Origin of the sequence: Hoylesella timonensis 4401737 = DSM 22865 = JCM 15640 (assembly GCF_000455445.1) — a bacterium.
Lineage (GTDB): Bacteria > Bacteroidota > Bacteroidia > Bacteroidales > Bacteroidaceae > Prevotella > Prevotella timonensis.
The window spans coordinates 164,529-222,199 of sequence record NZ_HG417092.1 but is presented as its reverse complement, the minus strand read 5'-3'; the positions used below and the strand labels follow the sequence as shown (position 1 = coordinate 222,199).

Here is a 57,671-nt window from a genome sequence, read left to right as displayed (position 1 = left end):
GCACCGCAACTTACCCCTGCGGTCGTCCACAGGCGTTTTTGTTTGCCTTGTAGTCTCGATGGCGGAGAAAATCCTGAACCTTATCAAAAATTCCTGTTGAGTATGCATATTCCATCCGTGTCCGTCAGATGATTGACAAAAGCAGTCTCACTCCTTCTTCATAGGAAGCGTTGGGTAACGTTAAATACTTGGTTGGTTGGTCGATTTAAACTGATTGGTTTTCGTTTTCCACCATTTTTGCTTATATTTTTGTAGCAAAAATTTAATTTCTATTTCCTGTCAAACCATTTTGACCCAAGAAAGGAAACCAGAAATTCTACATTCGATGAAACGGAAGCCATGGAAGGATTTTTTGCATTTTTGATATTCCCTCAGCAAGATAGATGCTCATTCTCTTTTGGATCTCAGTGCAATATTGCCCTCATTTAAAATCAGAAGATTATGCCAAAAGTAGAAAGAGTTATCCATCCAACGACATGGATTAGGGAAATTCATGTGGGCCAGTTGAAGATCACCAATGTATCACTGGACAAGCGTCACAGCTTTGTGAACATGATCAGCGACTACAACCGCTCTTGGGGAGCCATCGCTGGTAAGTTCATCCATTACAGCTACAACAGCTATGGCTGCCGGCTGGCCATCTATGCAGTATCATCAGAAGAACGTAAACAGGAATTAAACAAGGAAACAGATGAAGGAAAATGGAAAGAAAAACTCCCCATTGATTTCTACGGAAAGAAAGAATGGGAAACGGAAAGCGAGCATGACTGATTTCATGGCTGCCAGTCATGGAGTACTTAACACCTCGGACACGGTCTATACCGTGCCCGACATCGCCCTTATGCTCGGACGCAAGGAGTGTACCATCAGGAAGCGCATCGAAAAAGGCCTTATCCCAGCTCATAAGATGGGTCGTTGTTGGTATGTTCTGAAATCGGAGTTCATTGCAGAATTAAGAGATACTTAGCAAATCCTCTAAATAACAAGTGACTAAGTAGAAGCCCTTGGCCGACCCGCTGAGAAGCCAGTCGGCTGAGGCATTTTTTTGTAACCCCAAACATGATTAGAGGATGAAATGATACCCAAGGCCATTATAGAAAAGGTACTTGATGCGGCGCATATAGAAGAGGTGGTGGGCGAATTCTTGTCACTCCAGAAGCGAGGCATCATCTATCGTGCGCTGTGTCCTTTCCATCAGGAGAAGACACCGTCGTTTACAGTTACGCCCAACCGCAGCATGTTCTACTGTTTCGGGTGCCATAAAGGAGGTAATGCGATTACCTTCCTGATGGAGCATGAGAACATGACCTACCCAGAGGCCGTGAAGTGGCTGGGCAGGAAGTACGGCATAGAGGTGGAGGAACGTGAGGAAACCATCGATGAGAAGCAGCAGCGCCTGAAACGTGAGTCGCTACTGATTGTCAATGCCACCGTACATAAACATTACCGTGAGGTGTTTCTGCGCTACAAGCCTGCCCAGGACTATGCCTATCACCGCTGGGGGCAGAAGTATTGCGATGAGATAGAGATCGGTTTTGCGTCCATCGACGGCAAAGCCCTCGCTCATCTGCCCTTGCAAAAGGAATTTCTCCAGGAGTTGGGACTCATTAACAAGCAGGGCTACGACTTCTTCCAGGACCGTATCGTCATCCCCATCAAAGATCGCTACCAGCACATCATCGGCTTCACGGCCAGGGTGATGGACGACAGTCAGCCCAAGTATCTCAATAGCAAGGAGTCGTTTCTTTACAATAAGCGTAACACTGTCTTTGGTTTGGACGTGGCATGGCGGGCGGCAGGAAAGACCGAGCAGATGTACCTTGTGGAGGGAGCCCCCGACTGTATGCGTCTGCATGCCATTGGTGTGCAGAACGCCGTGGCCGACCTTGGTTCGGCATGGACAGCGGAGCAGTTTCAACTCATCAAGAGGGCAGCCAGTAAGGTGTGCTTCATTCCCGACAACGACCCACCCAAGGGCGGCGCCGATTATGGTACGGGTATCGAAGCCGTAATGAAGGCAGGGAAGCTCGCCACTGAACAGCACCTTATCGTATCGGTCAAGGAAATCCCCACCTCCAAGGAAGGTAAGAAGGAAGATCCCGATACCTATTTCAAGAATCAAGCGCTCTTCAAGGCTGTAGAGGAAGAGGACTTTATCCTGTGGCTGGCCGCCAAACTATTTGAGACGAGCGGCAACACTGAGCAAAAGAGTGATGCCGTGAAGCAGATAGCCCACCTCTTGTCCTTTATCGATGACGACACCAAGCTCACCATGTTCATTGATGCCCTCACCAAATATCACCGAGGAAAACTCTTCTGGCAGAAAGCCGTTGAGAACGAGAGGACGAGGCGCGACAGCCCAAAGGAGGACGAAATCGACCTAAACCGTCAGTACGGTTTTTGGATAGACCACGGCAAATACTTCTCCACCACCGAGAAGGGAGGAGTGATTGAATGGAGCAATTTTACGCTGACACCACTCTTCCACATCAAGGACCCGCTCATGGCCAAACGACTCTTCTTGCTCACCAACGAGTTAGGTATCAAGGAAATTATAGAGATGGAGCAGGAAGACCTTATCTCGTTACAAAAGTTCCGCCAAAAACTTGAATCTCTCGGCAACTTCATCTGGAAGGCTGGCGAGAAGGAACTCATTAAGCTGAAGTGCTTCCTTTACGAAAAGACCGAGACAGCAGCCCAAATCAAGCAACTCGGCTGGAACAAGAAAGGCTTCTATGCCTTTGGCAACGGCATCTATTATGGAGGGAAGTTCAGTGAAGTCAACGAATACGGTATCGTGCACCTGGACGAGAAGGGCAACTACTACCTGCCAGCCTTCTCTCAGATTTATAAGGAAAACACCGACTATTTCCGTTTCGAGCGTCAGTTTGTGCATTTCAATTTCTCAATGATTTTGCTCCGTGACTTCACCCGTCAGCTCTTCCTCGTCTTTGGCGACAATGGCAAGATAGGCTTCTGCTTTTATCTTGCCACCCTTTTCCGTGACATCATCACCCTCACCACACGCTCATTCCCCATCCTCGATCTCTTCGGTCCGAAGGGTTCTGGCAAGAGTGAGTTAGGACACACCTTGATGTCGTTCTTCGTGATTGACAACATACCGCCTAACATACAGAACTCCACCATTCCCGCCCTCAACGACACGGTAGCTGCCGCTGCCAATGCTCTGGTGCACATCGACGAATACAAGAACGGCATCGACACTGCCAAGATAGAGTTTATCAAAGGCCTTTGGGACGGTACTGGTCGCACCCGCATGAACATGACCACCGACAAGAAGAAGGAGACCACCGCCGTAGATGCAGGCGTGATTATCTCCGGACAAGAGATGCCTACGACCGACATCGCACTCTTCAGCCGGCTTATCTTCCTCTCGTTTCCCAAGTCAGACTTTACAGATGATGAAAAGAAGAACTACCAAAGATTGCTCATGATGCGTTCCAAAGGAATGACGCACTTAACCCTACAGCTTTTGACTCATAGGGAACTGTTTGTCAAAGCCTTTTATGATCAGTATCATTTGATATTGGATGATGTAAACAAACGGTTAGGCAGTAGGAATGTCATCGACCGCATTGTGCAAAACTGGGTGGTCCCACTTACAGCCTTCCGATGTTTGGAAGGCAAATTGGATCTGCCTCTCTCGTATTCAGAAGTATTGAATATCACGGTTGAAGGCATTATACACCAAAACATGGAATGTAAGACAAATGACGAGTTGGGTAGCTTCTGGCGCATGGTGCAGTTTCTCAATAGTGAGGGTGAAATTTACGAAGATGCCGACTTTAGAATTAGATCTGTCAGCCGGTTCCATTCCAGTATCATCAATGAAACGGAATGGGCAGAGCCGCACAAGATACTCTATCTTCAGAAGACCCGCATCTTCATGCTCTATAAGCTCAATGCCCACCGCAACGGAGAGACCTCACTGCCCGAAGAGTCGCTCCGTTACTATTTAGAAAACAGCAAAGAGTATCTGGGCGAGCAGCGCATGACGTATCATGTTGTCAAAAAGGGTAACCAGGTCCTTGACTTCGATCACCGTGATGCCAAGGGGCAGCCCACCAAAATGTCCGTCCAACAACGTTCCTATTGCTTTGATTATGAGAAGCTCGTCGAGGCGTTTGACATCAATCTGGAGATGACAAGGGAAGAAAATAATAGTTAAATACAACCTATGAGTTGTAGGACTCATCTCTATAACTTATCTTTGCAATATAAAAAAGAAAGAATGGAAGAACGAAGCCATACAACGGCGAAGCTGGTGAAACTGGAAAACGTCCGCCGTTTTCTCCTGAATGAGGATATTATCGACGACGATTCTTTCATAGATTATGTTACCACAATATAAAAAGGAGATAAGTATGAACCGAATTATAAGCAAACTGGAGGCGCACGAGAGCAAGACACCCTCTCGCTGGCGTGAGGCTGCCGAATACCGACAGGCCAACAAGTCGTGGCTTCGCCACTCGCAGCGTATTGCGATGCTTATGCTCGACAAGATGGACGAACTCCATCTCACCCAGACAGAACTTGCCCAGCGTATGGGCTGTTCGCAGCAGTATGTGTCAAAGATACTCCGAGGGAAAGAGAATCTCTCCATCGAGACGCTTTGCAAGATAGAAGATGCCCTCTCACTCCACTTACTCCCCAGCGAGGTAGAAACGGTATGATGAAGTTATACTCACATGACGAGATGCTCAACCGAGTGTTGGGCAGCAAAAACACGCCTGCCCGTAATGCTTACGAGCAGAAAACGAATCGCTTCTTGAAAAAGATAAAAGACGCTCATTGAGCAAAAAAGAGAAGTAACAAGACTCACTCTGTATACCTTAAGAACTGCTTGTGAGTCATGATAGGCTACCCGCCATTCTCAGGTAATTTGTCCTGGTAATGGCGACTTCATTTTTACCCTAAAAAAATCTCAGTAAACCCCGAAAATGCTTGTCTTGCTTGTCTTATATGTCTTGTCGTTGAGTATCAATAAATTATATGACTCTGATGTTGTCTTGACTTGTCATCGCTTGTCTTAGAAAATGGTCGAAGTGGAGAATCTTTCTATTTTAGTCAAATAATATAAGTCTTGTCTAATAACAAAGAATATTATATTATTGTATATCAATACTTTATGTGTTTATGACAAATAAGACAGAAAAGACAGCCAAAATATATGTGTCCTACAAAAAATACAAAGGCGGAAGCTTCGCCTATTCTATAACGCTTAGCTGCACTCGGCCATTTGAAAGCGAGCTTTCATGGCTCTCGCTTGAAAAGTCTTTCGTTACTGCTCATCATATAGCCTTGACAGGAAGTCCGTAGTCGTTTGTCCTGTATCTCGGCAATTGGACAGGGCTTAAAGTCTAATATCTGCCTAATGCTCAATATGTCCAGTCCATACCGAGATCCAGCCACTTTGATGCCTTCCATCTCCTTTACAGAGGCGTAGCCATACTCCGTTTCAGCTATCCCCACTACGATACAGAACAAAGTAAAGTCGTTGCCTTTTGGTTGCCCCTCCAGTACATACCAGCGGATGAGTCCAAATTCAAACAAAACAGACGCAAGTGGCGTTCTTCTGCTTCCCATCCTGAAAATAAAGAGGAAAGTCTTTCTGCTGTTCGGCGGGTTTTGCCGTCATCAAACGATTTGCCATATAAAATGCTATAGTGGAGCAGTGGTGAGCCACCCCATTACCTAACTTTGTTTAGTTTCCCTCTTGTGAAATCTAATGACTTCTTCGGGGGAACGAACCTGAGTTCGGGATAAGAGAAATCAAGGAATCTAAGCGGCTTTATCTGCCTATTGGCGCAAAATGTACTTGGAACAATTGACTGGAGATGTATAAGCAAGGCCAAAGGATAAGAATGGTGACGAGCTTTTTATTCCAAAGGACAAACGTGCATTGTCTCGTAATCTTGGGCTTTTCTTTTTATGAATCCCAGCGATAGGCAGACAATGCCTACCTGCTCAAAGAGCCGAAACAAGAAGACAGAAAGACTGACTTGTTAAAAAGAATGCGTCCAGCAGAGCGTGCCGCCTTAATGGAAGAGGGTTGAGGAACTTTTCTTTTCCCGTTGACTTGATTTCCAGCATATTGCTTGCAGATTTCAAGTATTTTTTTGAACTTTGCCATGAGGTTGTGCATCACAAAGATTTTATGACCTAATTGGGTTTGTACCACTAAGTTACTAAAAAGTTAACGACGTGTACAACTTTTTACTCATGTTTATCAACTTAAATTAATTCCGCCAACGAGTTAAAGAATAAAAGGTTTACTCCCAATCAACCCAAAATATCACACATTTTTAATAACTATTTTGAAATAAAAGTCATCACAAATGAATAAGAATACTTTTTTTGTTATAAAATAGCTATTTTTTTGTTTGCAGGTTGTAGTTATGTAAATAATAGAAAGATGGCCGTCCTATCTCTTCAAGAATTACCTATTTTTGTACAAGACACATTGAGGAAACTACCGATAGATAAATATGGATGTTACCCTGATTTAATAGATTTCACAAATAAATTTCATTATAGAAGTACGACAATTGGGCCTTGGCAACATTTGCAGATTCTAACGGATTCCATAAATCCAGAGGTCGTGGGTTCGGGTCCCACCAAAGATACACTGATTATCAATGAGTTACGGAAATTTCCGCAACTCCTTTTTCTTGTACGCTCGGCATGAGCATTTTCTAACGGGTGGAAGTCCCGAGTAAACCCTAATAGCGGGAATTACATAGCCAAAGGCAAGGGTGTTCATCGTGAGGTGAAATCTGAAGGAAGCCGGCGGCAAACATCTGGCCTAACGAACAGAAACTTCATATAAGGCATATGACCATGGATAAGATTGCCAGACAAATCAAAGTCCCATAGCTATTCGGAATGGTCGGTGGAGTTTCCTTGAGCTTAGCGAAAAAATGAAGTAGGTATAAGATGGAAAGATAATGTTCTTATCCGAGGAGGTCTCACGGACGTTTCAAATAGTTGTTTTTACGAAAGAAGCGGAGTAAAGCTTGCCGTGAGAAGTCAGCAGAGGTCATAGTACCCAAGGTACGTGTGCCTACAGGGAAGGACCGAATCGTGCAGTGCAATAGTAAATGAATGCTACCCTGCGAAATTCTTCGTCAGATGTCCGAAAGGAGCTCTCTATCCAAGACGATAGGACGGAATCCGACAATAGGGTAGAAGTGACGTTACTCAAAGGGATAGCTGAAAACAACTTGCCACACACCGTGAGGTGTAAAAGTACGAAACCGCCGTATGCCGAACGGCACGTACGGTGGTGTGGGAGGTCGGTAAATGTGAAAGTAGGAGGTAAATGCCTTTTATGAATAACATTTACCTCCTACCCGATTGATTGCGAACACCATGCGAACACGTTGAGGTTCTGTTAAGTGTATGATACGTTATTTTCTATCTGCTCAAATCAGTATAATAAATTACCATAATAGAGTATCATAACAAGTAATTTAGTGGGGCGAATACAAAAAGAAACGCTAGAAGTGTGCTTGTTAAGTGGTACTAGCGAGGAATATATATGGTATTATCCCAGTTCTTCCTTATTGTTTTCATGATTATATTTCGATAATTCTTAAGCAAAGAGGACTAATAATAAATTGGCATAGGAGATTATTCCTTATACGTAGTTTGAAGGGAAGGAGATCTTTAAAGCTATTTTTTTTGAAGGGTATCTAAGAATTCTAAAAAAGGGACAAAGCCACACCCTCTCTTTGGATTTGTTTTTTTGTATAATGAATACTTGATTTGACTACTCTTTATTGCGCTTTTTCTGATTTCTTGAAAGTGCTGTTCTTATAGCACCCTCACTTACGCCTAATCTTTCTGCAATTTTAGTTTGCGATAATCCTAAATGCAGGAGAATATAAATGAGCTTATTCCTGTCTGTAAGGTGTTGAAATTCTTTATCGAGTTCATAGAGATACTCAGCATCAACAAGTTTATAATATTCAATGAAAGCATGAAAATGATATTTTTCCCAAGTAATAATTGTTTTTTCTTTTAAGATATTTTCATAACATTGACGGCCATCAGCAAGAAAGCCATTATGGTGTTCTTCCACTTTGGCTATTTCTTGTTTCAGTTTGTTTATTTCGTTTTTCTGCTTGAGACGTAACGTGTCAGTATCGGCCAAGTTTTTTTCTACCTCACCAATCTGCTTGTTTAAAATGGAAATTTCTAATTGATCATCAGATAGCATAGACTTCATCTTATGGACTCTCAATCTAAGATATATAATAAGTAAACCAATACTTAGTATAAGAGCTAAGACTGCCGTTAAGATATAAGCGTAAATTCGTTGTTGCTTTTGTTCTCTCAATTGCTGCTCAAAGTTATTCTGCACAGCTTCCACGTCTTTCCGATTATCTGCTTTTAAAATACTATCTTCGAGCTGTACTAGCTGCATGGATAGTAGATTTGCCGATTTATAATCTTTATCATGCAATTTCATATCTCGCCTAAGTTCAATGAGAGCATAACAGTGTTTCCCGTTACATTGTTTGTCGGCTATGTTAAGAAATTGATAGGCTTCTTCTTTTCTTCCTTGATTATATCTGCGGGCTGCCATATATAGATATGGGGTAATATTACTCTTAACGCTCAAAGCCTTATGCATAAATTGTTCCATCAGTTTTGGGTCTTGTAATTGATAATGTTGCCCAAGAACCTCTAAGACATCCATCTGCCCTTTCTCGCTCATGCGAGGCAAGAGTTGTAAAAGTCGTTGCATATATAACTGAGCTTCCTTTGTTTTTCCTAAGCTATTATAGCTTAAAGTAAGCAAGTAATACTCGTATCCCTCCCAGTCTGGCTTATGCAACTGCTGAGCTAAAGGCAATGCTTTTAGCGCATATACTATGGCAATTCCCATTGCCTCATTCCGCATATTGTTCAGTGAAAGACTCTCATAGATATGGTGTTGTGTCATAAGATCTGATTTTGCAACACGTTGCTCTGCCTTTTTGTAAAATAGTATTGCCTCTTTTATTTTTCCTTTGTCAGCCAAGAGCTCCCCTTTCAGAAAGAAGCAGCGTGCCAAGAGACCATCTTTATCCTGATGTTCGTAGTAAGAAATACTTTTATCTAAATCAATCTCTTTTTTAATAGGTTGAAATAGCCTCCATGCGGTCAAGATAGAAAGAAAATTATATTTAGCACGCTCACTTTCATTCATGCTAATTCCTCTCAACTGGTACAATTCTTTTTCGGCATCATTTAGCTTGTCTACAGCCAAGAGCGAATCAACATTTGCTAATTGCTTTTCTGTAGAAGAATTTGTACATCCTAAAAGTGTAATTGCACAACATATTATTATGACAAGAAATTGGATTTTAGTTTTCTTCCTCATAGTTGCAAAAATACAAATATTTTCTAATACATTGCTGAAAACCATGAATATCCTTGTTACATTTTATGAGATTTTTTGATGGTAAATTTTTATAAATCGTTAATAGTAAGATAGTTTCTTGTTTTCATAATGTAACAATGTTAAAAAAATAAATCCAAAATAATTTTGAATCCACTGTTCAATCTTCTAATTTTGAAACAAACCAAAACTTAAATTATCATGGTAAGATTATTAAATCCTGAAAAATTAAAGTTCAAACTCGTATTGGTATGCTTGATGTTAAGTGGATGTTTACTTAACTTATCCGCTGCGCCTTTGAACTCAGAGGGAGAAGTCGTAGTTGTACACACAGATACTCCAAAATCATCAACAACAACTTCAGGACCGAGACATGCTCCAAAGGATAGAAATACTAAAACAGTCTATTTAGAATTCTTACAAGATGTTGATGATGTAACTATCGTAATAAACGTATCAGGCCAGAATACAAAAACAATTACAGGTGGAGATATTTTATCCGGCAACGAAATTCCTGTTATTCTGTCGTATAATTCGGGTGAAGTTAGTATAGAGGTCTATTCAATTGGTGTGTTAATAGAGGTAATAGCGCTTTAGTATAACCCCCCAATTAATATTTTACTTTCTGTATGGTATAAAACACAGTTTTTGACAAGCAGTAATGACTTCATCTATGGATGCATTCAATGAATTACGCAGAATATTGCACGACGCCTCCCACAGTAGATTGATTACTCTACTGTGTCTTGCATTTCATGTTCTGGTTGTGCAGGCCACGATAGGGCCAGATACGGTTATTTCGGGTAAGGTTGTCAATGCGTCCAATTCCTCACCCATCTCTGATGCCAATGTATATGCCACGGACCCGAACGATATAACTCAAATCGTCAGCTATACGATGACAGACGACAAAGGATTGTTTAAACTTCAGGTCAACAGCGACAAAGACAGCCTGATGCTCATCGTATCGGGCATGTCGATCGCCACGAACAAGCAGAAAGTCGCGGTTCGGTCGGCCAACTATACCATTCGCGTGAAAGAGGAAGCGAAGGTGCTGAAAGAGGTCATTGTAAAGGCCGACAGGATTTTCGCCAACAAAGATACCGTGAACTATAATGTGGCCTCCTTTGTCAATCCCAACGACAAATCGCTGGCGGATGTACTCAAGAAGATGCCGGGCATTCAGGTGGAGAAGAGCGGGGCCATCTCCTACAACGGCAAGGCTGTCAGCAAGATGAAGATCGAGGGCATGGACATGATGAAAGGCCACTATGGCGTCGCCACCAACAATCTGGATCCCAACAACATCGCCACGGTGCAGGTGATGGACAACGACCAGGACATCAAGGCACACAGGGGCTTCAGGAAACCGACAAGGTGAATATCAACCTCAAATTGAAGGCGAGCGCCAAGGGTGTGTTCAACCTCATCGCTGACTTAGGCGCGGGAGTTGAAAGCAAAACCGATGACCAGAAGACCAAAGCCGTTTGGGACAACTCGCTGATTGCGACCTACTTTAAACGCAAGGCGCAGTGGTTTGCCACCTATTCCACGAATGACGTGGGAATAGATCTGTCGAGCGAATTGCATACCGGCGACAACGGCGCCCCTTCTTACACGCCCGTGCTCACGGGTATAGCATCCACTACGGCCGTGGGGCTCGATCGCAGCAAGTATGATTTCAACCGCTCACACTCTGTTACCTACAACAATGTGTATCGTGTGGGCAAGGAGGGCGAACTGGGTATCAATGCCGCTTACTACACCGACCGGAGTTTGCTCCGCAGCAGCCAGACCATGAGCCATCTGCTGCCCGACAACACTTACAATGTGGTGTCTGAGGACAATCACCATGTGCAACATACGGACGCAGCCTATGGCGACATCTCCTACATCGGCAATCAGGACAAGAACTATCTCAAGAATCAGATCCTGTTCAACTACACCAGACAGAAGACCGATGGATCGGTGACTTCCTCACAGCCCATAGCAGAAAATGCCTTCATGGAGAACTACCGGCTCACCGATATTTTCTCTTTGATCGGGCGTTCGTCCGAAATGAGAGGTTATAACATCAGCTCCAAAATCAATCTTGAGAAATCGCCACAGCATCTCAGCGTACTGCCCAACCTATTCGAAAAATACATCGACGGCACATCGCTTTCTCAGCAGGTACACCGCACCAGCGTTCTGTTTGACAACAGCATAGAATGGTTGTCTGCCTTCGTGATAGGAGGTCTGAGCTTTCATCCCTATGTCACGTTGACCTACAGGCGTGACGGGCTGACGAGTGCCTTGGGAAGACTGGAGAACGACTTGTCGTACAGCACCCTCGACACCAAGCTGGCACTCTACATCAACAAGCTGACACCTTACTGGAATTTCTATTTCACGCTGCCACTGAACAATCACTACACCCAGTTGAACAACCGAATGGACGCCATCAAGCAGCACCGCAATTGGTTGCTGTTCACTCCCAATGCCTCGGTGAAGTTCACGCCCACGTCCGCTCACGACATCACGCTTAAGGCAGGCATCAAGACGACCGAACCCAACATCGAACAATTGTACACCCATCCGCTCCTGGCCACTTATCGCATCCTCTCGGCCTATCAGACGCCAACCTTGTATGAGGCGTATTCGGAGTATGGCGGACTGGAATGGAAATGGAAGAATGTTTTCGCCATGCGCTTCCTGAGCATCACGCTGAACTATACCCACGATTCGCCCAAGGTGCTGTATGGAAGCAGTTACGACGGCACGGTGGAGAGATATATCAGTAAGGAGGTGAACGAGCATGCCGACAATGCTTCTGCAGGATTTACCCTCAGCCAGGGATTTACCTGGTGGAAGTCCAAGTTCACCCTGTCTGGCAATTACTTCTGCAACGAGTCGCCATTGCTGATACAGGACGCCGTGGAAAGATACAGTTCACAGGCAATGAACTGGGGCGCAACGGTCTACATGGAACCATGCCCGGCGTTCAACATATTGTACGAAGGCAACTACGGTCAGACGTGGTCAAGGCTGAAGGGTGGGGAGCCCGTGCCCACCATGCGGCAAATGACGAATACCATGAAGTTGAATGTCAGCTTGAATAAGAACATTTCCCTTGAAGGTGACGTTTACCAGTATTACAACAATCGCAATGCCGACCATCAGTCGTTTGTGGTGTCTTCGGCAAGTGCGAAGATCATCATCAAGCGAATACAGCTTACCTTGTCTTGTGATAACATCTTCAACCGCCAAGAGTATGTTTTCACCACCCGCTCAGCCCTCAACACGTCCACGGCATCATTCCCGATACATGGGCGCACCATCATGCTGAAGATAAGGTTCAGAATAATTTGAATAAAGTTCCGGAACATAATAATAACAAAAAACAATTTCTATGAAATTAAAAATTAATTCTTTATCACGTGAGGTTCTTACCGATCGTGAACAGAACAGAATCACAGGTGGTTCCGTTTCTGCAAGTAGCAGTAGTGCTTCTGCTATTGGTGATCTTTGTTTATGTGGATGTATTGGTGCTTCATCGAACCATGATAATGGGTGCGCCAATAAAAAGGGAGGTCTACAATCACCGGGTGGAGGAACAGCATACCCATAAACAAGTTTGTTTGTAACTATGATTGTTACTCTATTCTGTTAAACTAAAAATGCATGGGTAGGAAGAAAATGGTTATTTTCTATTCTTCCCATGCAATTAATTAACTATTTTTATATGAAAAAAGAATCTTTGATATTTTTTTGTTGTTTGATTGCCCTATATGCTAACGCTCAAATTAATACGTTGACCCAAATTTTTTCTAAGCAGATTGTACTGGATACGGCAAAGTATAAAATAACATATCAAATGAAGTTTCCTATAGTAAAGGGAGACTCTTTGAACGATGATATCCGAGTAATTTTAATAGGTGGGCATCTCGTAAAAGATTATAGTTATAAGATGTTTATTAGTGATTCACTAGCTACCCAAAAAGTTAGGCGTGGTGCAGATTCTTATAAAGGGTTAAAGGGACAGATCTTTCCATACGAGATTTATAACAACTACTCTGCAGGGCATAATTTAATAGTGTATCGTGCCATTCTCAATATGGGTAATTATCAATATGAAGAGCCAACGCCAAGTATAAATTGGAAGCTAAGTCCCGATGAGCATAAAGCCATACTTGGATACATTTGTAATAAAGCAACTACAACATATGCTGGAAGGAACTATACTGCATGGTATGCATTAGAGCTCCCCTTAAATGCAGGCCCTTTTAAATTTTCAGGTTTGCCAGGACTTATCATGCAGGTAGAAGAAAGTGAGCATAAATACTATTGGGAAATAAAAGGACTTGAAATTGTCAATTATCCGATTTACTATTACACATATACTTATCCAAAGTTGACGAAAACAACGAGAGAAAAGACACGGGCGCTGATGGATAAAATATTTGCTTCTCCTATTGTGATGTATAAACTTTTAACAGGCTACGATACAATGTATCAGAATAAGGATGGATCGTATCGAGTGGCGGGTAAAGCCGATGATTATCCCATTGATTATGAACGAATAGAAAGGGAGTAAAGATATGAACTTTATTAATGCAGAAATAGTAAAACATTGTTTGGCTAATACTCCTCAAATTACATTTGAGATTACGGAGAAATGTAACCTTTCGTGTAGTTATTGTGGCTATGGAAAGATATACAATAACAAAGATCCCAGGAGTAATAGAAGTTTGAGGCCTAAAGATGCCTACGCTTTTCTTATGTATATTAAGGGCTTGTGGGAAACTGGTTATAGTACAACAGGAGATGATATAATATACATTAGTTTTTATGGTGGAGAACCCCTATTAAACATGGATTTTATTCAGTCATGTGTTTCATATATTGAAGAACACCTATGTGGTTTTAATAAAACCTTCGTTTTTTCACTTACAACAAATGCTCTACTTTTACCAAAATATATGGATTACTTTGCAGAGAAGAATTTTAGATTGCTAATCAGTTTGGATGGCGACGAACAAGGTTCTTCTTATAGGCAATATCATACTGAGAAACCAGCTTTCAAAGATATTGTTGCAGCGGTAAATAAATTGAGAGAGAAATATCCTATCTATTACAAAGATTGTGTTAACTTCAACTCAGTCCTTAGCAATAGAAGTACAGTAGAATCTATCAATAGGTTTATTTTGTTGGAGTTTGGTAAGGTTCCAAGTATTAGCGAAATTAACGATACGGGTATCAACCCTGATTATAAAGATGAGTTTATGGCGATGTACCGAAATAAGGAAGACTCAATGGTGCGTGTTAATAAAATGGATAATTTCTTGAATGATCCTCGTTTTGACGGCATTGCTCGTTATATGCAAATGCATTCACCTTTCTTTTATTTGGGGTATGAAGAGCTGTTTTTTGGGAAGAAGCAGAGAAAATTCATTCCGACGGGTACATGTTTGCCATTTGGAAAAAAAGTCTTTATAACTGTTGGTGGAAAAATAATGCCTTGTGAAAGAATAGGCTATCAGTACTACTTAGGGATGGTCAAAGATGGAGAAATTAATATTGACTTTGAAGCTATTGCCCAAAAGTATAATGAGTACTATACAAGAGCAGAAAAGAACTGCCAATGCTGCGCTGATAGAAGAACATGTTTGTGCTGCATGTTTAATAATGGTATTGTAGATAATAGAAAGGATAAATGCAGCTATTTCGTTACCCAAACAGAAGCGGATGTAAGAAGTAGGGACGTAGAAGACTTTTTTATGATTTACCCTGAAGCATATAGTTATATTCAGAAATATTACGAAACAATATAAATTATTTACTATGGTGCAAATAATGAAATGGGTAGTTGTCCAGCCTCAGGTCTTTGTAGACTTTACTAATAATGAGATCCTCTTATACGACACAGAAAAATCGACTTATTTTATATCAGGAGATGATGACCTAATTTCTCTAATTCATCAATTATATGAACCTATGAATATGGGAGTATTAAGAAAAGAACAAATTCATAATTGTGAATCAGAAGATATAAGGAAAGCGTTTAATGAAGGTTTTCTTGTGGAAAAAAGCCTACCTATAGGGAAGCGACCTGTTAATTTTTTGCCTATTCCTAATATTCAATATGACTTGGAAAAAGAGAATACTACGGGTATAGAGCAGTTAAAGAAATTTAGAAATACACTTAATCTAGTAACAGCTTTATATTTTCAACTCACGGATGGCTATGCTTATGGAGATGTTGCTGCTAGTAGAAATAGGGTAGCTAAGCAATACAGTACTCCATCATACCACAATACGCAAAATGTACTTTCTCCTACTTTATTGAATAGCATTCTTTCCGAGGCTCGTTTTACGCAATTAACAAATATTGACATTTTGATTGCTTCTGAAGGTCTTTCAAAAGAATATCTAAATGTGTTGGAACAACATCGTTTTAACTATCATTTTCATGTTTATAATCAAGATTTTGAGACTCTGATTAGAAGTTTAAATTCTCAAAAGAAGATATTAATTTCTTGTTACTGTGAGGATATTACAACAATTCGTCATTTTAATTCACAAGAGATAGCTAATATTAGTGTAGAATATATTGGACTTGTGGAAAAAGAAATAGAGAATTCCGAAACTTATGATAGACTTCTCCCAGTATGGAATGATACAAATCAAGTTTTCTTCCGGGAGAATGTATTTTTAGAAAGTAATGAAATTCTCTCATCAAAGTATACTTTTGATGATATATTTCGGCATAAAAAAATAAATGCTAACTTTTTTGGTGCATTGATGATTCATCCCTCTGGGGACATAACTCCTTACCTTTCTGATGCAATAGTTGGCCAATGTAGCTACGAACAAAATAATTTGCAGAAAGCAGTGAAGAAAGAACTTATAGAAAATCACAGATGGAGATTAACACGTGATAAGGGAACATGTAAAAATTGCATTAAAAGATTTTTATGTCCTTCAATTACATCCTTTGAATGCAATTTTAGGGTACCTAAAATCTGTTTTAAATAGGAATCTTTGAATGTAGATGGAGTAATTTTTATAAGACAGGACGATAGCATGCTTTGTGGCATGATTTGCCTGCAGATAATTTGTAAAAAAATGAAATAATCTAAAGCAATTAACTTGTGAAACAAGTACATCCGATAATCTGCCTTCTTTTCATGCCACTATGGGTCACAGAGAATTTGCTAACATTCCTCTCCATCTTAATAGCTTCTATTGGAATGTGTCAGCACAAATGTCGTACAGAGACTTTGCGTTGGCTATGTTCTACAAAAAAACAGGAAAGTCTCTTTAGAATGAAACTGTCATTGCACGGGTATCAATACAGGCGTTACTCTAATGTGGAATAAGGCTAGTTGCACGCTCTATGCTCAGATGATGTATGTTGGGCTTGGGGATGGAGATACTTAATTTACTACAAATTACTCTAAGGTTAATCCTTATAAATCTGTTGTAAAAATACCTGAGAATGGGAATATGCTGACTTTGGGATTTGTTTGGAATCTCGACTTTGGCAAGCGGAATAACAAGATAAATAGGAGACTCAATAACTATGATAATAATGAAAGTATAGTAAAAGTGCAAGAGTAGTAGAATAATCTATGTATTTCTTCAATACCAACCAAATAGAATGAAGTTTTATAAACAAAAAGATGCAATGGACTGCGGTCCGTCTTGTTTGGCGATGATTGCCCAATACAATAAGTTACAACCTGATATTGAGGCGATACGACGAACTTGCGCGTTAAGTAGGGATGGCGTTTCATTGTGGGGTATTAGTAAGGCTGCAGAAAGTATTGGATTCAAGACGATTGGGGGATACTTCTCCTTAGAAACACTTACTTCCGAAGTTCCCCTTCCTTGTATTGCGCACTGGGACCAAAATCATTTTACCGTTGTTTATAAGATAAAGAAGCACAAAAAAGGGGAAATTACTATCTATGTGGCAGATCCAGCAAGAGGCTTAGTGACATACAACAAGCGAGAATTTTGCGAGCATTGGGTGAGCACCAAGTCCAACGGCGAAGAGAAGGGAGTTGCTCTGCTCCTCGAGCCGATGGGACGATTCTGTTCTCAAAAAAAAACAGAAACAGCGCCAATTCAAAATCGAATGAAATTCCTTTGGAATTACCTCAAGAAATACAAGCGATTCTTCACGCAACTGGTACTTGGCCTGTTGCTCAGTTCACTGCTACAACTCGTTTTCCCGTTCCTCACTCAAGCCATCGTTGATACGGGTATCGGAGGAAAGAACATCGGCTTTGTATGGTTAGTACTTTTAGCTGAAATGATGCTCCTATTCAGCCGTACTGCCATCGACTTTATCCGTTCAAAGATTCTTCTGCACATCTCCACACGCATCAATATCTCGCTCATCTCGGACTTTTTCATCAAACTGATGAAACTTCCGATGAAATTCTTCGACACCAAACTGATGGGTGACCTTCTGCAACGCATTGAAGATCACCGACGTGTGGAGCAGTTCCTTACATCAAGCAGTCTAAGTCTGCTGTTCTCGTTTATAACATTTCTTGTGTTCGGCATCGTCCTTGCAGTCTACAATCTCGGTATCTTCCTCGTGTTCCTATTGGGCACATCGCTTTATGCAGGCTGGATAATCCTCTTTCTAAAAAAGCGTAGACAGCTAGACTACAAGTATTTCGAGCAAGCCGGGCGCAACCGCAACGTTACCTACCAACTCATAGGCGGTATGCAGGAAATCAAGTTGCAGGGATGCGAGCAGCGTAAACGGTGGGAATGGGAAGACGTGCAAGCTGACCTTTTCAAGGTCAATCTGCAATCTCTGAACCTCCAACAAGTACAACAGGCCGGGAGTATTACCATCAATGAAGTAAAGAATATTCTGATTACCGTTCTTGCTGCCACTGCCGTGATACATGGCAATATGACCCTCGGTATGATGCTGGCGGTGCAATATATCATCGGACAGCTTAACAGCCCCGTGGAGCAACTCATACAATTCATTTACTCGTGGCAAGACGTAAGCATCAGTCTTGATCGCATGAACGAAATCCATACCGAAACCAATGAGGAGAATGTCGAACGGACACAAAACACATATTCGGAAGAAACAACCGAAGGACATTCTCTCACGATAAAAAACATCACTTTCAAATACGATATATATAGTTCGAAAGATATTCTCTCGGACATCAATCTCTCCATCCCCAACGGCAAGGTTACGGCAATTGTCGGAGCGAGCGGAAGCGGGAAAACCACGCTTGTAAAGCTCCTGTTAGGCTTTTATGAGCCATTGAATGGTAGTATCCGGATAGGCAATGCCAATCTGAATGAATATAATCTCGGTTGGTGGCGAAGCCAATGCGGAGCTGTGATGCAAGAGGGCTATCTCTTCTCCGATACCATTGCGAGAAACATTGCCATATCTGGTGATGAACCCGATTTAGAGCGTATCCGCCACGTAGCCCGAGTGGCAAACATTGCCGATTACATCGAAGACTTGCCTTTGGCTTACAATACGATGATAGGACAGGATGGGCAGGGCATCAGTCAGGGACAACGGCAACGAATTCTTATTGCAAGGGTCGTTTACAAGAATCCGATGTTTGTTTTCTTGGATGAAGCCACCAATGCCCTCGATGCCACCAATGAACGTGCCATTACAGAAAACCTCTCAGAGTTCTACAAGGAAAAAACCGTGGTAATAGTGGCGCACCGTCTTTCCACTGTTCGCAGTGCCGACCAGATAGTAGTCTTGGATGAGGGTAAAATTGCAGAAGTGGGTACACACGAGGAACTGACTGCCAAACGTGGCAAATACTTTGCCTTGGTGAAGAATCAATTAGAATTGGGAAACTGAAATGGAAGAACAGGAAAAGAAACAGGAACAATTTTTTGACCTTCGTAGCGAGAAAGTCCGTAGTATCGTAGGGCAGATACCCTCTTCACTTGTCCGCTATGGGATTACAGCTATTGGATTGGTCTTGCTTTGCCTTTTGGCAGTAGCCTATTTCCTACCTTATAAACAGGTTTATTCGGGAACAGCTACTATACACAAAACGATAATCACGCCAAACGATAGCACCGTTTTAACTATTTTTCTCAAGTTTGATAACAGTCGTCCTAATAATGTAAACGGACAAATGCTCTATCTGCAATCGCTTGACGGAACATTTGCAGGGCAGATACGAAGCCTTTCCTCAGTCCGTGACACATTGGAGCGCCAGGAAGCCAAATGCCGTTTTAAGTCAACAGACATAAAACCCATAGAAAACCAAACGGTAGATTTTCAGATAGTGTGTTCATCGGGAAATATGCTGCAAAAAATGCTTGGGGGTATATAATCCCATAGCACATTTTTTATCTCTCTCTCTTGATAATCAATGGTGAAACTCACCGCTTTCACTTGCAAAGCGATGAGTTCATTTTGCTGTAGGTTAAACTTTTGTAACAATGACTTTTTAAATTTTTTAGCAATACAGAAGTGCTTTTGAGTTCTACTTGATATTAGTTCGTGCTAATGAGATCGGACAGTTCATTCTGTGAGTTTAAGGTTATAGATCTATCCACCGGTATGATCTTGAAACTTTAGTGATAACGTGAGCATATACGAGATCTGATTTTGCTTATATATCCGACTTAAATATAACTAGATGCAAGGCTTTGTCCTTGTACATTTGAAATTTGGAGTATGTGTCCCATCTTATCCAGTTTGTACCTTCTTTCTCTTGGTATTCAAAACGGCTATTTTTGAGCATTTCTAATTTATGTATCATATTACTCATTTCGTTTCTAATTTAGGGTCTGCTAACCAATAGTAACCATGCAAGCTCGTGGTATGGCAAAAACTCCTGCAAGTCCATCGAATTTGACGATAATACTCTTTTTGAAGTCTCTCGACCCTGTTTTTTCAAAAAAGAAACAAAGAAGTCCCCTTAGGAACTTCATTATGTTTTTAGCGAAGAAGCAAGCTCCTATCCATGTGTCAGCCGTATCGTTTAGTTTCGCCCGGATGTCGTTTGCCCGGTAAACTCTCTTGGAGGTTCCAAACGTGGCTTCAATCCAGTTCCTCTCACCGACAGCCCTTCTCTTGTCCTCCGCATGCTCATCGTTTTCTTCTTTCGGTGGCCGGCCAAGCGGATGGTTGTAACAGTCGACGTGGCATGCCTTGATATACTTTCTGTTCTCCTTTCCAAGGTAGAGCTTGTCGGCCTGAACTTCCCGCGGGAGCATGCCGAAACGCTTTTTGTAGAGTTCCATCTGGGTAACGAGGTCGGACGACTCGTTGTATGCGTCCCAGCTGAGATGATCCACATAAGTGTAGCCGTTGACGATGATGGCACCAACCTTTGCCCCAAACTCGATCTTGGCCTTTGCCTTGCCCCTGACGATGGGACAGAGATGAGGTTGGTAGATACTGATGATGCGGTCGGCACATTTGCGGACATTCTGCTCGAACATCATTTTCTGCTGTTCGTACATCTTGAATGCTGCATTGAGGCATTTGAAGTCATGCCGACTGAAACATGAGAGAAGGTCACTTGTATGTCTGCCGAGAAAATCAAGAAACGTCTGGAAATCAGCCTTCAAGCAACGTATCTGGATCAGCCTGGTCTTGTCTATGAGCTTCTTCCCCTTGCGCTTTTTCTTAATCAAGCAGATGAAAGCCTGGCGGGCTTCCGCACGGTGGATCTGCGGCTTCTTTATATTGTGGCGGGTACAGAATTTGTCAAGAAGGCGGTCTATCAGTCTGCTGCCGTCCTCCAAAAGGTTTGAGTCGGTCGGATAGCGAACCTCGGCATCGCAGCAGGTGGCGTCAACTCTCATCGTACCGCCATGGTCGTTGCCGTCCTCGTCCGTGCGCTCCCTCTTCGGCTTGCTTCCATCCACCTCCGCCAGCATCAAGGTAAGCATGTTGAAGAAATCATGGTCAAGACGCTTGCGGACAAGGACGAACAACTCGGGAACGAAAACCGGCTTTTCCATGAACTTGTCAAGACCGAGCAGATATTGCATGTAAGGGTTCTCCTGAATGGCCTAAATGGTCTTCTCGTCACTCAAATTCTCCACATGCTTCACTATCAAGGCACCTACCACCATGCGGGCGGGCTTGTTGCTTGCGCCGCAATGACTGTTCTTCAGGTGCTTGTTATATTCCTTCTCAATCCTGTCCCATGGAAGGTTGTCTGCAAGTTTGACCCAGCGGTTCAACTTGCTCAATCCTGAGAGGGACTCTTGGAGTTCAAACAAGTCGTGACTACGATATTGAGAGTAGTATTTCATTTTACGTCGTTAATGTTTTAACAACCAAAGGTAGTCATTTTTGGTGAATTACACAAATAATATAAGGTATATATTATTGAATATCAGTGGATTATATTTATTTAGTAGACCCTAATTATATTTGCCGAAAAGACGGTACGACCCCATTGATATTAGCTTCTGGCTATTTAGACAAAAATTATAATATTGATAAGCGCTATTTAATAGATCTTTTAGACGCAGGTGCAGACCCTACAATAAAAGCTATCGACCCAGCTACAGGGCTAGAGAGGAGTGCTCCTTATAAGGCTGCGGGAAGCTCCTTGCTATACATTAAAGAGCTTATAGAGAAAGGGAAAGTACCACCTCAATTTACAACAAATGAGATCAGTATGTTGGAAGCTGCTGCTATTCAGGATAAGGTAGATATTGTATATTATCTATGTGTGTCTAAGAGACAATCACTAATGGCACCATTAAAAACATATGGGAAAGATTCAAGAAAACTTATTGATATTGTAAGAGAATGGAATTTTAAACCTAATAGTAAATATTATATTTTACAAAAAGAGATTTTAGAAATATACAAATAGTATTGTAGAGGATAGGTAATACTCCAAATTTGGAATTATCAAAATAATCGTCTGGCTATCAATGGATTTCTAAAGATTAGGTGTAGAGGCAGGGATAAATTCTCTGCCTTTTGCTAGTACGCTCGGCATGAGCATTATCTAACGGGTGGAAGTCCCGAGTAAGCCCTAATAGCGGGAATTACATAGCCAAAGGCAAGGGTGTTCATCGTGAGGTGAAATCTGAAGGAAGCCGGCGGCAAACATCTGGCCTAACGAACAGAAACTTCATATAAGGCATATGACCATGGATAAGATTGCCAGACAAATCAAAGTCCCATAGCTATTCGGAATGGTCGGTGTAAATGAAGTAGGTATAAGATGGAAAGATAATGTTCTTATCCGAGGAGGTCTTACGGACGTTTCAAATAGTTGTTTTTACGAAAGAAGCGGAGTAAAGCTTGCCGTGAGAAGTCAGCAGAGGTCATAGTACCCAAGGTACGTGTGCCTACAGGGAAGGACCGAATCGTGCAGTGCAATAGTAAATGAATGCTACCCTGCGAATTTCTTCGTCAGATGTCCGAAAGGAGCTCTCTATCCAAGACGATAGGACGGAATCCGACAATAGGATAGAAGTGACGTTACTCAAAGGGATAGCTGAAAACAACTTGCCACACACCGTGAGGTGTAAAAGTACGAAACCGCCGTATGCCGAACGGCACGTACGGTGGTGTGGGAGGTCGGTAAATGTGAAAGTAGGAGGTAAATGCCTTTTATGAATAACATTTACCTCCTACCCGATTATTTGTAACCCCAAACAAAGAAAAATGAATATACGAGAACGCTTCGGCACTTTACGCTCCAGATTGGAAGTGAAAAACTCAAGTTTTCAACACTAAACAAGAGTTTTATAAAAGGATTGACTAATTTTGCACTTGCTGGTTGACTCTACGGTTGAATTTGGCATCATCAAAATCTACCAAAATCATCAAGCCTTTTCTCTTTCCTTCATAGCCAGCGTGCTTTTCGCCCAAGGAAGCCCGTGTCTTTGTGTATCTACGAGCAGCGGCTCTGCGTCTTTTTGCAACGGCTTTTCTAGCTAAAGTTGTGAAATCGGCAGGTCGATAAGCTTGAAGTTGTTCGTTAAAAACGTATTTCTGACCATCTTCTGCCTCCATGTAATGCAAGTGTTCATCGCCTTTGAACATTGCTCTTACCTCCACTCCACTCGCAAGATGAATGATTTTCCACCCGTTCTTTTTGACTGGTATGGCAACAACCCACTGCGTCATCCATATAAATAATAAAACGGAGAATAATCTTTTCATGCCATACTTTCTATTTGATGACAAAAATAATGAAAAGATTTTTAAAATCATCGCGAAGATTCAAATAAGAAGTACATAACCATTAAGCACGTACGTTCACATGCTTTGTGCTTTCAAAACCGTGACAAGAGCATCATGCACGCTCACCAATGGACATCTGTTGAGCTTACAGACCAAAATGTAGGCGGTAGACTACCATGGGGAAAAAGGAGAAATGATATTGTGACACATACGCACCTTTGTCAATATCATAAAATATGTATGCTATATTTTTTCGATCGGTGAGGTTAATTAAGTCAATTCCCCACTCCTGTGAGACCTTCTTACCATTCAGTCTGCCGCCCAAACGAGTGTCCAATCTGAAGTAAACAGGCATTTGTTCTTGATACCACTTATCGTATTGGTACACCTGGTCGTGAGTCGCTTGAGATGCCACCTCGTCAACAGGCGTGTATCTCAAGCCACCCGAGAGCGCCAACTGAGGTGAGGCAAAGAGGGTCCACTTGCTGCTCACAGGCCATTCAAACCCACCAGTGACATTGAGGATGTAACCACCATCAAACACTGTGCTGAATTCATGGTTGAGTACTGGGTCGGTATAGCGTGAGCGATAGAGGGTGCCGGACATCAAGAAGAAATAATTTTTGCTGAAGAATTTTTCCACCGTCAGTTCAAGTCCATAGTTTCGTCCCTTGCCAATATTGCGAAGTCCGGCGATGCGTTCCATGGAGTTTTCGCCTGCTCCATAATTGAGTAGCGACACTCCATAGGCTTTGTTCTCAGCCGCAATATCAAAAAGCCATTGATAATAAAGTTCTGTATGCACACGCCAATCCTTGTTAATTTGGTAGTTGTGCGAGAGGTTTGCATGCCAACTCTTGGAAAAACCCAAGTGATGATTGCTGTCCGAATAATGACCATCGGCCTCTCTGACAAAGAAAAAAGTGTGCGGAGGCAACTGACTGTAAAGGCCTCCTGCGAGGCCAATGGTGTGATGGGTACCAAGTTTCAACTCAGCAGCAGCGCGTGGTTCCAAAGCATAGTTACCATTCAGGGGCAAATAACTACCATGTACGCCTGCAGTGACAGTAAAAGCATCGCTGAACAAATGCTGATACTGCGCATAAGCGCGATAAAGGGATAATGTGCTTGTATCGTCATTGAGGGGATAGGGTATATCTTCCACCTCATTGAACATATTGAGAAAATATTGATCGACAACCGTACCCACATAAAGATTGTCGTGATGCGTGGATAATCGATGACGGATGTCGGCCGAAAACGAGAGTTTATGTTCCTTGGTTAGATCCGTAAAAATCATTTTAAAGTCTTCCTGATTGGCCATTTCCTTATTGTACACTCTCATCTTTATATCATTGTAGTTCCAAGAAAGTGTGGCATGAAGATCGGTCCGAGCAGCCAGTTGGCCATGATAGACCATACCTAACAATGCCAAGCCACTGCGTAAGTTAACCTTTTGGTCAAACGATAGATTGTCAACTTGCACGGTCGTACCCGCCCCGGAGAGTTCTGATGTCTTGAGATGAATGCTACTAGTACCTACAATGCCAATCAATGAAAGCGTGTGACCCTCGTGGATGCGCCAATCTATCTTGGTTGTTAGGTCTTGATATCTTGGCACAACGGCCATGGATTTGCCGAAAATCTTCATGGCATAGCTTGCCAACTCTGGGATGGAATAACGATAGGAGGCAAGATAGGTCATCGAACCGTCCTTGATCATCGGCCCCTCTGTCATGAGTTCGGCCCCATTATAGCCCATCTGGAAGCGCATTTGATGGTTGTTGGGATTGCCTTTTCTCAGATTCAAATCAAAGATTGCCGCAAGTGCATTGCCTTTTGTTGCCTGCCAACCGCCCAACAAAAAATCAGAGTTGGTAACAACATTCATATTAAGGGCAGTTACCTGTCCAGCCGTCATTCCCAGTCCGGCGTTGAAATGGTTAGGATTTGGAATTTCAATCCCATCCAATCGATATTGCACGCCTAATGATGAGTTGCCTCTCACCACAATCTCATTACGCGAATCATTGATGGGCATCACGCCTGCAAAGCTCCTCACCATCCTGCTTGGATCGCCTAACGAACCCGCATAACGCTCTGTTTCTTCCACACTAAAGCTTCGAGCGCCCGCATAGGCAAGCGGCTGTAGGGGCCGAGCTTTGTTGTAATATCGCTTCACCTCTACGCCCTTGAGATTATAAGTGGCAGACTCCAGTTTGACATCAAGTGACACTTCTTCACCCATAACCAACAACAAACTGATCTCCTTGTCCTGGTAGCCCACTGAACTGGCCCGCAAAACTTGCCTACCCAACGGTACTTGTAGTTCAAAACGACCCGCTTTATCTGTCGTTTGGGTGATTGAAGGCTCCGCGTTTACAATGCTCAAACTAACATCAGCCAACGGGTTTCCATGAATGTCCGTCACCCTACCCAATACCTTTTGCGTTCTGTTTCCTTGTGCCATGATGGACATGGAAACAACTAACAACAGCATACAAGTGCCAATCCACCTTTTCATCATACGATAGTTATAAGATTTGTTCGCGCAAAAATAATTATATCATATTACAAACCTGTTAAAATCCCATCAATTAATCATGAATGCTCAATACTTTCTCATTGAAATTTTGCTGAATTAAGCAATCGAGTAGGAGGTAAACACTAATCATAGGTGTTTATTTCCTACTTTCGTGTTCACCGACCTCTCACACCACCGTACATGCGGTTCCGCATACGGCGGTTCCTATTTTGGGTGGCATTCGAGATACGACCCCATTAAAGTTGCATACCCTGCAGAGCGTAGTCTATAGTTATCTATCGCCCTTCACTACTGTCCGGTTAAATTTCACCAAAGCGAAAGTTGGCGGTCATTTTCTGGATTTTGATTAATAATTGTTTTATCAAATAGTTCATTCAACGGAGTCCTCTCAAAGAGAACTTGTCCGATGACGTTAGAGAATATGTAAAGATTTTGCTTAATATGATACATCTTCAAAGCAATAGTAAGAAGCAGATAATCGCAGATAGCTATCCATATTTGCGTAAAGACTGCATTCTGGGTTGTTCCATAGAACGACTTGATATGCAAGTGCTGCTTAATCCATTTGAAGAACGTCTCGATAGTCCAACGCTCTCGGTAGAGTTCTGCAATGGTAATTGCTGGAAGGATGAAATCATTAGTCAAGAATCGATACACAACGTTCTGAGCATAGTCTTCATATGTAACCAATCGCAACACGTCTGGATGTTTCTTGGCAGTCAAGAGACCAGAGAGACTGATAGTTTCAACAGAGATGACACCAGTCTGCCTATCAACCACTCTTGTCTCGAAAACATTGTACTTCATATTATCCTTTGCTCGGGTAACAAAGTATGCATGTTGTTGTTGAAGGATTCGGAACAGCCGATCAAAATCGACATATCCTTTATCCATAAGGTAATAGGCGCCTGTTTCGATTGGCAGCATATCCATAGCTTGGCTATCATGTACATTGCCGGGAGTAAGGAGAACAAAGTTAGGTATACTGTTCTTAACATCAACCAAGGTATGCATTTTGAACGCCCCTTTATCATGGTGGAACTTTGCCCAAGGACAAAGTTGCAGACAAAGATTAATGGTACTGCTGTCAAAAGCATAGACCATGTTGTCGATGTTCAGACGGTAATAATTATCCTTATAAAGGGCCTTAGCTCTATCGACAAATATCATTGCATAGTCTTGATAAATACGCCAGTTTTTCTTTTCGTTCATATCAGCAAGAGTAGATTTTGGCATGATTTTCAACCCCGCATGGTACAATTTGGAGTTGAATGCGGTAAGTTGAGCTTCTATACTTCGAAGACTTGCACTGCTAGTAAATTGAGCATAACTCATGACAAGAAACTGATCACGGCAAGTGAAACGTCTTGCATGAAAATCCCCTCGATATTTGTCAACACATTTCCCGAGCTCGTAATCAGGGATGAGAGACATCAGTTGCGAGAGTACAGTGTTTCCGACATTCATATCCTGTGCTATCTTATATATGAGGCAGTACAAAGATAAGTAATCAAATCGGAAAATTTTTAAATCGATGTATCTCATTGAATATTAACGAAATGAATGATAGTCTGGAAATTTTAACCGGACACTAGTGAAAAGGATTGACTAATTTTGCACTTGCTGGTTGACTCTATACCTTAATGGAAGAGGGTAAAATATTATAAAAAAATCGAAGGTTATTAATTTTGTTTTATAGAAAAGGTCTAACTTTGTAAACCAAACTTTATAAGATTGCGCAATTCTTCAAGTTTTTATTCACATACCATGATAAAATAAAGAGCGGCCCATAAAAACCTGACAAATAAGGCACTGGTACTTGATCATAATGTGCCAATAGCTAACTTCGCGAAGAAAATGGATGAACACCGAAGAAGTTTAGTTTCTCGCAACAAAAAAGAGAGCGCCATGGCAGGTAATGAGTTGAAGAGAGCCGGAAATGGAATGGAAGAACTGCATGCAAGGATGCTTGGGCATCTTGCTGCAAGTTTGAAATGGAATGTGGCATCTTCAACTCATCACTGGCCTTGTAGCGCACGAAATGACCTAACCTCTCTCCCTTGTCATTCTACGTCCCTGAAGAATGATGAAAGCGGTATTGTAATGGTTGCTGCTTTATGCGCAATGAATGGAGATACGGCTTTCAGGGAAAAAGCCTTCTGAAATATAGGTAAAACCACATAGGTAGTCTGTGTAACCCCAATGCAACACAAGAGTTGGGTTACACTGGAGATGCACTGACGTCACACAGGAAAAATGTGCGATATGGTGGGCATAGGCACGGAGCAGGAAGTAAGATGGGCGGAGCCGTGGAGCGGTCATGGGCGACAATCCATCACCAGCGTAACAGCGGCAGCCTATCCTTTCTGTACCATGCTATGCACTCCATCCAGCACATAATGGATTACCGCTCTCCCTTGTTGCTCTGTGTCCCAACGGAGCGATGAAAGCGGTGTGGAGTCATCACACTCATTTATGACGTGATAGCGAAATACGGCTTTCAGGGAAATTAAGTACTCCCAAATAAAAGTCTTGTTTTTTTTGAATCAAAAAACAAGACTTTTATTTTAACCAAGCATTATTCAGCTAAGCATCTTTCTCCCAAACAGGCAGCGGACTGTGACCGCTGCCCGATTTTGAAAGCTGGGCATACCTTGTCAGATATACCCCAGCCATGCTCGCTCCTCCCTGCTTATTCTGCCCACCTGCTTACAAGGATGGTTGCAGAGCGCTAAATCAATCTCACGGTATGACAAAGTGGTCTGTATGCCACTGTCCATGACCATTCCACAGTGTTTTAGGATTTTGCATAACACTTGGCTTCCTCGCTGCGCTTTGCTTCTACCTTGAAAGTACCCTCGAAGATGTATCGAGCCGGTGCGCTATAAATCTTCTTCATTGTATTTCCTTTTGAAGGAGTATGCCTGAAACTCGGCACACTCCTGGTTCTACTTAGTCAAACATCGCATTGACGTGGGTTTCAAACTCGTCGTCTGAATAGCTGTAGAAGATGTCATCTTCCACATATCCGTAAAATAGATTGTCCACTGATGGAAAATCTTCTTTCCACTTGTCGCACACACTACAGGGTGCAAATAGTGCATCGCCCAACTGCGCATTGCAAATCTCTCTTGCATCAACGCCCTCTATCGAAAAAATACTGATATTCTCCATGCTTTTAGAAATGAAAATCAATGATACCACCGATATAAAGTTCGTCACCCTCCGTCAGATGCTCCACCATGCGCATCAACTCCGCCGACTTTTCCGCAAAGGTCTGATAGTCGTCATTACATAGGTAGAATTGGGCATCAGTGTCCAGCGGATTTTGCAGCTCGGTCTCCAACTGGTATACCTCACCGCAAAAGTTCATCACGTTTTCCGTGTTTACCTTTGCCGCTTTCGTCTGAATACGCTCCACCCACTCACGTTTCCACTGTCCAAAATCGCCTTGATACACCAAGGTCGTTTCATCTTTCAGGCGAAACATGCCCAATGGCAGAATATGAGTCATGAGCGAGTAAACGGCTCTCTTCCGTTCTTCTTCTGATATGGCGGCACAATAGTCATAATCGCTGCCATCACCCTGCAACAAGGTATCTTCACAGAGATAGCCCTCGATGCGTTCTTCCGATAATTGAAAAATCCATGCGTGCATAACTTATCATTTTAAGAGGTTATCAATCTTAATCTTTTCCCTTTTGTGAAGTCTTCAGACTTCTTGCAGGTACTTGATTTTCGAGCAAAACAGGACGGCATAAGCGGGAAAAATAAGGCAAGCAATGCACGGAAAAATTGACGGAATACCCAAATCTTGATTTGAGGAAGGCTGCCGTCTATTTTTCTGCGCATAGCCCCCAGCGGTGCTTGCCGCTCTTTCCTATGCCGTAACTTTGCAAAGAAAATGAGTACTTGCAGCAAGGAGGCAACCGCAAACATGGAAATGATAGACAGTAAATACCGCACATCATGACGTACCTTTCTCTGATAATAAGGAAAACAAGAAAATAATTACTGTTTTTTTGCTTAAATGACATGAAATAGTTATATTTGCTGCATAAATCTGTGTCGTGACACAAAAATATATTCTAAAATGCTATTTGAACGGAAGTATTACCTAAGCCAGCTACAGAATGCTGATGGAAACGGTATGATCAAAATCATCACCGGGATGCGACGCTGTGGCAAGTCATTCCTCCTTTTCAATATCTTCCGAAAGAGTCTTCTTGAAAGGGGCATTCACGAAGATCACATTATTAAAGTCAATTTGGAGGATCGCCGAAATAAGAAGCTACGTAATCCAGATGCACTTCTTGAACATATCGATAAATTGATGACAGATGCAGAGAAGTATTACATTCTGTTGGATGAGGTGCAGTTGGTCAGTGAGTTTGAGGATGTTCTTAACTCTTACCTTGGCGTACCCAATGCAGAAGTGTATGTTACCGGCTCAAATGCAAAATTCCTTTCAAGAGACATTATAACGGAATTTCGTGGACGAGGATGGGAAGTACGCATCCACCCACTTAGTTTTGCAGAATATTATGAGGTGATAGGTGGTGAAAAGGCAGAAGCCCTGGATCAATACTATAAATATGGTGGCCTGCCAGCTGTGGCAGGAATGAAACGAGCTAAAGACAAGCAGAATTACCTCCGCGAGATTTTTGAGACGGTGTATCTAAGAGACGTTATTGACCGCAACCATCTAAAGAATGCAGACGGCTTACGGGAGCTGGTTCGTATTCTTGCCTCTACTATGGGGGCGAGTACCAACGTGCGACGAATTTCAAATACTTTCAAGACTGCCGCAGGCATAGATGTTGCCCCTGCAACGATAGCCAAATACATCGCGTGTCTGCAAGATGCATTCATCATCAGCGAAGCATTACGCTATGATGTCAAGGGTAGGAAATATATCGGCACAGAAACCAAGTATTATTTCGAGGATGTAGGGATAAGGAATGCCGTTGTTGAATTCCGCCAATTTGAGCCAACCCATATTATGGAGAATGTTGTATATAACGACTTATGTCGCATTGGTTTCTCGGTTGATGTCGGATTAGTTGAAAGTTTCAAACGCGATAATAATGGCAAACTCACAAGACGAAACCTCGAAATAGATTTTGTCGTCAATCGACATGATGAACGATTATACATTCAGTCTGCCTATGCTTTACCTTCAAAGGAGAAAGTTGATCAGGAACAAGCCTCACTCTTGCAAGTGTCAGACGGCTTCCGCAAGATTATCATTGCCGGTGATCATTACAGTACTGGTTATAATGAGAATGGCATCTTGGTAATTGGACTTTACGATTTTCTGTTGGAGAAAGCGAATATCTGGAAATAGTATAAACAGCAAGTCTATAATACTCAAGGAAGAAACAGGGGAAGCTACAGATAACTTCCCCTGCTACTTTTTTACCATGTATCTTCATGAAAGAACTTTTATGGCAGCGGTAGTTCAAACGTCCTCACCACTGACTTGCCGTCCTTACTGATGAAGAACCACCGTTCAGCATTGTATTTCATGCCATGATGCGTTACCGCCTGATAGTCGATCTTCACTTTCCAACCCGTCCATTCCTTTTTGCCAGTTGCCTGACTGAGCATCTGTCGAATGTCCGAGTTGGCACGCATCTGTCTTTCGGCGAGATCCATCACGTAGAAGTCATTGATGTCCAGCGACTGCATATTGTTGGTACGTTTCATAATACTGTCCGTGACCGACTTCATGATACGGATGATGCCCGCCTTCTCTTGTTGCGAGAAGTAGCTGAACCCAAAAGCCGAATCAGGCTCTGATATCGCCAACATCTGCAACTGCTTAGGATATTCCACTGACTGTTTCAGATTCTCCACAGCCAACTGCTTCAACGCATGACGCTTATTTTTACAACCAGTGAGGCATAACAATGCCACCACTACATATATAATACTTTTTCTTTTCATCACTAATAACTGCTTAAATCATGATTATTCTGTCTTTTTCAGGTGTCAGTTGCAGCCGCTTGTAGTACACCGTACCGTCTTCCTTGTAAAATTCGATGCAGTCTCTGGTTACGCCCTGTTCGCAAATTTGCTTCACCTCCTCCACCGATACGGCATGACCGCTGATGTTACGCCAGATAGAGAACTTGCATGGATGTTCGGCATTGCGATAGTTGGCACAGTTGTAGGCCTTCAGTCCAACATGCAGGTCGCCGCCGCAATGCGGACACTTTGCGATGCGCGATTCCAGCTTCACCTTGCCTTCGGCTATCGACAACGACGAGGCAAACATCTTCCACTCATTTGAGGCAAAGCCCTCCAGGGCGATATGCTTGCCATTCAAGAACGCCACGGCATCCTGCTCCATAATCCTACGGTTGCAGATAATACCCGGAATCATAAAGTCACACGATGGATGCTCACCGATGGAATTTTCACATCGGTAGCCCTTTGAAGTCTTGCGCATCTTACCTCCACAGATAGGACATACTCCGTCGATATAATGTACACCTGATGATACCTCCACCTTTCCATTACGGATGACGAGAGCCGCCTTAAAATACTGTCCGTCCTTGTTTTGCAGCGAGAGCACCCCCGTATGACCATGCTTGACAAGTGGCGCCACCAGTTCCTCCGTTACCTCCAAATTAAACAAACGATTAGGGATAACGAATCCACAGGACTGCTCACTGCACTTCCAGTCCTGCTCGTCGTGCACCATTGTACCTCTGCCACAAACGGGGCAAATCATTAAGTTATTTGTATCACTCATATCTTTGCATTTCTTAAAGTTTAATGATTACCAGGCAAATCCGTTGTTTGCACTGCTCTTCCTCGAAATAACAAAGTGTCGCCATGCAAAAGTACAGAAAAATGCCCATATTCAGACCTCTCAAATATATTTCCACTCATAGATTAGTCCATCCACAATCGCCTTTCCTGACATCACCGTGGCCCAACCTTCAGGATCAAGCCCAAACCACAGGTCATTCCACGAGTACGTCCTTACCTGCCATGCCAGCAGCCACAGATCGGTGTTGATCGTCTCCAGTTTCGTCACCACCTCATTGGCAATGTAATACCGTTCCGCTGAGGACAGTAGGTTTACCTTATGCTTCTCATTCACAGACTTGCCGGTGGCATCATAGCCACTCACGTTGTATGTGCCGCTCGTTACCAGTTGTTTCATGAACGGATAGAGCGAAGCCATTTGCGTGGCAGCATCCGTCAGTTCATCAGACACCAAGAGAGCAATGGCCGTTCCTTTCAGATGACCGGGCAGCGACTGGCGCAACAGGTTCATGTTTCGTGGAATCTCTACTGTTGTCAGTTCTGCCGCTCGCTTGATCTGATAAAGGTTCTGCATGGCTCCTTGTGCATTGGAGAGATACGCCAGCATCTTGTCCTCCACCTTGTGCATTCTGTCCATCGCCACAGTGACTGCCGTTTCCGCAGCAATGATTTTTTTCTGTGTCTTCTCGCGGTCCTTGAAAATCTTTTTCAGCATTCCGCTCTGCGCTATCACTGCACCCGTCAGCGTCGGGTCCGTCTGTTGTGCCATCATAGGGCAGAAGGTTAAACTACCCAACAATAATATGATGAAGATTCGTTTCATAAGCCCACCCCTTTCTCACGGCGGTCAGCCAGATTCCGATCTCTTGCAAACTTGTTTTCTACCGCCACAACTTCCATCTGTTTACCCATCAGCTGGTCGTTCCAGTCCTTGTAGTTCGCAGCAGCCTTCCATTCACCTACATTATAGCGGATGTGGATATGCTTGCGAAGCTCACGGATAGACAGCTGTTCATTAGCAATGGCAAAGTTCTTCGCGCCAACAGTAATCATCACCTTGTCCTCTTCCTTATGCACATTCAAGCGGATGCCCTCCAGCAAGGCAGCCATGCGGATGCCATAGATACGCCCGGCAAGGTCATTATCAAAACAGTCCATCGCCTTAGCTTCCGGGTAATGCGCCATGATACCCTTGATCTGACTGTCGGAGAAAGTGCCTCCCAGCGATACGAATGCCGAATGAGTACCATCTAAGCGAAGGTGATTCAGCTGATAGAACGCCATGATGTCGTAGGCACTTTCAGCGAAATAGACATGTCTGATGTCTGTAGGCTCTCCACCTTGTGAGAGATCAGCAATCCATGCCCCCGTCGTCGAGTTAGTACCAGCTGCCTTACTCTTGAATGAGCCAAAGCCACGGATTTCATAGCCCACCACCTTGTCCTTGCCAGCCTCCGTATAAGGGAAGCCGATGTTGAACTGCTTGTAGGTGGTATGGCTGTTGTCCCTTATTTGCTTGATAAATGGTGCGAAGGCACTCACCGTCTCCTCGTTGATGCCACGCTGGGCAAAGAATGCCATCACTTCAGAAGGCGCACCATTAACATCCTTCGTTTCATAGCGTTTCGGATCAAACACGATACTACCCGTGTACCCAGCTTTCGTAAGATACTGGCTATCCCCATAGTCAGGAATCGGCTCATTGGCGAAGTGGGCCATCACCTTGCCGATGATTTCCCACTCGTTTCTTCCAGACTCGTGGAAGCTGCTAAGGTTCTCACGTATCAAAGATACCACATCACCGCCTCTTGCCCCGTTACGCCGGAAATAAGTCTGCGCCGCCTTCTCCTTCGGGTTCTTGATGATGAGCTTGTCCTGATGACCCGTGGAGTCAGACAAGACCATTTCAATGTATCTTCCCACACCAGCCGAGCGGTCGAGACGATAGCCCAGATAATAGGCAATATCATCTACGCCTACCTTTGTTTTCAGGTCTTTGTAGTTTACACTCTGTTTCATAACTGCCTACAAGTATAAAGGGTTATATTTTCATACGATGAGCATGCTGCTGTGTCTGTGCCATGACCACATCGCCAAAACTTTTTTCCAGCGTATGGGAGAGCAGACGCGCCTTCTCCGTTTCTTCCGAGAGAGAGAAATAAAGGATGCCCAAATTTCGGTCAATCGGTTTGAGTCCCAAATCTTGACCTTGGAATGAGGCTCGCACCGCATAGTCGCCATCATTTTGCTTGATGATGGAGGCGTTCTCAAAAACGACCTTGTCCTTGGGAATGTCGGTAGAAAGGTTTCTGTTTTTACCGAGTAAAGGCTCTTCACCCAACGCCATTTTCTGCTTGTCCACCTCTTCCAGTACCATGTTAGCAGCCTTGTTCACGTCGGCCATCACCGACACGATGAACTTAGGATTTTCCTTGAGAGTGGAGATCCAACTATCGAGGTAAGCCGCATTGTTGTCCAGAATACGCTTGTCAAAGCCCATTGAGTTGCCTACCATCGCTGCCGTCAGCTCAGCCACCAGTTCCTCCTTGGCATATTTCGCATCGCCGAACTTCTCATGGCTGCCCCTGTTCAGCCGAGGTTCCGTACCGGTGGAGTGAGCCATCTCGTGCAGGGCCGTGGAGTAGTATTCCATACCGTCCTTATAGACCTCTTCCAGTGTCTTGCCGATGTTGAACTGCTCTTTCTTTGGAATGACGATGATATCCTTGGAGGGAGAGAAGTATGCACCGGGTACCTGCTTGTCATATTGGATAGGACAAATCCACTCCTGCTTCTCAAACATACGGTCGAGAGCCTTGCTGGTAAACATCCCCTCGGCATCACGCAGCTCCGGTGGGGCAAACAGCTTTTTGAGAGCTTCCATCTTGTCAGGCTTCACCTCAACCAGATTGGTCTGATCGACATTGAACACATTGAAGGCTTTCAGGAAAGGAATGGTCTGCACCTGCATCCGCTCTGCAAGGCTCATCTTGCGGTAGGCCTCTTTAGAAACTTTCTTACCATCCTTGTCCCTTGCCATGATATCCCAGTAGAGCACTGGCATAGCCGACTCACCTTTCTTCACATGTGCTCCCATGTCGTTGGCCTGCTTGAAAGTGAGGTACACGGGCATGGAGTAGCCACGGAGAGCCGTGTCCAGTTGGAGGAAGAAAGAGTTACTTCCCGAATATCCACGCCCAGATACATTCTGCGGCATGGCACCAGGGGCAGTAGCACTGCCAATCCACCCCTTATGCCAGCCAACGGACTTCATCTGTTCCATGCGCTCAATCATCATCTCCGTGAACCTGTCCACGGCTTTCTGACCGAGCGTCTTTGTTTCAGTTCCAGCTGTAGTCATAGTCGTCCTCCGCCAAGATTTGCTTATCCTGCATACTCAGTTCCACCGACTCCATATAGAACTCTGCGGTATCTTCGCTGGGATGGATGTTGTGTTCCTTGCACCACTGCATGAAGTCGTCCGCATGTTCACCTTCAAGCGTGAACTGCAGCCATCCTATCCGTCTGTCCTGTTTGAGCTGGACCAGCTCTTCAAAACTATATGCCATTTTCTTTAAATTTATGTTATCTGTGTTCATTATAGAAATCCCCCCAAGGGCTACATCTTCAGTCCATTGCTGATAGCCTGCTTCTGACCCGACAGTACTTTGATGTCATCTGAGAGATATTTGGCTGCCAGCTGTTCACGAGTGACGGTCTTGGCTTGGAAGAGAGAAAAGCCGTCGTCAAAGGAAATCGCCTTCTTGTCCGTGCGTCCGTTCTCGCCCACGGCTGCTGAAATCTTCCACTTGCCGTCCATGTTGTCCTTTGCCACCCGAATATCCTCCACTTTGATGTTGGCAGGGAGCTGATAGACGGCGTAGGCCGATGCCAGGTGCAGCCGTTCGCCAAAGTTCTTTTCCACCAATGCCGCCGGTGTCGTCACGCGGTCGAAGAAAGCACTCTGGTCTTCTTTGGTCATAGGAGCCGACATTCGCTGGTCGCTCACCTGGGCATAGAGCTTGTACTTGCCATAGTCAGCCCGCTGCTCATCTTTCTCCTTATACACTGTCATCTTGTCAATCACCCTGCCGTCAGATAGGATGTTGGCGGCCTTGTACTCCTCGGCAGATACTTTGGGTGCCAGCTTTGTGGGATAATATTTCTGCATCATATTCTCCACCTTCGCTTCCCGTTTCTGATAGGCAGCGATGTCGACAGCGTCCATCTTCATGGGGTTGAGCTGCTTCCCATTGAGCTGCGCCACATAGAACCAGTCGGCTGGATTCACCTTGGACTGGAAGGCATGGGCATGGGAAACCTTGTCGCCATTGACCGTAACCATCTGCGGCTCACGCGGCTGATGCTCCTGCTTGACGGTTTCCGTTTTTTCCACCGATTTTCCTTCCTCTTTCTTTTCCTGTGCTGTCGTTTCCGTTTTCTCAGACACGGCTTTCTCCACATTTTGCTTCTTCTCCAGACTGTCCACGATAGCCACACGAAGACCAGCCCGGATGAGTTTGGGCAGATTCGTGTCCAGCGCATGATGGGGAAATGTAACCTGCAGAGAGCCGTCTTCTGCCTTGGCAGGCTTGTTCGCTTTGAGCCCCAATGTGTCAGCCACCTTGGAGGCATCAGCGTTCAAGGTTGTGTAGAAGTCTCCCGTTCTGAAGAGCAGGATGGCATCAGGGTGCATCTCCTTCATGTTCTCGTACAGCTCTGCCAGCGTCTTTGACTTCGGGAGCTTTGTCGTTTTCTTTGCAGCTTTTTTCTCGGTTTGAGCCGTCGGCTCTTCCTTCAGGGTAGCTTGCTGCTGCACCTCTTCTTTTTTCTTACTTGCCATATTGTTGTCAATTAAAGGGTAAATATCCGACTTCCATTTGTTGGGCGTGAATTTATGCGTATCACCGAGTACCGCCATCAGCGTGTCCTGTCTGCCCATTGCTTCATATGCGGCCATTGCCGTATGCCCGGTGTCGAGTACATTGTCAATGAGTATGGGTATCTTGTTCCTGGGTAGCCTGCGGATGCGATAAAAATAGAGCGGCACCTCATCGAGCGAGCCATTGGCCTTCTTCACCAGATAAAGCGGATCGTGGGTATTGCTTGCCAGCGCGTCGATGACAGGCAGATGCAGTGCTTCGCTTATTTTCTCGGCCAGCGTCTTGGTGTAACCGGCCCTGCCGGTGCGGTTTGGGATAGGTACCAGTACCACCTGCTTGTCTTTAGGCATGACATTCCTGACTGCCGCAGTCATCATCGCCGCAGCCTTGGCAATGGCCATGTCGTCCCCAGCTTTCACCTTTCGGGCAATAGGAGCAACTTTGGCATAGCCAGCCACGGAGCTGACGATGTAGTCGAAATCAAGATTTTTATATTTCTTTCTACCCACCTTGCTTGTCGTGATATGCTTTAACGCTACAGTTCTACAACAGAAGAACTCGCCAATAGAGAGGAATGTTAAAGCACTCACTGGCTCTTATGAAAGTGACAAGCCGGGAGCAGAATATTAAAGAATCCCTTGTTGGGAGGATGGTTATTCGTCTTGTGCTATCGAATCAAGCCAGTATGCTGTTTCTTTTCGATAGACTCCGAGGGGTTGTTGGTCATGGCTTGGCGTTCCACCACTTTCTGGTATTCCCAGCGGTTTTCGTCGGTCATCACATAACCCATAAAATCCTCGTGAGCATCATCGTAGCGCATCTTTTGCAATTGTTCCCACTCCCTCATGTCGCCGTTGACAATTTTGAAGCCTTGTGGCTCACGTAGGTCAACGCCCACCGTTACCTTGGTGTCGCCGAGATCCAATTCCACAGGTTTACCTTTCTGCAAAGCCTCCTTTTGATTGGCACCCAGCTCGATGTCCTTCACTTTATCTCGTGTTTGTAGTTCTGTCTCGATAGGAATGCTGGTCACATTACGGTGCATGAGCGAGTTCGTTTCCTTATCCAGCTGAACAAATCTTACTTTCCTTTCTCCCTCCACGTCCACTTCCTTGCGTATTACCTCGCCAGACAGCACTCGTTGGAGCTCATTTTGGTTAAGTCCTAATTCATTGGCAACCTCTCTACGGAGTGGGTAAGTCATCAGTAACACTTCTTCGTTATCATCCAGTACGAATTGGGCTTTCATCGGTAACTGTATCACCTTGCCATTTGATGTTTCCGTGTTGGCTATGAAAACAGGCGTTACCTCTCCACAAAGCAGCGGAACTTTCAGAGCATCAGGCATCAACGCCAGTTTCTCCTCGTTGATACCCAACTGCTTCAATTTGTCTAAAACAGTTTCTTGGGCTTGAAAAGTAATCACATCTTCCATACGTTAAATGTTTGAAGGTAAATTTGTAAACGAAAAACCCGAAAAGAGGGCACCGCACTGAACAAAATTATCAAAAGAAGATGAATATAAGACAACGATACCGATTATTTCTGATTGTCACTGCTGCCATGTTTTTTAGTAGTGATATGGCAGCACAGTTCTTTACCCTCAGACCACAGATAGTTACAAAGCAGAAAATGGCTGTAAAACAAAGAGTTACGACACAACAAAAGGACACTATAAAGGTTCGTCCTATGGATATTTCGTTCCAGACAGGAAACGGCATGGAAGTGAGTATCGAAAAGGATGTACCACTGTTTGTCAACGTGAAGGACTCCCTGCTTTTTGGCTTGATTAGTCAGCGTATGAATGTTTGCTTACCTCTTGACTTCCTGAAACTCACTTCTGCCTATGGTTATAGAAAAGACCCTGTGAGCAACTGCACTGTCTTTCATAACGGCATCGACCTGCAATGCAACCATGCCCATGTCTATGCTATGCTGCCTGGTATCATCAAGAAAGTACACTATGGGAACAAAGGCTACGGCAACTATATCGTGTTGGAGCATGGCATCTTTGAATGTCTGTACGGACACCTTAGCATGATAACCGTCCATGAGGGCGATGCGGTGACGGCAGGAACCATCGTGGCAATATCAGGGAATACAGGTAAAACTACAGGACCACATCTACACATCAGACTACGAAAGGAAGGCAGAAGTGTGGACCCTAACCACTTCGTTGATTATCTCAAAGTCTACATCACTGAATTACAAGATAAAATGGCATATCTCCGCTTCGGCACAAAGCCAGACCGAGCGTTGAACATCAAAAACCTGATGGCCGTTCTCCGTCAGTATGATGTGAAGTTCCCCCAAATCGTAGTGGCACAAGCCCTGCTTGAAACAGGTTACTTCACTTCCAGAGTCTGTCTTGAAAACAATAACCTCTTTGGACTACGTCGTCCCAGCAACGGCAACTACTACACATTCAGCTCATGGGAAGAGAGCGTCAAAGCCTATAAAGACTATGTGCAGTACAAATATAAGGGCGGCAACTACTACGATTTCCTGAACAGAATCGGGTATTCGGAAGATTGTGAATATATAAATAAAGTGAAGCAGGTTGCTTATAGCTTATAATTTTTGTGACCACAGAAAAAATTTTGAATGGTCGAGCATTGAAATACATTTTTTCTAAAAAAATATATAGTCAAAACTACAACTTTTCTAAAAAAATATATATCTTTGCACAGAAAATAATCTCTGCGGCAACAGAGATTACTAACCGAGTCAGATGACTCATAAAATTATTAAGTATGAAGCATAATAATTTCGATGCAAAGGTAAACAATTTACCTGAGAAAGCAAAACGAAAAAGAGTAACTAACCCAGATGAATGCAAATTCGATCTTGGCGATGACATCACCAAGTTGTTTATGGGCTTCCATGAAGCCCTACCCTTGTACCAGCAGGAGTTAGGTTTGACTGCACCCGAAGACAGAGTGAGGACACAAGCTGCTGTTACTCTACAGTCGAAGGTGATGCAGTGCTGGCGTAGACATTTTGGGGACAATGTCAAACGTGGCAAATACGATAGACTCTTTTTGTTTAACAAGGGCTATGTCATTTTGTTTAAGAAGTTGGGTAGAAACGGTATGCCGATGAATATCAAGACCAAGAATTCCACGAGTATTGGAAACCAATATCAGGGGAACCTGTTTGGCCCAGATGAGGATGGAAACTCGCCCATTTTGTTTTTTGGTTATACTACTAACGATTTTGGTGTTATTGTTCATCCACGCATTGTTTACATAGACGAGGAGAAGGTGAAGTGGATCATTGATGAAGAAGGTATTCAAGATAATACGCTTCCCCAATTAGACTTTGCACCGACACCGCCTACAGGTGGAGTCTCTGTAAAGAAAAGTGCAAAGGCCCTTATCAAGAAAGCAGAATAATAGATAGAGACACCTTACTCTTGTCATATACTTTATATTAATAATAAAACGATATGAACATAAGTCCAAAACAACTAACATTTGCAAGGGAATACCGAGGGTACACCCAAAGTGAGCTGGCTTCTCGTATCGTAGGTTTATCCCAATCCAACTTATCTAAATTTGAGAAAGGTATAGAAGTACTCTCTGATGAAGTTTTAAAGAGAATCATAGAATTTTTAGGTTTCCCTGAAGGATTTTACACATTATCTATATCCAATAACGTGGAGAATGCCCACTACAGGCGCAAATCAGGCATGACTAAAAGAACGAAAGAAGATATAGAGAAATCTAACAAGCTGATAGGGTATATTGTAGACCAAATGGCTGATTCTATAGATTTTCCAACTTTTACACTCAAGACAATTGACTTGGAGGATGACTTCACTCCTGAATATGCTGCTCAGTTCACTCGTAGATATATGGGCATTATACAAGGAACGGTCAAAGAAATTTGTACCATGCTCGAACGATATGGTATCATCATTGTGGAACAAACTTACGATAAGGAAAATTTTGACGGCGTGTCCTTCCTTACCGACAAGGGCATACCTGTGATGGTGATCAATCGAGATTTCAGTAATGATCGGAAGCGACTCACCATTGCACACGAGTTAGGGCATATTGTGATGCACCTATCCAGAGAATTTGCCATACCCGAATATCGGGACAAGGAAGACGAAGCTTTCCGATTTGCTTCCGAGTTTTTGATGCCTGAAAAAGAAATCCGCAACTCTCTCTATGGCCTTCGTCTCTCCAGTCTGATGCCTCTTAAGCTACATTGGCTTACATCTATGGCTGCTATTATCAGGCGGGCATGGTCGTTGGGATGTATAGATAAAAATAGATATCAATATCTTAACATTGAGTTGAGCCGACACCATTATAAAAAACATGAGCCGGGTATGGTTTTCTTAGACTTACCTCAAAGTTTCACGCAAGCTTATCAACTCTTCAAGACAGAGTTGGGCTACACAGACTTTGATTTGTCACGAGCTTTCCAATTACCAATAGATGTTATCCAACGTTTTTGTGGAAATGCTCCACAACTAAAAGTAGTATCTTTAAGAAGATAAGAACAGAACTTAAAACATCAAACCAATATATGGACAAATACGAACTGGTGAAGAAGCTGAAAACCCTGCAGGGGCTGACCGACGACGAGAAGGCGGCGCTTATAGGGCTGCTTCGGAGCCACAAGAAATATGGGCTGGTGTGGGAGGACAAGCCCGAGGCCGTGGAGGCGCAACTCGAAGAGAAACTACCTGCGCTTACCGAGGTGAAAGAGCGTGCTATTGTGGGTGACACGGAAACCGAGCATTATCCCAACCACATCCTGATAGAGGGCGACAATCTGCACGCCCTCACCGCCCTCAGCTACACCCATGCTGGGAAAATAGACGTATTCTATATCGACCCGCCCTACAACACGGGTAACATAGTTCTTTCAATTTGCTCAAGTAAGATACAATGTTACTGTAATAATGCTATATGTATGGGGTAATACGTATAGCACAAATACTTCGCATATTGTCCACTAATAAACCCCCTCTGCCCATTATAGCAAAGGATAGCAGCCAATCCCAGCCAAACCCCAATCACATTGTACTGGTACATAAAAAGGGAGGCCAAAAGACATTTCGCTACATTGTGTTTGCGAAACACGTAAAACGTACAAACCAGCAGTATTCCTGAATATTCATAATCGACGTGTAGCCACATAGCGATGCCACAGACTGCAACTATCAAGACGCAACAGGGCAAAAACTTCTTACCAATATTGCTTAACCCCTCTATTGCCACCAGTCCCAACAGCAGGGTGAAGAACACATTATGTGTATTGTCATGATTCAGTAGCCACCACGGAATATCCGACACAAGAGCAAAAATGAAAAGACTCAGCGCATATTTCCTTACGGAACGGGTATGCACATATCCCTCCACCAGCAGAAATGCGAAGATGGGGAAAGCCATCCTACCCACCGTTCGCATGGCATCGTAGGCAATGCTTTTGTCCATCAGATAATAGGCTATGTGGTCTAATGTCATGGACACCAATGCAATTACCTTCAATGCGCTTCCTGACAACCCTTTACCTTGAACGAGGATCATGTCACTTTGTTTTCTTTTCTTTGCCCAATAACTCCGCAATCATCGCATCCACCTCGTCATTGACACGCTTGAAGTTACGCCCCAGCATGATTTCCTTCTCACGGTTGGAGGCAAACTGATAAATCTTTGGCAGGTCGGCATACAGACTTTCCTCCTGTTTGATTTGTTCCATATCAAAGTGGGTCTTACAGAAATACTTCGAGGTCTTGAACTCCTCCGACTTCTCTATGTCAAACCCCTGCATCATGCTGCCCTCCGTAGGTGTGAAGTCACGAGCTGACTGACCAGCGAGCCAACCAGTCGCCATGTCCGCTATCTTAGCAGCAGGGACTAGGAAGTCCAACCGCTCCGAGATAGACGTGGAAACCTTCTGGTCATTGATGGTAATAGACTTGGACGTCTGCTTCGCCTTACCGAACACGTCATTCTGCGCCCATTCAAGCGTTTCCTTGTTGCGGGCGGCACCCATAAAAATGTTACCACAGGTGGTAATAATCTTCTGCATCCCATTCTTGCCATAGTCCGCCTCCAGCTGTGGCAACTCTTGAAAACCAAGCGTCACTGCTACCTTGTTGCTTCGCGCCGTGCCGATCAGTCGGTCAATCTTATGAAAGTACAAGGTTGGCAGCTCATCCACGATGATGGAAACAGGGATATTCCCTCTGCTGTTCACACGGGTCACGAGACGGTTGAGCACCAACGCATTCAGTGCCCCCACAATCTGCTCTTTCTCCGGGTCGTTGGCAATCACGAGATAGGAAGGGCTGGCAGGGTCTGAAATCTTCAGGTCGAAGTCATCCCCCGTAAATATCCAGTAGGCTTCCGGTGAAACCAAGCGAGCTGCATTGACACGGAGCGTACCCACCATACCTTCGAGTTGGTCCATCGCTTTGTTGGTATAAGCCGACTGGAACGGAGCCATGAGCGAGAGTATTTTCTGATCCTGCATCAGGATGTCAAATACGTCACTGTACTGCTTACCTAAGAAGGATAGTACATGTGGCATATCCGAATATTCTCCTGTAATGGTGTCAGGCTCCACTACCTGCCCCTGCTCATCCTCATACCAGGACGAAGCGATATGCACTTTCTGTCCGTTACGGCTGATATAAGTGAAATCATTCAGATCCACGAACATGCCATCCTCATCCACCGACACATCGTGGCTCAGCTCATCCACAAAGTCAAGAATCATGTTACCGTTCTTGTCGACAGCCCGATAGTCATGCCAGTTCTTTGTCATCAGCCTTAGTTTCTTCCCCTTGTATTTGATGTAACGAGTAAGTTTCTTGCCGTCCTTGAACCCCGTCGGATGGAAGTTGACAAAGAAATAGATGATAGCCGAAAGGAAATTGATGGCCGAGTTCTGAAAAAACGCCTCCGAGCCGCCTTTCTTGTCGCCCCCCTTGTTAAGCGATTCAAGCAACGTTGCAGCTGTTTCAGCCGCTGCTGCCAAGTCAGGGATATACTTCCGTTGTATAGGGTTGATACGGTTGGAGTACTCCACATCGGTAAAGTTCACGATGTGGAACCCACAGTTTTCCGGCAACCTGCCCAGCTTCTTGTTTTTGCAGTATTGATAGAACAGCGTCTTTCCCAATGTCGGGAACTTATAGTCATACACCATCATGGCAAAGCCTTTGGCCGCATGCTGACGGATAAATGGGTCGATGATGCCAAACGACTTGCCAGAACCGGGCGTTCCCAGTACAATGGTTCCACGGAACGGATTGATGATGTTAATCCATCCCTTGTGCATGCGTCCCTTGAAATAGTAGATCATCGGGATATTGACAGAATAAGGATTCTCATTCAGTTCCTCCGACTGCTGGAACGACTCATTCTCAAAGTTGAAACGGTCTTCACCCAATTTGTAATTGTAGTAGCGAGAGATACCATCTAACCCCTGATGCAGAAGCATCGTACCGATAATGGAAGTCATGGCGTAGAGCACGCGATTGGTAGGGAAGCCAAATGAAACTCCGCCCCAGACGCCTTTATGAAGCATCATGCAGAGCGCGATGAACGTAATGCCGATGCCGATAGGGTAAAGCACCATTGTCTTGACGTTGAACTTCAACGCCTTCTGTGGACGTGTACCGATGCAGGTCACACCAATACATATCAGTTCGATGAGCTTACACGATGCTACATTGTTGAAAACCTTGAAGCGTGTGATGAGTTCCAGGATAAATCCCGTCACACGGTTGTCCGCCGTGATGGGGAGATTCATGATTAGCTCTACAATCAAGAAAAGGTAGATGCAACTCCTGAACGTGTTGTACATCTGTTGTTGTTCCCTTGTCTCTTCTACTGCCATGATGCTACTTTTGAGAATTAAGAACCGGGAGGAACGCCATTATCTGTTCACCAATGCCGTCGGCATGAAGAATATCCTTATAGTCAATGTTGAGTGTGACGACACGACCAGAAATCTGTTCCTCCGAAATCTCCAGTTTCAGCACCTTTTCTTCAGGAAAGGTCAGCTTGTCGAGTACCAGCACGTTACGATATGCCTTCTTGAAGCTCTTGGCACTGTTCAGGGAATAGACTGGAGTCAGCTCAATTGTCTGCGAATTGGTGGCCTTCAGCTCCTTCTTGTCCGTGAGTTTGATGCGTACCTCACTGATGTCATACTTGATTTTGGTGGCATTGTAGAGTGAATAATCGATGAAGAAATAATCACCGATGCTGAAAATGTTGTTCACTCTTGCCCTAATGCCATACTCATGGGAACGGATATGCTTTTGCGGTTTACTGGCAAAGATAGCCCAGGCGTAGGCTGCCATTTCTTTACGTGGCATCGTCACGTCGGGATTCTCATATCTGCCCATATCCCTGGTCTTGATGCGATAGATGGAGTTGGCTTTCGCTGGTCCGGCAGTATAAACCACGTTGAGTTGTACGATATGCCGCTCACCGATAACGGTAACTGTACCTACCAACTCATTGTCGTACATTCTCCTGGAGGGTTTAATACGCACGATATTGTCCGTACACTGGTTACCTACAATCTTGTTCGTCGAAATGTCCACGAGCTTGATATTCTCTGGCATCAGCAGATGCGTTGTCACCTCTTCGTTGACAAACACCACATCCTTGCGTCTGTTCTCGTCAAAGATGTAGCTGTCCGTGAGCCTTGCGTTGCGGATATATCTCACCGAAACCGAGTCTGCCTCAATGTTCTTATACATTTTCTGTGCCTGAAGGCTGCCACACAATCCCATGAGGGCAACCAAGATAACTAAAAACTGCTTCATATTTTCTAATGTTTGATGAATTGTTGAATGCTACTCAGCATTGGTATTGACCAGATAGACGATGGTGTTGTACTTGATTCGTGCCTTGTTCTTTCTGATATTGGCAGATACGGCAGAGGTTGCTGATTGGTACATGTTCTGTAGGGCCTGCAGAGCCACTGCCTCAGAACTCAGTCCGCCGCCATACCCACCGTCGAAGTTGATATTGCTCTGCAAGGCGTTCGCCTTGGCATCCTTCATCAAGTCACGGAATGCCGATTCCGGCACATAAAAGCCCTCCATGCCGTCATTGTCATAGACGGATAGTCCCACCTTGATGAACTTATCCTTAACCAAGATGCTGGTAATGGAAGCCATGACACGCTGCTGACCGAATCCCGTCACCGTACCGTAGAGATAGGTGCCTTTTTTCAGTTTTGTCCCCTTGAGCGTCACATCATCGAGGAGTTTGAAGCGGAGGCGCGTACCATCGTGTGCTTTGGTCGTCTTGTCTATCATGGCACGGATCAACGGAACCTCCGCCGTAGACTCGGCACTGACGGTGTTGAACTTATCCGCATTACCCTCTATTACCTTCTTGACAATGGCTGGTTTCTCTTTGGGCTTACGATTAGGTGCATTGAAGGACTGTGACACTTTTGATTCTTTGACACTTTCATCCTCATCGCCGATGCCCATGCTCCTCTCCAAGGATTTTTGCCTGGCAAGGCTTCTCTTCTGAATCGCTTCCACCTCCCTTGCATAGTCATCCATCTCCGTTTGTCGGGATCTACGGCCGTAGCTGCTGCCAGAACCGTATCTGGATGCACCGCCGTAATTTCCACCCTCATAGGCATTGATGTGCTTCCGAGACTGTTCCAGTCGTTGTTGCAAGGCTTCCATGTCCTTCTGCCGCTGTGCATTGATAGCATTCTGCCGGTCTATATCGTCCAGCTCATGCTCTTGATAACTGTTGCTGAGCGAGTCCTGCTGTGGCTGGTCCTCACCGATGCCGTTCACTGCCGATGCCGCATCTTCCTCGTTATAACGTTTGTTCATCTCCGCCATCTTGTCCCCCATTTCATCATTGGCTGCTGTGGGCAGCGAAGCGTTGATACTGTCGGTGGCAACGCCCTTCTTGGCATCGTCCTGACCTCCGAACACACCTATCAGCTCATAGCCTAAGAACAAGATGGGCAGGAGAATGGCCAATGGAAAGATATACTTGGGCTGCTTGAAATCGATGCGCCACCAACTCTTGCCCTGTGACAAGGGCTTCACCACTGGAGGTTCTTTCGGACTTGTCTTTTCCCTTTCGTCGGACTCTTCCTTATTTTCGCCCTGCGCTTCTGCATTAGCCTCCGTCCGTGCAGCGTCCGACGGATCATCCTCCTTTCTCAGTCCAGCTTTAAGCAAGAATTTCTTAATCAGTTCTTTCATATCATTAATGTTTTAAGTTTGTCACTATCATTTCGAGCTGCCTATATTTATAGATGATAAGCGTGGAATCCTGATGCGTCTTGATAGGAATACGTACCAAGGAATCCAGTTCCCATTTCAGCCGCTGTCCTCGCAGAGCCAGTTGTCCGATCTCTCGAACCTGTACGTTCTTGCCGTTCTGTATGCTCTGCAGTCCGGCGAACATAGGCTGCACATTCTCTATCTCCCCCACAATATCCTTGCTGGGTTGCGGAGTATAGAGTGACACGACTATCCCCAAGCAGAGCGAACAGACCAGCGCACCGATGGTTATGGCCGCCGTACGCTTCGGGTGTTTCACAGCCCATGCGTTGGCAGCATCTATCCGTTCCCGTATCTTCCATTGCAAAGAGAGCTTCCTTACAAAGGACTCCAGTTTCCCCTTGGTTTCCTGTTCCCATCTGGCCTTGGCCTCTTTCGCACGTTTCATTTTCTTCCTCATACCCTTAGTAGTCTAAATCCTTGTTCTCCAATGTTCTCCAGTTGGTAATCAGCAGACCGTGCGGATTGTTCCTTGTCCGAGGTACATTCTCAATGCTGCCCACCGTAATAAGAGAGCGTTTCATGTCGCGTGAACGACGTTTAATAATCTGCGTACCGTAGTATTTGAACTTTCGAGTGTGTTCGTCCAGCTTGATGGAGTCACAGATGATCATGCACACGGCCGAAGAAGAGACGATGTCCGAGTAAAAACCGTTTTCCTCCATCGCCTGTTTCTGTTTGAGAGCCGTACCGTCCGCCATATAAATGGCTTTGGACAGTGTCCATTTGATATAGTCGTCATCGGGCGGCAGATTGAAGAAATACTGATGGAAGAGCTGGATGTGTGCTTTTGCCTCCATGACAAAATTCGCCTCTTGCTTACTCCTTTCAGCGAGGAAAGGAATGTCGCCATCGAGGACATAAATCTGATTACGCTCTTCCGTTACCAACTTGGCACAGTAGAAGATGCAGCAGGCACAGACCACCGTACTGCCGATGATGGTCAGCAGTACAGTTGTCAGCGCGAGCCTTGTTTTCTGTTCCAAACTTTGTATTAACATATCCTGTCGTTTTTAGTTTATTTTCCTCTGTTATAAGAATCTCTCATGGAGTTGCCCATCTTCGATGCCGCCTTGCCAGCAGAGCTTTCTTTGAACATGTGTTTGGCCTCTTTCGCCACACCTGAGGCAGCGCCTCCCATGACTCCAGCCATAGTAGCCACTCCGCCATCGGAATAGCCACTTGCACCGCTCACAGCTCCTGCCATACCAGCCGCGCCAAGATGCGCCGCACCAGAGACTGCCGCGCCCGCCATTGGTGTAGCCACTGAAGCGATACCCACTCCAGTAGAAGCGGCACTGCCCACAGCTCCGCCCACGGCTCCTGCCACGACAGCTCCAGCTGCACTGCCAGCACTTGAACTCACACCCCCTGGAATTAGCCATGATGCCACTTCAGGGACGAAACGGATGATATAGGCACCCACCAGCATACCCATAGCATACATGCAGTTGGAGCCGATGCCCTGAATGCCCAAAGCGCCTATCTGTCCCCAAGAGTTCACCTGCCCCTGCAGAAGCCTGCCATAGGCATTGAGGTCCTCTCCGAGGTTATACATCAGGATGAAGTCGATATAGTACAGGCACATATAGGTGACAAATCCCCATAGCGACAAGGACAGATATTTGCTGATCCATTGCGACCATGCACTGCTCCATGGCGGTACTATCGAGAGGGCGAACATGATGGGGGCAAATGTGGCCAGTATAGCCATGAAAATACGCTGAGCTACCAAGATGCCATAATACGACATCTGGAATATCAGTTCACCGATGAAACGTATCACGTCGTTTATCCATTCCGACACTTTTGTCTCAGCGGCTACGGTGGCTCGCTGCGCATAGTTGTTGATGGTCGTGCCCAGATTTTCCATGTTGTAGATGAGCTTATCCCACCAATGGGCATCCTCCCCGATGGTCTGTACCTGCTTCGCTGTCTCAATACTGTCCTGCACTTGGCGGAGTCGTTTGAGATAGTCCGACTGCTTCTGTGCTACTTTGAGTTCCAGCGCAGCCACTTCCTTGTTCTTGCTGCTCGCCATCTGTTTGGTGGTCGCCTCCAACGCTTTGCCCGGTCGGGCCAGTTCCTGACAGATCCAAGAACTGTAAGTGATGCAGATGGACAGTCCCACGATGCGGAGAAGTTTCATTACGTCCATCGCCCTACGCCCAAGCATCATCATCCAGCACTCGTAGGAACCCACACAAAGGGCGAGGCACAAGCCTATGACACGGGCGTAGCCCACGGTGTTGCCCAGCACCGCCGACTTCGGAAAAGTCTCCATCGCCACCAGCAGCTTCTCAAGGCTTTGGTCGATAGAGGGCAGTCCCATGGTGAGTAGCTGACTAGCAATATTCATCAAAATATCTGTAACCATAATCTTATCGTTTGTAATAGTTTTGCGCCATGCCTACAAGATGCGCCACGCGACTGACAATTTCCTCCATCTGTTTCTTATATTGTTGGTAGGCTTTCTGCCGTTTGGCGTTTTCAAGTTCATATCCCACACCCGTCTGATGGATATAGGCTATATCCTGGCAAATCATTTCGTTCTGCCGGGTCAGCTCATCGACCTGAAATTTCAGTTTGCCGCTGCTCCTCTGCATACAGAAGAGCAGTCCGTCGGAAATAGAATTCTGCATGCGTTCGAAGTCGGCTTTGAAGGAGGAATAAACCAGATCGACATTCCTGTCAGCGGCACGCGCCACTTCCTCCTTGTAGAGTTCTTCTATCTTCGCACGTTCCTGTTCGGTTTCCTTCATCTTCTGTCGTTGCGTCTCTTCGGCGGTGATACGAGTGGGCATGATGCGTTTCACGCTGGACTTACTTTCCTTAAACCTAACTCTCCAGCCAGATTTGAGAAATCTCCATTGCCAGTAAGCCTCACCGCCGCTATATTTCTTGTGTAATAAGTAATAATACCATGCAGGAGCAAAGTCCCATGGTCCGTTCTCCATTGACTTCCACTGCTTTTCCTTCTGGTCATCGTAGGTCGGATGCTGTGCAAATGTGGACAGGGAAAGATTAAGTAACCCTGTCATGATGAATAGAAATTTTCTCAAATACTGTTCCATTTGTTAATTACTCCTTCTGCTATTTTGTCTGTCACCTCACTGTTGAGGATGTCCCAAATATAATCGTATCTGACCCCGCCGACGGTAATGATGCTACACCAGACGTTGGCACCGTCGATGATACCTCTCATGTTCTCTATGGAAGTCTTCAACTCCATGATAAGGTGAAGCTTCTCGTCCATTGAGGCCTTCATTACATTGACACCGCTGGCGGCAAGTGATGCATAAAGGGCTTTGATGTTTTTGATTTCTCTTGCACAAGCCATATTCGCTTCTGTATAGTACCATGCCACCATCGGTTTCTTGGAGGTATATTGAAAAGTGGAGCGTGTAAACTGGGAGTACTCCTGTATCAGGCGATACATGCTGTTGACTGTCGAACCCAATGCGCTGGCTAAGATGACGTAGGAATAGCCATTATTCAATTTGCTGTCCAAGATCGTTCTGACATCATTGAACTTGGTAGCACCCTTTGTGATGATGCTCTGTTCACCAAAACTCGTTGCCACCTTTGCCAAGGCCTTGTCTTCTTCACCCTTGATGAGTTTATGCAGACTGATAAGGGCTTCAATGGTTAGCGGATCCCTCGGCGTCGGTATAACATCGGCAAAGATGGGAGCTGCTACCATGAAGCACCATAACAACAGCCCATATCTTTTTATATTCCATGCCTTTTTCATAAGCCAAACATTTTTAGACACCCAAGCCGTTCCAGTTATCAATCAACCCGTCAACGGAGTTTTGAGCCGTGATATAGGCAGCCCACGACTCCACGTCAATGGCCATGAGCACATCCCCCCAGTTGTTACCGAATTGGCACATCATCACCATAACCTCCAGCTTATAGTGGATTTCAAGCAGACGACTGTAGATCTTGTTGGCCATCGTCAGCCGCTCATAGCGGTTGAGCAGGTTATATCCGTCGTCCTTGCCGTCATCTTTGGCCGTGCCCAAAGGATTGCGTACCTTGCCGTTGTTTACAATATCCACAAAGTCGTGTACCAGTCCTTGCGTCTCGGACACGAGATTGGTCATCTCATTGAGGCATACCACATAGTTCTTGCCCGGTGACTTGCCGAGCTGTTTCAGCACGATGGGCACATCCTTGAAGATGCTGGCTGTGAGCGAGACGATTTCACCGTAGTATCTGCTTTCTTCCCCAAAACCAGTGATGTTCTGCATGGAGAGTTGGTAAAGTTCCTTGATGCTTGCCATCGTAGCTGTATATTTCATCAGCTTCTCTTGCTTGGTATTGATGGAATCCAGACGCCCGTTGTGCCTGTCCTCTATGAGTTTCTGCGAAGCAGCGTTGGACATAACGGCGGCCGTGGTTTTCTTGTCTATCACCACACGCCAGCCAGCCCGAATGTTCAGCGAGGCAAGGAGCATCGCCAGAACGAAAATTAACCTTAACTTTTCCATAAGCTCATAATGTTTTGATGTTCGTTGACATGCCGCGCGAAATCGAGATATTTGCTTATCCCTGCCTTTCTGCGGTCTTTCTCTATCTCTGTGATGGCCCGTTGGATGTTACCACCATAATGCTTCGTGTAAATCTTGAGGGCTTCCTTTTCCGCCCGTTCCGTGGTGTAGGCCCAGTAACATTCAGGCGGTTCTTCCACACCATACACATCCGATACCTGTCCACGGCATATCCATACCTCCTTGAAGTAATTCCGCCCCTCGTGGTTGTTAAGACTGTTGATGGTGAAGATCTGCTGTCGTTGAACCGCTGTCAGTCCGAGGATAGCCGCGATGTCATCGTACCGATCCTTGAATTTGGCCTGGTCAAGCAGAATTTTCACGTCGCTGTTGTTGATGATAGCCTCCTTGACAATGGGAGAATCAATCACGTCGTTCAGTTCCTGTGTCACTACTCCGGCGATGCCGTGGAACTTACGCACCGTCTTGTAGAGATACTTGATATATTCTGCCATCGTAGGCGAGGCGATAGCTTTCCATGCCTCTTCGATGATGAGAGCTTTTCGGCCTTTCTTGATACGCATCTTCTGGAGAAACACATCCATGATGATGAGCACCACGATAGGGAACAGCACAGGGTCATCTTTGATCTTGTCAATCTCGAAGACAATAAACCGTTCATCGAAGAGTGACTGTTCCAGATCGTTGTTCAGCGTGCACTCCAGCTCGCCACCACGGTAGAACTGTTCGAGAATAGCAGCAAAGTTGTCAATGTCGAAGGCTATCTTCTTTTCGGTCATCAGCTGTGGAATACGTTCCAGCGCATATTCATAGAAAGTGTTGAAGGACAGCTTCCTGACCGTCATCTTACGTCTGCGCTGCTCCATCTTCTCGATTTTCTGTTCGATGCGCATGAGGTAGCTGCCTTCGATAACCTCAGCCATGAGGCGCATGAGTTGACGGTTGGCAGCCACCTTCTCACCCTCCGTCGCAGCCTGGTCATTGACCAGAGCATGCAGCTTTTCTACCTGGCGCTTTGCCTTGATGTGATGCGCAACCTCGGCTTCAGAAAAGATGGTATCTCTGCTTTCTGCATTTACACTTGCAGAAGTGTTTCCCTGATATCCCTCAAAATCTTGATAGTAGCTATGCTCCACCTTCTCACCATACTTCTCATACTCACCGTTCTTTTTATCCTCCAGCAAGAGCCGGTGGCGCAACCTATCTTTTTCTTCTGCGGAAAAACCACGGAAGGGGTGGAAGAAAGCGTCATAATACTCCACGATGACCTGATTGATGATAGCATCTTCAATCTTTGAAGGCATCTCGCTTCCCTTGAAGATGAGGAAGATAAGCGATTTGAGAAAGTTCTTCTTCTCCCCGAAGTTCTGTCGGTATTCCGTCTTCGTAATCTTAAACGGATTCATGGAGATGGGATGCTCTTTGGAGTAGGTGATATAGGTGCCACCGAAGTAGCTGCATATACCCTCGTAGCTATCTCCAGTATCTACCATCACCACATCCGTATTCTGCTCCAGAAGCTGGCGCACCACACTATTCATGTGGAAGCTCTTACCGCTGCCACTGGGTCCGATACAGAAGAAATTAGCATTGTCAGTGTACTTGTGTACTCCCTCCTTACCGGTAATGTCTATCGCCACAGGAAGTCCCTGCCTGTCTGTATAGTAGGTTTTGAGCGGCGTCTCCTCAGAATGTTTCAGATGCTCCTTAAAGCATAGGCAGAGCGCCGCATCCGACAGCGTAAGAAAAAGGTCGTAATCAGGATTGAAGGCATAGCCATTGCCGGGAAAGCTACACGTGAAGAGCTCCAGCTGGTTATATGCCGATCGAGAGGGCATGATGGCACAGTCGTAGAGCTTTGTCTCGATGTACGATGTAACCGGCGTTATCTTGTCGTGCGGACAACTGACGAGGATATTGAAATTGGTATAAACCATCAGTTTGCTATCCACAGCCAGTGTGTCCAACAGTCGTTCTATATCTTCTTTGGCGATGCGGTTCGACGGATCGGGCATGGAGCCGTGGCGCTTCGCTTTGCTTTGCAGCTTGCGCATAAGCCTGCGCTGGGCAGGTATTTGTATGACCTGATTGTAGATGACGCAGTCAGTATAAGGTATCTCCGTTAGGAAAGAGAAGAGGTCGGTGGCAATGTAGGTGCCGTTGATGTTGACCGAAAGGAACGGCCTCACGAAGTTAGGCATATTGATTTCATCTATATCCACCAAGGGAAAAGACTTTACCGTCCGGTCGCCTATCTTCAGGTTCTCATCAGAACACTTGAAATTGGTCATGGAGAATGGACCCTGCTTGAACTGGAATGCCATAAAGCGGTGAAGATACTCGTCTATCTCCGACTTGCTCAGCTTGCGGTGGGCGATACCTTTCTCTTGCAGAATGTCAGCTATCTTGGCTACTTTGACGTGGAAGTCCTCCCATCGTTTGGCGTCGTATTTCACGAAGGCATTGTGCGCACACTCCTGCGTAACGATGAGGAAGGTGCGTATGTCGGTATATTCCCGTCCCTCGAAGTAGTTGAAGTAGCTTTCGGTCAAGAACTCCTGTCCTCCCTCCGGCTCATGGTGATACTCCTGCTTGCAGAAGATGTCCTGTTTTTGTAGGGCATACCCCTCACCGAGTGTCTTTATAATGTTGGCCAGTACGTCCTGGAAGAGGCAATATAGGTCAGCATCGGTACAATATTGCTGCACGGGATTCTCAATCTCGAAGAGTACGGACGGATTTCCCTTCTGGGACCAGAGCACCGTATTGAGCAGTTTCCCGTCCTTATCCCTGATGTCCTGCAACTGGGAGAAAAGTTTATCGAAAGGTTTTCTTTGCTGTACCATAACCGTTAGTGTTTGAAAATCCCATGATAGATGTAAATACCCTTATTCCGATGCTTGGCGTGAAGCCCATTGCGCTGCCGTATGTAGATGGTGGCCAGTCCGACAAGGGCAAGAACAATCATGGCAATAAAGCCAGCCAGCTTGCCCAGGATGATGGAAAAAAGGATGAAACCGAGAAAGGATACACCGATGGCAATGGCGGCAAAGGTTAGGAAACGCCCTCTGATGCCCATGAACTCCAACGGTTTCTGTATGCCTTTGTATATAGGAAAGAAATCTTCCATAAAACTTTGAAATTTGGTAGGAGCCAGACGCTTGGTTGCAGGTCCGGCTCCCACCGATTGATTACTTGAAGAAGAGCGGAAGAGCTTCCGACATGGCGATGAAAGCCACACAGCCACCGATGGTGAGCATGATAGTCTTTTTCACGTCCTGGTCGCCGTTCTGCATCTTGAAATACACATTGAACGCTCCTACTAACACGATGACGGCTGCGATGGCCTTCATCAGGTTGGAAACTGGGGTCTGGTACGAAGAGATTTCCGTGGTAGCTTTGGAAAATCCGCCAGCACCCTTGCTGTTGGCCAGCATTGTTCCAGTACTCATGGCGAACATTCCCACGCTTACTGCTAATTTCAAAGACTGACACTTCGCAAAACTCCAAGCACGTCCCACGCATTTTACTGCTTGTTTTCTCAATTGCGACATAATCGAATGGATTAAATTTGAAATTCAATTCCATGTTAAAGCCGAAAGTCAAACAAGTTAAAGTGCTAGGTCAGAAATATTAAAGATAAAAGGTTGGTATGTTTTATGGAGAAAGGTCTCCTCTTTCGGGATCAAACTCCTTCCATTTGGCAAGCAAGCTGCCCAGTTCGCTGTTCTCACCGTCTTTCGACAGGTCTTCCACCTTGACCAGCAGGTTGTTTACTTCAATACCGCCAGTCATCAAGAGCTCTGCTGTCTGCTTCCGTTTCAGGGCAGCCGTCTTCTGTTTCTTGATGATGGGGCGAGTGATAAGGATAGGCGTAAATTCCCTTACTTCATCGGAGATGTCAATGGCTTCCTCCTGTACCTTATCGTCTTCGCTGGTAGCACGCTTTCTGTTTGCCAGCAGGTCGTAGGCCACCGTACCCAAGTAATAGCAGAGGTAGCAAGCCACAATAAAACCAAGGAATATTTGAAAACTCATACGCAATTGGCATTAAGTGAACGATGGACATTGAACCGGCATGGCAAGATAGACACTCATTGGCTGAAACTGCAATCCCAGCTTCTGCCCATTGCTCTCACGGATCGGTCTGCGCTTCAGCTGTTCATTATAATATAAGGTGTTATGGCCAGGAATGGCCAGATAGCCATACGATTTCAGGATGCTCTTCAAGACTACACGTTTCTTGTTGCCCACCACCTTGATGTTTGTTTTTTGTGGTAGTCCGAACAACACGCGGGCCTTCTCCCGTTTGATGATGCTCTTCCTGCTGCGCGACCGTATCTGTCGGATTTCGTCTGCCGTTCTTTCAAGGTGGTACTTCTTAACGATTCGTGAAACCGACCTAGTAGATATACCTGTAAACTGTGCTATCTCACTATGAGAGTGATTGTTATATAACTGCCTGACCGTGTCAGCCGCCGCCATCGCCTTGGTGACAGGACGTTTACGCAAGCCCAACTCATGCAACTTCCGCCGTAGGCAGCTCAGAGAAATACCCAAATGTCCAGCTAAAGCGGTATTGTTCATCTTCTTGTGGTGGTCGATAAGGAAATCCACCATTGATACGGTCCAGATAATATTTTGCCTATACATGACTTTGAAGGTTATTGACAATATAATCGTTACTGCGTAGAAACTCTTTGAGGTAGTCACTGTTGGTGCCGATAAAGGCACGGAGGGCGGCATTGATGATGTCGGTAACCGACATGTTGTTGATATTGCAGAGCTTCAGCAGCTCCACTACCTCGTTGTCTATCTCGTAGTTCTTGCGGTCGTACTTCTTGACACGGTAGCCGTATTGTTGTGCATACTGCTGGAAGAGCTGCCAACTGTCATCAGACTTGTGGATGTTGGGCTGCGCTGTTTTGGGTGCAGTTTGCGAGGGTTGTGGAACAGATGGTCCTTTCACCTCATTAAACACCCCGTCTATATCGGGCAGGTTGAGCAGGTCGTTGGTAGGCAGCGTCTGCGAATGGGAAATGTCTACTTTCATTTTGG

54 protein-coding genes and 3 pseudogenes are annotated in these 57,671 nt (G+C 44.8%); 22 read left to right on the top strand and 35 right to left on the bottom strand.

Features of this window, described 5'->3' with window-relative positions; translation table 11 throughout:
• The first annotated feature begins 441 nt into the window (after positions 1 to 441).
• The 5 genes from BN35_RS04405 to BN35_RS04385 all read left to right on the top strand — a co-directional run bounded on the left by BN35_RS04405 (position 442) and on the right by BN35_RS04385 (position 4,816).
• Positions 442 to 771, top strand: a complete 330-nt coding sequence (locus BN35_RS04405) for a hypothetical protein (protein WP_007175169.1) — start codon at positions 442 to 444, stop codon at positions 769 to 771.
• Positions 764 to 967 (top strand): helix-turn-helix domain-containing protein, encoded by a 204-nt coding sequence (locus BN35_RS04400; protein WP_007175168.1) that lies wholly within the window; start codon positions 764 to 766, stop codon positions 965 to 967. Before BN35_RS04405 ends, BN35_RS04400 begins: the two co-directional genes overlap by 8 nt.
• Before the next feature lie 108 nt (positions 968 to 1,075).
• Positions 1,076 to 4,189, top strand: coding sequence for a DNA primase (gene dnaG, locus BN35_RS04395; protein WP_028901105.1), 3,114 nt, complete (start codon positions 1,076 to 1,078; stop codon positions 4,187 to 4,189).
• A gap of 196 nt (positions 4,190 to 4,385) precedes the next feature.
• On the top strand, positions 4,386 to 4,694 hold the full coding sequence (locus tag BN35_RS04390; protein ID WP_004347501.1) for a helix-turn-helix transcriptional regulator: 309 nt from the start codon (positions 4,386 to 4,388) through the stop codon (positions 4,692 to 4,694).
• Positions 4,691 to 4,816 carry an XRE family transcriptional regulator gene (locus BN35_RS04385; RefSeq protein ID WP_102938008.1) on the top strand — a complete coding sequence of 42 codons (126 nt, stop codon included), beginning with the start codon at positions 4,691 to 4,693 and terminating at the stop codon, positions 4,814 to 4,816. The genes BN35_RS04390 and BN35_RS04385 overlap by 4 nt, the downstream gene beginning before the upstream one ends.
• A 486-nt stretch (positions 4,817 to 5,302) precedes the next feature.
• Here BN35_RS04385 and BN35_RS04380 read toward each other — a convergent pair.
• The 3 genes and pseudogenes from BN35_RS04380 to BN35_RS04365 all read right to left on the bottom strand — a co-directional run bounded on the left by BN35_RS04380 (position 5,303) and on the right by BN35_RS04365 (position 9,436).
• Positions 5,303 to 5,674, bottom strand: a pseudogene (locus BN35_RS04380) (hypothetical protein).
• 399 nt (positions 5,675 to 6,073) lie between these two features.
• Positions 6,074 to 6,245, bottom strand: a pseudogene (locus tag BN35_RS14075) (IS982 family transposase); the annotation flags it as partial.
• A gap of 1,547 nt (positions 6,246 to 7,792) precedes the next feature.
• Entirely contained in the window at positions 7,793 to 9,436 is a 1,644-nt protein-coding gene (locus tag BN35_RS04365) for a sigma factor-like helix-turn-helix DNA-binding protein (RefSeq protein ID WP_145992930.1), read from the bottom strand.
• Between the two features lie 174 nt (positions 9,437 to 9,610).
• Here BN35_RS04365 and BN35_RS04360 point away from each other — a divergent pair, with 174 nt between their 5' ends.
• The 9 genes from BN35_RS04360 to BN35_RS04325 all read left to right on the top strand — a co-directional run bounded on the left by BN35_RS04360 (position 9,611) and on the right by BN35_RS04325 (position 19,746).
• A complete protein-coding gene (locus BN35_RS04360; RefSeq protein ID WP_025073033.1) occupies positions 9,611 to 10,006 on the top strand; it encodes a hypothetical protein in 396 nt (131 codons plus the stop codon).
• Positions 10,007 to 10,082: 76 nt separating this feature from the next.
• A complete protein-coding gene (locus BN35_RS04355) occupies positions 10,083 to 10,790 on the top strand; it encodes a carboxypeptidase-like regulatory domain-containing protein (RefSeq protein ID WP_044071221.1) in 708 nt (235 codons plus the stop codon).
• A complete protein-coding gene (locus BN35_RS04350; RefSeq protein ID WP_044071219.1) occupies positions 10,787 to 12,760 on the top strand; it encodes a hypothetical protein in 1,974 nt (657 codons plus the stop codon). Before BN35_RS04355 ends, BN35_RS04350 begins: the two co-directional genes overlap by 4 nt.
• A gap of 40 nt (positions 12,761 to 12,800) precedes the next feature.
• Positions 12,801 to 13,019, top strand: a complete 219-nt coding sequence (locus BN35_RS13590; RefSeq protein WP_145992929.1) for a hypothetical protein — start codon at positions 12,801 to 12,803, stop codon at positions 13,017 to 13,019.
• Between the two features lie 114 nt (positions 13,020 to 13,133).
• A complete protein-coding gene (locus BN35_RS04345) occupies positions 13,134 to 13,985 on the top strand; it encodes a GLPGLI family protein (RefSeq protein WP_025073030.1) in 852 nt (283 codons plus the stop codon).
• Positions 13,986 to 13,989: 4 nt separating this feature from the next.
• Positions 13,990 to 15,222, top strand: a complete 1,233-nt coding sequence (locus tag BN35_RS04340; protein WP_025073029.1) for a radical SAM peptide maturase — start codon at positions 13,990 to 13,992, stop codon at positions 15,220 to 15,222.
• A gap of 10 nt (positions 15,223 to 15,232) precedes the next feature.
• Positions 15,233 to 16,426 (top strand): hypothetical protein, encoded by a 1,194-nt coding sequence (locus tag BN35_RS04335; RefSeq protein WP_028901103.1) that lies wholly within the window; start codon positions 15,233 to 15,235, stop codon positions 16,424 to 16,426.
• A 625-nt stretch (positions 16,427 to 17,051) separates the two neighbouring features.
• Positions 17,052 to 19,262 carry a peptidase domain-containing ABC transporter gene (locus tag BN35_RS04330; protein WP_028901102.1) on the top strand — a complete coding sequence of 737 codons (2,211 nt, stop codon included), beginning with the start codon at positions 17,052 to 17,054 and terminating at the stop codon, positions 19,260 to 19,262.
• A gap of 1 nt (position 19,263) precedes the next feature.
• Entirely contained in the window at positions 19,264 to 19,746 is a 483-nt protein-coding gene (locus tag BN35_RS04325) for a hypothetical protein (protein WP_025073027.1), read from the top strand.
• 463 nt (positions 19,747 to 20,209) lie between these two features.
• Here the strand turns inward: BN35_RS04325 and BN35_RS04320 are convergent, their stop codons facing one another.
• Together BN35_RS04320 and BN35_RS12775 are read right to left on the bottom strand one after the other, a co-directional pair.
• The gene (locus tag BN35_RS04320) at positions 20,210 to 21,418 is read right to left on the bottom strand and encodes a transposase (protein ID WP_051275191.1); all 1,209 of its coding nucleotides are present in this window, start codon (positions 21,416 to 21,418) and stop codon (positions 20,210 to 20,212) included.
• A 21-nt stretch (positions 21,419 to 21,439) separates the two neighbouring features.
• Entirely contained in the window at positions 21,440 to 21,685 is a 246-nt protein-coding gene (locus BN35_RS12775; protein WP_051275190.1) for a hypothetical protein, read from the bottom strand.
• 86 nt (positions 21,686 to 21,771) lie between these two features.
• Between BN35_RS12775 and BN35_RS04315 the strand changes: the two genes are divergently transcribed.
• Entirely contained in the window at positions 21,772 to 22,257 is a 486-nt protein-coding gene (locus BN35_RS04315; protein ID WP_145992928.1) for a hypothetical protein, read from the top strand.
• Between the two features lie 899 nt (positions 22,258 to 23,156).
• Here BN35_RS04315 and BN35_RS13875 read toward each other — a convergent pair.
• The 3 genes from BN35_RS13875 to BN35_RS04300 all read right to left on the bottom strand — a co-directional run bounded on the left by BN35_RS13875 (position 23,157) and on the right by BN35_RS04300 (position 27,594).
• Positions 23,157 to 23,561 carry a hypothetical protein gene (locus tag BN35_RS13875; protein ID WP_174362011.1) on the bottom strand — a complete coding sequence of 135 codons (405 nt, stop codon included), beginning with the start codon at positions 23,559 to 23,561 and terminating at the stop codon, positions 23,157 to 23,159.
• Positions 23,562 to 23,727: 166 nt separating this feature from the next.
• The gene (locus BN35_RS04305; protein WP_257009447.1) at positions 23,728 to 26,106 is read right to left on the bottom strand and encodes a carboxypeptidase regulatory-like domain-containing protein; all 2,379 of its coding nucleotides are present in this window, start codon (positions 26,104 to 26,106) and stop codon (positions 23,728 to 23,730) included.
• Between the two features lie 327 nt (positions 26,107 to 26,433).
• The gene (locus BN35_RS04300; protein ID WP_309546456.1) at positions 26,434 to 27,594 is read right to left on the bottom strand and encodes an IS4 family transposase; all 1,161 of its coding nucleotides are present in this window, start codon (positions 27,592 to 27,594) and stop codon (positions 26,434 to 26,436) included.
• A gap of 441 nt (positions 27,595 to 28,035) precedes the next feature.
• Between BN35_RS04300 and BN35_RS04295 the strand changes: the two genes are divergently transcribed.
• The gene (locus BN35_RS04295) at positions 28,036 to 28,290 is read left to right on the top strand and encodes a hypothetical protein (protein ID WP_007175155.1); all 255 of its coding nucleotides are present in this window, start codon (positions 28,036 to 28,038) and stop codon (positions 28,288 to 28,290) included.
• Positions 28,291 to 28,392: 102 nt separating this feature from the next.
• Complete coding sequence (locus tag BN35_RS14070) at positions 28,393 to 28,527, top strand: hypothetical protein (protein WP_007175154.1); 135 nt, start codon at positions 28,393 to 28,395, stop codon at positions 28,525 to 28,527.
• A gap of 257 nt (positions 28,528 to 28,784) precedes the next feature.
• On the opposite strand, the gene BN35_RS14065 is transcribed toward BN35_RS14070, so the two are convergent.
• The 3 genes from BN35_RS14065 to BN35_RS04285 all read right to left on the bottom strand — a co-directional run bounded on the left by BN35_RS14065 (position 28,785) and on the right by BN35_RS04285 (position 29,785).
• Positions 28,785 to 28,913: a hypothetical protein gene (locus BN35_RS14065; protein WP_257009446.1), complete on the bottom strand. Its 129-nt coding sequence runs from the start codon at positions 28,911 to 28,913 to the stop codon at positions 28,785 to 28,787.
• Positions 28,914 to 29,079: 166 nt separating this feature from the next.
• Positions 29,080 to 29,301, bottom strand: a complete 222-nt coding sequence (locus tag BN35_RS04290; RefSeq protein WP_004342114.1) for a hypothetical protein — start codon at positions 29,299 to 29,301, stop codon at positions 29,080 to 29,082.
• Positions 29,302 to 29,305: 4 nt separating this feature from the next.
• Positions 29,306 to 29,785: a hypothetical protein gene (locus tag BN35_RS04285; RefSeq protein ID WP_025072506.1), complete on the bottom strand. Its 480-nt coding sequence runs from the start codon at positions 29,783 to 29,785 to the stop codon at positions 29,306 to 29,308.
• 435 nt (positions 29,786 to 30,220) lie between these two features.
• Here BN35_RS04285 and BN35_RS04275 point away from each other — a divergent pair, with 435 nt between their 5' ends.
• Positions 30,221 to 31,474 (top strand): ATP-binding protein, encoded by a 1,254-nt coding sequence (locus BN35_RS04275; RefSeq protein ID WP_025072508.1) that lies wholly within the window; start codon positions 30,221 to 30,223, stop codon positions 31,472 to 31,474.
• A gap of 98 nt (positions 31,475 to 31,572) precedes the next feature.
• Here the strand turns inward: BN35_RS04275 and BN35_RS04270 are convergent, their stop codons facing one another.
• The 8 genes from BN35_RS04270 to BN35_RS04235 all read right to left on the bottom strand — a co-directional run bounded on the left by BN35_RS04270 (position 31,573) and on the right by BN35_RS04235 (position 39,225).
• On the bottom strand, positions 31,573 to 32,076 hold the full coding sequence (locus BN35_RS04270; protein WP_007175148.1) for a hypothetical protein: 504 nt from the start codon (positions 32,074 to 32,076) through the stop codon (positions 31,573 to 31,575).
• A 13-nt stretch (positions 32,077 to 32,089) separates the two neighbouring features.
• Complete coding sequence (locus BN35_RS04265) at positions 32,090 to 32,887, bottom strand: topoisomerase C-terminal repeat-containing protein (protein WP_036893559.1); 798 nt, start codon at positions 32,885 to 32,887, stop codon at positions 32,090 to 32,092.
• Positions 32,888 to 33,007: 120 nt separating this feature from the next.
• Positions 33,008 to 33,730: a hypothetical protein gene (locus BN35_RS04260; protein WP_007175146.1), complete on the bottom strand. Its 723-nt coding sequence runs from the start codon at positions 33,728 to 33,730 to the stop codon at positions 33,008 to 33,010.
• Positions 33,727 to 34,926, bottom strand: a complete 1,200-nt coding sequence (locus BN35_RS04255; protein WP_007175145.1) for a toprim domain-containing protein — start codon at positions 34,924 to 34,926, stop codon at positions 33,727 to 33,729. Before BN35_RS04255 ends, BN35_RS04260 begins: the two co-directional genes overlap by 4 nt.
• 22 nt (positions 34,927 to 34,948) lie before the next feature.
• Positions 34,949 to 36,268 carry an ArdC family protein gene (locus BN35_RS04250; protein WP_007175144.1) on the bottom strand — a complete coding sequence of 440 codons (1,320 nt, stop codon included), beginning with the start codon at positions 36,266 to 36,268 and terminating at the stop codon, positions 34,949 to 34,951.
• Positions 36,249 to 36,476 carry a hypothetical protein gene (locus tag BN35_RS04245; RefSeq protein ID WP_025072511.1) on the bottom strand — a complete coding sequence of 76 codons (228 nt, stop codon included), beginning with the start codon at positions 36,474 to 36,476 and terminating at the stop codon, positions 36,249 to 36,251. The genes BN35_RS04250 and BN35_RS04245 overlap by 20 nt, the downstream gene beginning before the upstream one ends.
• 50 nt (positions 36,477 to 36,526) lie before the next feature.
• Positions 36,527 to 38,299, bottom strand: a complete 1,773-nt coding sequence (locus tag BN35_RS04240) for a MutS N-terminal domain-containing protein (protein WP_025072512.1) — start codon at positions 38,297 to 38,299, stop codon at positions 36,527 to 36,529.
• 158 nt (positions 38,300 to 38,457) lie between these two features.
• Entirely contained in the window at positions 38,458 to 39,225 is a 768-nt protein-coding gene (locus BN35_RS04235; RefSeq protein ID WP_007175141.1) for a DUF4099 domain-containing protein, read from the bottom strand.
• Between the two features lie 80 nt (positions 39,226 to 39,305).
• Between BN35_RS04235 and BN35_RS04230 the strand changes: the two genes are divergently transcribed.
• From BN35_RS04230 to BN35_RS04215, 4 genes and pseudogenes are all read left to right on the top strand, one after another.
• Complete coding sequence (locus tag BN35_RS04230; protein ID WP_007175140.1) at positions 39,306 to 40,367, top strand: peptidoglycan DD-metalloendopeptidase family protein; 1,062 nt, start codon at positions 39,306 to 39,308, stop codon at positions 40,365 to 40,367.
• Positions 40,368 to 40,543: 176 nt separating this feature from the next.
• Positions 40,544 to 41,185: a hypothetical protein gene (locus tag BN35_RS04225; protein ID WP_007175138.1), complete on the top strand. Its 642-nt coding sequence runs from the start codon at positions 40,544 to 40,546 to the stop codon at positions 41,183 to 41,185.
• Between the two features lie 53 nt (positions 41,186 to 41,238).
• On the top strand, positions 41,239 to 42,300 hold the full coding sequence (locus BN35_RS04220) for a helix-turn-helix domain-containing protein (RefSeq protein ID WP_007175137.1): 1,062 nt from the start codon (positions 41,239 to 41,241) through the stop codon (positions 42,298 to 42,300).
• 29 nt (positions 42,301 to 42,329) lie between these two features.
• Positions 42,330 to 42,662: pseudogene (locus BN35_RS04215) on the top strand (site-specific DNA-methyltransferase); the annotation flags it as partial.
• Positions 42,663 to 42,697: 35 nt separating this feature from the next.
• Here BN35_RS04215 and BN35_RS04210 read toward each other — a convergent pair.
• From BN35_RS04210 to BN35_RS04135, 16 genes are all read right to left on the bottom strand, one after another.
• Entirely contained in the window at positions 42,698 to 43,336 is a 639-nt protein-coding gene (locus BN35_RS04210; protein ID WP_007175135.1) for a TraX family protein, read from the bottom strand.
• A 1-nt stretch (position 43,337) separates the two neighbouring features.
• The gene (locus tag BN35_RS04205; protein WP_028901162.1) at positions 43,338 to 45,656 is read right to left on the bottom strand and encodes a type IV secretory system conjugative DNA transfer family protein; all 2,319 of its coding nucleotides are present in this window, start codon (positions 45,654 to 45,656) and stop codon (positions 43,338 to 43,340) included.
• Between the two features lie 4 nt (positions 45,657 to 45,660).
• Positions 45,661 to 46,596 (bottom strand): conjugative transposon protein TraN, encoded by a 936-nt coding sequence (traN, locus tag BN35_RS04200; RefSeq protein WP_004347476.1) that lies wholly within the window; start codon positions 46,594 to 46,596, stop codon positions 45,661 to 45,663.
• 30 nt (positions 46,597 to 46,626) lie between these two features.
• Positions 46,627 to 48,015, bottom strand: coding sequence for a conjugative transposon protein TraM (locus BN35_RS04195; protein WP_025072514.1), 1,389 nt, complete (start codon positions 48,013 to 48,015; stop codon positions 46,627 to 46,629).
• A gap of 4 nt (positions 48,016 to 48,019) precedes the next feature.
• A complete protein-coding gene (locus BN35_RS04190) occupies positions 48,020 to 48,496 on the bottom strand; it encodes a hypothetical protein (protein ID WP_025072515.1) in 477 nt (158 codons plus the stop codon).
• 4 nt (positions 48,497 to 48,500) lie between these two features.
• Positions 48,501 to 49,097, bottom strand: coding sequence for a conjugative transposon protein TraK (gene traK / locus BN35_RS04185; protein WP_025072516.1), 597 nt, complete (start codon positions 49,095 to 49,097; stop codon positions 48,501 to 48,503).
• 17 nt (positions 49,098 to 49,114) lie between these two features.
• On the bottom strand, positions 49,115 to 50,473 hold the full coding sequence (locus tag BN35_RS04180) for a membrane protein (protein WP_025072517.1): 1,359 nt from the start codon (positions 50,471 to 50,473) through the stop codon (positions 49,115 to 49,117).
• A gap of 4 nt (positions 50,474 to 50,477) precedes the next feature.
• Positions 50,478 to 51,137, bottom strand: coding sequence for a DUF5045 domain-containing protein (locus tag BN35_RS04175; protein ID WP_234396732.1), 660 nt, complete (start codon positions 51,135 to 51,137; stop codon positions 50,478 to 50,480).
• A gap of 17 nt (positions 51,138 to 51,154) precedes the next feature.
• On the bottom strand, positions 51,155 to 51,850 hold the full coding sequence (locus BN35_RS04170; RefSeq protein ID WP_028901161.1) for a hypothetical protein: 696 nt from the start codon (positions 51,848 to 51,850) through the stop codon (positions 51,155 to 51,157).
• 13 nt (positions 51,851 to 51,863) lie between these two features.
• Positions 51,864 to 52,592, bottom strand: a complete 729-nt coding sequence (locus tag BN35_RS04165) for a hypothetical protein (RefSeq protein WP_028901160.1) — start codon at positions 52,590 to 52,592, stop codon at positions 51,864 to 51,866.
• Positions 52,580 to 55,459, bottom strand: coding sequence for a TraG family conjugative transposon ATPase (locus BN35_RS04160; protein WP_028901159.1), 2,880 nt, complete (start codon positions 55,457 to 55,459; stop codon positions 52,580 to 52,582). The genes BN35_RS04165 and BN35_RS04160 overlap by 13 nt, the downstream gene beginning before the upstream one ends.
• A 5-nt stretch (positions 55,460 to 55,464) precedes the next feature.
• Positions 55,465 to 55,743: a DUF4133 domain-containing protein gene (locus BN35_RS13020; protein WP_004342148.1), complete on the bottom strand. Its 279-nt coding sequence runs from the start codon at positions 55,741 to 55,743 to the stop codon at positions 55,465 to 55,467.
• A gap of 61 nt (positions 55,744 to 55,804) precedes the next feature.
• Complete coding sequence (locus BN35_RS04150; protein ID WP_004347460.1) at positions 55,805 to 56,167, bottom strand: DUF4134 domain-containing protein; 363 nt, start codon at positions 56,165 to 56,167, stop codon at positions 55,805 to 55,807.
• Between the two features lie 103 nt (positions 56,168 to 56,270).
• Positions 56,271 to 56,651: a hypothetical protein gene (locus BN35_RS04145; RefSeq protein ID WP_007175124.1), complete on the bottom strand. Its 381-nt coding sequence runs from the start codon at positions 56,649 to 56,651 to the stop codon at positions 56,271 to 56,273.
• 12 nt (positions 56,652 to 56,663) lie between these two features.
• Positions 56,664 to 57,266 (bottom strand): hypothetical protein, encoded by a 603-nt coding sequence (locus BN35_RS04140; protein ID WP_007175123.1) that lies wholly within the window; start codon positions 57,264 to 57,266, stop codon positions 56,664 to 56,666.
• Positions 57,259 to 57,666 carry a hypothetical protein gene (locus tag BN35_RS04135; RefSeq protein ID WP_007175122.1) on the bottom strand — a complete coding sequence of 136 codons (408 nt, stop codon included), beginning with the start codon at positions 57,664 to 57,666 and terminating at the stop codon, positions 57,259 to 57,261. Before BN35_RS04135 ends, BN35_RS04140 begins: the two co-directional genes overlap by 8 nt.
• Positions 57,667 to 57,671: the final 5 nt, after the last annotated feature.

Bases quoted from the DNA above. Each gene is read 5' to 3' on its own strand.
- BN35_RS04405 (WP_007175169.1), top strand. From the start codon at position 442: ATGCCAAAAGTAGAAAGAGTTATCCATCCAACGACATGGATTAGGGAA.
- BN35_RS04400 (WP_007175168.1), top strand. From the start codon at position 764: ATGACTGATTTCATGGCTGCCAGTCATGGAGTACTTAACACCTCGGAC.
- dnaG (WP_028901105.1), top strand. From the start codon at position 1,076: ATGATACCCAAGGCCATTATAGAAAAGGTACTTGATGCGGCGCATATA.
- BN35_RS04390 (WP_004347501.1), top strand. From the start codon at position 4,386: ATGAACCGAATTATAAGCAAACTGGAGGCGCACGAGAGCAAGACACCC.
- BN35_RS04385 (WP_102938008.1), top strand. From the start codon at position 4,691: ATGATGAAGTTATACTCACATGACGAGATGCTCAACCGAGTGTTGGGC.
- BN35_RS04365 (WP_145992930.1), bottom strand. From the start codon at position 9,436: ATGGTTTTCAGCAATGTATTAGAAAATATTTGTATTTTTGCAACTATG.
- BN35_RS04360 (WP_025073033.1), top strand. From the start codon at position 9,611: ATGGTAAGATTATTAAATCCTGAAAAATTAAAGTTCAAACTCGTATTG.
- BN35_RS04355 (WP_044071221.1), top strand. From the start codon at position 10,083: ATGGATGCATTCAATGAATTACGCAGAATATTGCACGACGCCTCCCAC.
- BN35_RS13590 (WP_145992929.1), top strand. From the start codon at position 12,801: ATGAAATTAAAAATTAATTCTTTATCACGTGAGGTTCTTACCGATCGT.
- BN35_RS04345 (WP_025073030.1), top strand. From the start codon at position 13,134: ATGAAAAAAGAATCTTTGATATTTTTTTGTTGTTTGATTGCCCTATAT.
- BN35_RS04340 (WP_025073029.1), top strand. From the start codon at position 13,990: ATGAACTTTATTAATGCAGAAATAGTAAAACATTGTTTGGCTAATACT.
- BN35_RS04335 (WP_028901103.1), top strand. From the start codon at position 15,233: ATGGTGCAAATAATGAAATGGGTAGTTGTCCAGCCTCAGGTCTTTGTA.
- BN35_RS04330 (WP_028901102.1), top strand. From the start codon at position 17,052: ATGAAGTTTTATAAACAAAAAGATGCAATGGACTGCGGTCCGTCTTGT.
- BN35_RS04325 (WP_025073027.1), top strand. From the start codon at position 19,264: ATGGAAGAACAGGAAAAGAAACAGGAACAATTTTTTGACCTTCGTAGC.
- BN35_RS04320 (WP_051275191.1), bottom strand. From the start codon at position 21,418: ATGCAATATCTGCTCGGTCTTGACAAGTTCATGGAAAAGCCGGTTTTC.
- BN35_RS12775 (WP_051275190.1), bottom strand. From the start codon at position 21,685: ATGAAATACTACTCTCAATATCGTAGTCACGACTTGTTTGAACTCCAA.
- BN35_RS13875 (WP_174362011.1), bottom strand. From the start codon at position 23,561: ATGAAAAGATTATTCTCCGTTTTATTATTTATATGGATGACGCAGTGG.
- BN35_RS04305 (WP_257009447.1), bottom strand. From the start codon at position 26,106: ATGAAAAGGTGGATTGGCACTTGTATGCTGTTGTTAGTTGTTTCCATG.
- BN35_RS04300 (WP_309546456.1), bottom strand. From the start codon at position 27,594: ATGAATGTCGGAAACACTGTACTCTCGCAACTGATGTCTCTCATCCCT.
- BN35_RS04295 (WP_007175155.1), top strand. From the start codon at position 28,036: ATGGCAGGTAATGAGTTGAAGAGAGCCGGAAATGGAATGGAAGAACTG.
- BN35_RS14070 (WP_007175154.1), top strand. From the start codon at position 28,393: ATGGTGGGCATAGGCACGGAGCAGGAAGTAAGATGGGCGGAGCCGTGG.
- BN35_RS14065 (WP_257009446.1), bottom strand. From the start codon at position 28,913: ATGGTCATGGACAGTGGCATACAGACCACTTTGTCATACCGTGAGATT.
- BN35_RS04290 (WP_004342114.1), bottom strand. From the start codon at position 29,301: ATGGAGAATATCAGTATTTTTTCGATAGAGGGCGTTGATGCAAGAGAG.
- BN35_RS04285 (WP_025072506.1), bottom strand. From the start codon at position 29,785: ATGCACGCATGGATTTTTCAATTATCGGAAGAACGCATCGAGGGCTAT.
- BN35_RS04275 (WP_025072508.1), top strand. From the start codon at position 30,221: ATGCTATTTGAACGGAAGTATTACCTAAGCCAGCTACAGAATGCTGAT.
- BN35_RS04270 (WP_007175148.1), bottom strand. From the start codon at position 32,076: ATGAAAAGAAAAAGTATTATATATGTAGTGGTGGCATTGTTATGCCTC.
- BN35_RS04265 (WP_036893559.1), bottom strand. From the start codon at position 32,887: ATGAGTGATACAAATAACTTAATGATTTGCCCCGTTTGTGGCAGAGGT.
- BN35_RS04260 (WP_007175146.1), bottom strand. From the start codon at position 33,730: ATGAAACGAATCTTCATCATATTATTGTTGGGTAGTTTAACCTTCTGC.
- BN35_RS04255 (WP_007175145.1), bottom strand. From the start codon at position 34,926: ATGAAACAGAGTGTAAACTACAAAGACCTGAAAACAAAGGTAGGCGTA.
- BN35_RS04250 (WP_007175144.1), bottom strand. From the start codon at position 36,268: ATGACTACAGCTGGAACTGAAACAAAGACGCTCGGTCAGAAAGCCGTG.
- BN35_RS04245 (WP_025072511.1), bottom strand. From the start codon at position 36,476: ATGGCATATAGTTTTGAAGAGCTGGTCCAGCTCAAACAGGACAGACGG.
- BN35_RS04235 (WP_007175141.1), bottom strand. From the start codon at position 39,225: ATGGAAGATGTGATTACTTTTCAAGCCCAAGAAACTGTTTTAGACAAA.
- BN35_RS04230 (WP_007175140.1), top strand. From the start codon at position 39,306: ATGAATATAAGACAACGATACCGATTATTTCTGATTGTCACTGCTGCC.
- BN35_RS04225 (WP_007175138.1), top strand. From the start codon at position 40,544: ATGAAGCATAATAATTTCGATGCAAAGGTAAACAATTTACCTGAGAAA.
- BN35_RS04220 (WP_007175137.1), top strand. From the start codon at position 41,239: ATGAACATAAGTCCAAAACAACTAACATTTGCAAGGGAATACCGAGGG.
- BN35_RS04210 (WP_007175135.1), bottom strand. From the start codon at position 43,336: ATGATCCTCGTTCAAGGTAAAGGGTTGTCAGGAAGCGCATTGAAGGTA.
- BN35_RS04205 (WP_028901162.1), bottom strand. From the start codon at position 45,656: ATGGCAGTAGAAGAGACAAGGGAACAACAACAGATGTACAACACGTTC.
- traN (WP_004347476.1), bottom strand. From the start codon at position 46,596: ATGAAGCAGTTTTTAGTTATCTTGGTTGCCCTCATGGGATTGTGTGGC.
- BN35_RS04195 (WP_025072514.1), bottom strand. From the start codon at position 48,015: ATGAAAGAACTGATTAAGAAATTCTTGCTTAAAGCTGGACTGAGAAAG.
- BN35_RS04190 (WP_025072515.1), bottom strand. From the start codon at position 48,496: ATGAGGAAGAAAATGAAACGTGCGAAAGAGGCCAAGGCCAGATGGGAA.
- traK (WP_025072516.1), bottom strand. From the start codon at position 49,097: ATGTTAATACAAAGTTTGGAACAGAAAACAAGGCTCGCGCTGACAACT.
- BN35_RS04180 (WP_025072517.1), bottom strand. From the start codon at position 50,473: ATGGTTACAGATATTTTGATGAATATTGCTAGTCAGCTACTCACCATG.
- BN35_RS04175 (WP_234396732.1), bottom strand. From the start codon at position 51,137: ATGACAGGGTTACTTAATCTTTCCCTGTCCACATTTGCACAGCATCCG.
- BN35_RS04170 (WP_028901161.1), bottom strand. From the start codon at position 51,850: ATGAAAAAGGCATGGAATATAAAAAGATATGGGCTGTTGTTATGGTGC.
- BN35_RS04165 (WP_028901160.1), bottom strand. From the start codon at position 52,592: ATGGAAAAGTTAAGGTTAATTTTCGTTCTGGCGATGCTCCTTGCCTCG.
- BN35_RS04160 (WP_028901159.1), bottom strand. From the start codon at position 55,459: ATGGTACAGCAAAGAAAACCTTTCGATAAACTTTTCTCCCAGTTGCAG.
- BN35_RS13020 (WP_004342148.1), bottom strand. From the start codon at position 55,743: ATGGAAGATTTCTTTCCTATATACAAAGGCATACAGAAACCGTTGGAG.
- BN35_RS04150 (WP_004347460.1), bottom strand. From the start codon at position 56,167: ATGTCGCAATTGAGAAAACAAGCAGTAAAATGCGTGGGACGTGCTTGG.
- BN35_RS04145 (WP_007175124.1), bottom strand. From the start codon at position 56,651: ATGAGTTTTCAAATATTCCTTGGTTTTATTGTGGCTTGCTACCTCTGC.
- BN35_RS04140 (WP_007175123.1), bottom strand. From the start codon at position 57,266: ATGTATAGGCAAAATATTATCTGGACCGTATCAATGGTGGATTTCCTT.
- BN35_RS04135 (WP_007175122.1), bottom strand. From the start codon at position 57,666: ATGAAAGTAGACATTTCCCATTCGCAGACGCTGCCTACCAACGACCTG.